Genomic DNA, 57424 nt, shown 5'->3' with positions numbered 1-57424 from the left:
CGAGAAACCGCCGAGCATCGCGAGGGCAGGTTTGCCGAAGCTGCGCATCCCCCCGCTTTCGAAGAGATCGCGCGGGAGCATTTCCACGAGGATCAAACCGGCGATGACGCCGAGGATCAGCCGGGCGCCGTACGAGGCGTCGTAGCGCGGATCGTAGGTGGCATCCGCTATATAACGATGGGCTTGAAACAGCGCGGCGAACGATGCGCCCAGTCCCGCGCAAAATATGAGAAACAACGTATTCCAGAGCAAACTCGTGCCGCTCGCGGTTAGGAAACCTTGTTCGATGTTGGCCGCCGACACGTCGGGCGAAAGGCCGGTTGCAATGACGGCGATGAGGAAGGCGATGGCCGCGACGCTCAGTAATCGGATCAACGGTACGGGGCCGAGCCAAGCAAGCGGGTGCGCGCGCCGGTAGTGCGAGTCGAGCAGCAACACCGCATGCGGCGTGGCCGGCGCGATCGCGGCGGCGAGCTTGCCATGCAGCACGGCGAGCGTGCGCCGAGCGTCGATAGCCTCCGTCGTGCCCGAGCCATCCGAAATCAAGCGGGCGAGTTCGGCGATCGATTCAGGCGGAACCGGCAAGCCGTGACGCAACGCGAAGCGCGCCATGGCGTCGCATTCGTTGCGCAGTTGGGCGTCGAGCGTATCGCCCGCGTCGGCCGATTGAATCGCCGTGGGCAGCGATACGCCGCGAGCGCGCGAGCGGATGGGAAACCAGGGCAGGTGCATGACGTTTCTTCCTCGACAGAGAACCGAAGGGGCCGGCGACGGTCGGCATCGGCTGCACTGTGCGCCCGGGAGAAGGGCGCGAACAATACGACGGAAGTCATGCAAGCGGGAAGGGGAGAAATGCGCCGTGACGGCCGAAGCACCGCCTCGACGAACGGCGGTGCCATCGGGGCCGCCCGCGAGGCACGGCCTGCGCCCCGCGCGTTCCGATCACGTTCCCCCGCGACGCTTCACCGGCCGCCAAGCGACGCGGCGGAACCGCTCCTTCTTCTGCTCTTCCTCGAAGTGCATGCGCGACGGTTTGACGAGGTCGCTGCGCGAGACGATGCCCACGAGTTTCATCGAGTCGCGATCGGCCACGACCGCCATGCGCTCGAGTCCATGCACGGCGAGGCGTGCCGCGACCAATTTGCACGTTTCGCCGGGCAGGGCGACGGTGACCGAGTTCGCCGCGAGGGCGTCGCCGATTCGCGTTTCGCTGGGGGCCTCGCCGGCCGCATCGACCAATGCGGCGAGCGTCGCGCGATCGGCCATACCGGCAAGCCGGTCGCCGCGCACGACCGGGTAGGCGCGATGCGTTTGGCTCGGGCCGAAAAAGGTGGACAAGGCTTCGCTTACCGGCACGTCGGCATCGATGGTCTCGACCGCGCGCGTCATCACTTCGTCGACATGATGACGCTCGAGCGGATCGACGCCGTATTCGCGATAGATGTGGTATCCGCGCCGAGCGATCTTTTCGGTCATGATCGAGCGTCGCATGACGACGGTGGTGAACCCGTGCGCGACGAGCGTGGCTGCCAGTAACGGCAGAAGCGCGTTCGCGTCGTGCGTGAGACCGAACGCGAAGACGATCGCGGTGAGCGGCGCGCCGAGCGTTGCGCCGAGCGTCGCCGCCATCGCCACGAGCGGCCACAGGGCTGCTTCATGTCCCGGCAGGAGCGGTCCCATCACGATACCGAGGCCGGCGCCGAGCATCAGCAACGGCGCGAGCACGCCGCCCGAAGTGCCGGAACCGAGCGCGATCACCCAGATAATCGCTTTCACGACGAGGATCGCAACGGCGACCTTGACGGCGAGTTGCTGATGGAGCAAGTCGCCGATGACGTCGTAGCCGACCCCGAGTACGCGCGGCTCGATCCAGCCGCCGATACCGACGGCGAGGCCGCCGATCGCCGGCCACCACATCCAGTGCAGCGGCAGTTTGCCGAACAAGTCTTCGGTGGCGTACAGCGCGACCGACAGTCCCGACGCGAGCGCGCCGCTCGCCACGCCCAAGATCAGGCACGACAGTAGCGAAATGGCGCCCGGCGGCGCGGTTTCGAGCGGAAACAACGGGCCCACCCCGAACCAAATGGCGCGCAGAAATCCCGCGACGGCGCAGGCCAGCGCCACAGGCAGGAAGCTGCGGGGGCGCCATTCGAACAGCAGCAACTCGACGGCGAGCAGCACGGCCGCGACGGGCGTGCCGAACACGGCGGTCATGCCGGCGGCCGCGCCGGCGACGAGCAGCGTTTTGCGTTCGGCCGCCGTCACCTTCACGCACTGCGCGAGCAGCGAGCCCAATGCGCCGCCCGTCATGATGATCGGACCTTCGGCGCCGAACGGCCCGCCGCTGCCGATCACGACCCCCGACGAAAGCGGTTTGAGCACGGCGACTTTCGGCGACATGCGGCTTTTGCCGAACAAAATAGCTTCGATCGCTTCGGGAATGCCGTGGCCGCGAATCTTCTCGGAGCCGAAGCGGGCGATGAGCCCCACGATGAGCCCGCCCAGCGCGGGCACGAGCACGACCCAGGGGCCGAGTTTGTTCACGGCCGGGGAATGATTCGCAAACGAGAACGTGCCGAAAAAGAACACGTTCGTGAACAGGTAGATAAGCTTGAGCAGTACCACCGCCGCGAGGGTGCCGAGTACGCCGATGACGGCGGCCAAGGCGCAGATTCCGGGTAGCCGTGCGTTGGCGGAAAAGTCCCGCTTGTTTGGATCGAGATGGTCGGTGCTCATAGCGTCATCAAGGTCATAAATCGATTTGCGGCACCGCGAACGCCCCCTTGAGCGATTTAAGCTCGGCGCGGTGCAATGCCGCCAGTCTTGCCAATACCGTTTCGCCTGCTTTGAGCAGGTGCACTTCCACTTGCCGCCTATCCGTTTCGCTCACTTTGCGTCTGACGAGATCGAGCGCCTCGCAGCGCGATACCAGGGCCACGACGCCGTGATGCTGCGCCTGCAAACGCTCGGCCAACTCGCCGATCGTGGCCCACTCGCGGCCTGGATACCCTTTCACGTGCAACAGCAGCAAGTACTGCAGCGGCGTGATGCCTTCGCCTTGCGCCGCGCGTTCGGAGAAGCGTTCGAAGCGCCGCATCTGGTAACGGAACTCCGACAGTTGCTCGAAATCGCTTTTGGCGAGCGTGCTGGGGGCGGCAGTCTTCATAGGGATCGAGGGAGAGGACGAAACCTGGAATTATATCATCATGTGATATAAATGCCCGCGCGATGCCGTGGATCAAGGATTTCGACACTAGCACTGCTTACCATGTGGGCGCGGCGGTAAAGCCGTGTCCGTTCGGAGCCGCGTGCTGCTCTTCTCGCCTTCTAGACCTAGGCCGTCCTAAGCTGACGCGTTTGCGTTTGCCGATGCAGACCGCCGATCAGATCCGACTGCGTAATCATGCCGATGAGCCGACGGGCGCCGTCCACGACCGGGATATGGTGGTGTCCGTAATGGGCGAACACCGGGATCAACTCGGCAACGGGCAAGTCCGGATCCACCGTGCGCACGTTCGGCGTCATCAGATCCTCGACGCGGTACCGTTCGCCCGTGCTGCGCCAGATCGCCCAGCGCTTGCCGCGCGGACCGCGCAGCCCGAATGCCGTGCGTCCGACGAAATCGGTGCGCGTGACGATGCCGACGACGCGGCGGGTTCTATCGATGACGGGCAGCGCCTTGATGCGGTGGCGTTCGAGTAGTCGCCAAGCGGCGGCGGCCGAGGTCTCGCTCGTCACGCTCACGGCATCGCGCGACATGATGCCGGCGCAAGTCAATTCGCGGAAACTGCGCGCATAGGCGAGCAGTTGCGCTTCATGCACGAGCGATTCGAGATCGTCGGAGGCGACGTCGAGCAGCTCGCCGCGTTCGCGCACGATCGCTTCGAGATCGGCGCGCGTCACACCCGCGATGCCCGGCGTGCTTTGCGCGGCGGGGCGGCTGACGTGCGGATAGCGATGCCCGGTGATCGTGTGATAGACGATGGCCGACATGAGCAGCGCGACCGATTGCAGCGCGACCGGTTCGATGACGAAGCGCAGGCCCAACGCATGAATAGCGGGGCCGCCGAGCACGGCGGTTAGCGCGACGGCACCCGAGGGCGGGTGGATGCAACGCAGCGCGAACATCACGCCGACGGCCGCGGCAAGCGCGACGGCGGCGGCGAGGACAGGATTGTCGATCCACGTGGCGCTGAGCACGCCGAGCGTCGCCGCGACGAGGTTGCCGCCGACGAACGACCAGGGCTGGGCCAGCGGACTCGCCGGCACGGCGAAGAGAAGCACGGCCGATGCGCCCATCGGCGCGATCAAAAACGGGACTTGCGCTTGCGGACCCAGCAGCCAGTGCATCGACGCGCCCGTTGCCGCGATCCCCAACAATGCGCCGAGGCAGGCGCGTAAGCGCTCGCGCCAAGAAACGGCGATCGGTTGCGGGGTAAAGCTGGCGAACCAGCGCAAGGCGGCTTGACTAGGCACGGCGTATTTTTTCTATCACATGATCGATAAGCGCGGCGGAAGGTTGCATTGCCGCCCCGGCGAGCCTGAGATTGTATCTCAATGTGATATATGCGTGCCAACGCAAGCGTGCAACCGTTGCGGCCGCACCGCAAACTACCGCCAAGCCTCCCCATCGCAAAAGGTATCGACCTGCGTTTCGTTCGTAGCAGGCGCGGGTACCCCGGCTAAGGCGGCGGCTTCGCTGTATAGCTGCGTTTGATTGATCGAGGCGGCGATCGCATCGTCGGCGGCGGCCTCGGTACTGGACGGCCGCCACAATCCCCAGCGACGGTATTGCGCTAGGAACCAACGGCCTTCCGCGACGCGCGGATAGTTGACGCGGCCGCCGTCGAAGAATGCGACGCCGAGCGGCGCGCGCGCATAACGCTTGCCGCCTTCGCGTCCCGTGAGGCGCGGTGCGATCAGTTCGTGCGGCACATCGAGCGCGTCGGGTTTCGCGAGCCATGCGGAAATCTCTTCGCGATGCTCGGGGGTATCGACCCACCGGCACGCTTCGAGCATCGTGCGCACGAGCGCGCGCGCCGTGGCCGGGTAGCGATGCACGAACTCGCGCCGGCACGCCAAGACTTTCTCCGGATGATTCGGCCAAATCTCGCTCGTCGTCACGACGGTCTCACCGGCCCCGCGCGCTTCGGCTACCGCATGCCACGGCTCGCCCGCGCAAAAACCGTCCAACATGCCTCGCTCCAGCGCATCGACCATGCGCGGCGGCGGAATGACGACGCTTTCGATGTCGTCGCGCGGATGCATGCCGTGCGTGGCGAGCCAATAGTAGAGCCACAGCGCATGGGTGCCGGTCGGGAACGTTTGCGCGAAGACCGGCGTCCTTCCGAGCGTGGCGAGCGCGGCCTTCAGATTGCCCTCGCGGTCCAGCGCGCGGGCAAGCTGCGTGGACAGCGTAATGGCTTGGCCGTTGCGGTTGAGCACCATCAGAATGGCCATTTCGTCGCGCGGCCCCCCGATGCCAAGCTCGATGCCGTAGACGAGGCCGTACAGCGCATGCGCGCAGTCGATTTCACCGGCGAGCAGCTTGTCGCGCACGGCCGCCCAAGACGGCTGCCGGCAAAGCTCGAGCGTGAGGCCATGCCGATGCCCGAACTCGAGCACCTTGGCCGCGACGAGCGGGGCAGCGTCGGAAAGGGCGACGAAGCCGATGCGCAGATGGGTTTTCTCTAGTGCGCCTTCGTTCGGCGTTGCGATGTCCATGGCGTTGCTACCTCGAAGAGTCGGCCGCCTCGAGCACGCGGCGTGCGATGTCGGCCAGACGGACGCCCGCATCCATCGCGCGTTTGCGCAACGTGGCGTAGGCATCGTGTTCGGAGAGTTTGCCGCGCTCCATCAATAGCCGCTTCGCCCGATCGATCGTCTTGCGGTCTTCGAGTTCGCTTTCCGCCTTCGCCAGCCGCCGCCGCAGTTTTTCCTCGTGCGCGAACCGCGCGAGCGCGACTTCTAGGATCGGCGCAAGCTTGTCCGCGGTCAGCCCCTCGGTCATGTATGCGGTCACGCCGGCATCGACGGCGCGGCGGATCAACTGCTGGTTGGCGTCGTGGCTGAACATCAGCACGGGACGCGGCGCGGTTTCGTTCATCACCGCCAGATGCTCGAGCGTATCGCGCGAAGGCGATTCGGTATCGATGATGACGACGTCCGGCCGTTCGCGTTCGACGACCTTGGGTAGCCTATGCGGTGCGGCGGCTTCGGGCAGCATCTCGTAGCCGAGGCGTGCCAGCGCCTCGCGCAATTCGCCGATCGGTTTGTCGGTATCAGTGACGAGCAAAATACGCAACATCTAAGCGGGTGTCGTCGCGGTCAGTAAGCGCCTGATTTCAGGAACGCAAGAGCCGCAGACAGTGCCACAGCCCAGCGTCGATTTCAACTCGTCCAGCGCGGCGCCATTCGCAATCGCTTGCTCGATCTGCGATTGCTTCACTTGCTTGCAATTGCAGAGCACGCGGTCGCGCGGCGCGCGCGGGCGTTGCTGCGGCGTGTCGCCGCCGAGCAGCACGATCGCATGGCGTGGTCCTTCCCACGGCGTCTCGCTTCGAATTTGCTCGATCAACGCCGCGGCCGCCGTGGTGTCGCCGGTCAGCAAGAAGCCATCGACGCATTGTGCGTGCCAAGCGACGCGCTGCGCGCGGCCGCGGCGCGGATCGCGGTATTCGAGCAGGTCGTCGCCACGCGCCAATCCTAGCGCATCGTGCAAGCGTTCGGTCCAATCGTCGTCGGCATCGGTATCGGCGGCGGTCACGACGATCAATTCGTCGGCCTCGATGCGAATCGAGGCGTAGCGTCGCTCGACGAGCAGCGGCTGGACGGCCGAGCGCAACGCGAGTACATCGCCGCGCTTGGCGGCGGCGAGGCGCCAAGGCAGTTTGGCGGGCTCGACGCGCACGGCCGCATGCTTCAGCTCGGGCTGCTTCGAGTCGGGGTCGACGGCGCCGATCGTTGCTTCGTTGATACCTCCGCTAGCGAGGAATTGACCGCTCCAATGCATGGCCGCGAACACGGTGCCGGGCGCTACGTCATCGCTCAGTTCGAGCGGCAGCACGAGCCGGCCGCGGCGGCTCGCGACCGTCACGAGGTCGCCTTCCTTGAGGCCGCGACGCGCCGCGTCCGCGCGGCGCATCGATAACGTGGCCTGCGCGGCGTGGTTGAACAGCACGCCCGCGCGGCCCGTGCGGCTCATGCCGTGCCACTGATCGCGCAGACGCCCGGTTAGCAGCCGGAACGGATAGCGTGCATCGACACTCTCGGCCACCGGCAGATAACGCGGCGCATGAAAGCGAGCCCGGCCGTCGGCGGTGGCGAAGCGGCCGTCGGTATAACGGCGTGCGTCGCCGCGTTCGGCGCCCGCCGGAAACGGCCATTGCTGCGGGCCGTTTCGTTCGAGCAGCCCGTAAGAGATTCCTCCGATGTCTAGGTCGCGTCCGATCGTGAGGGCGCGGTGTTCGTCGAATACCTCTTGCGGCGACGCATAGGGGAACAGTTCCGGTTGGCTCGGCGCGAGCCGCGCCTGTAGCCGGCGGGCGACTTCGTTCACGATCCACCAGTCGGGACGGGCCTCGGCGGGCGGCTCGACGGCCGCGCGCACGCGAGAAATCCGCCGCTCGGAATTGGTGACGGTGCCCGACTTTTCTCCCCAACTGGCCGCGGGCAGCAATACATCGGCGTAGGGCACCGTGTCCGTCTGTTCGAACGCTTCTTGGACGACGACGAATTCGGCCGTGCGCAGCGCCCGGCGAACGCGCTCGATGTCGGGCATCGAGTGAACCGGATTCGTGCAGGCGATCCAGATGGCCTTGATCTTGCCCTCGGCGACGGCGTCGAACATCTCGACGGCCGGCAAGCCGGGGCGGGCCGATAAGCCGGTGACGCCCCACAACGATTCCACTTGCGATCGATGCTCGGCATTGCCGATCTCGCGATGCGCGGCGAGCATCGTGGCCATGCCGCCGACTTCGCGGCCGCCCATCGCATTGGGTTGGCCCGTCAGCGAAAACGGACCCGCGCCGGGCTTGCCGATCTGCCCGGTGGCCAAATGCAGGTTGATCAGCGCGAGGTTTTTGTCGGTGCCGTGACTCGACTGGTTCAGTCCCATGCAATAGAGCGAGAGCGCGGCGGGGCTGGCGGCGAACCATTGGGCCGCCGTCAGCAGATCGGATTCGGCGATGCCGCAGATCTCGGCGGCCATGCCGGGCGTGTAGCCGCGCACGAGCGACTTCAGTTCGTCGAACCCGCTGGTGTGCGCCGCGATGTAGGCGGGATCGATCGCCCCTTCCCAGATCATGTGGTGCAGCATGCCGTTGAAGAGCGCGACGTCGGTGCCCGGTACGATCGCGAGATGCAGATCGGCCAGCGCGGCCAAATCGGTGCGGCGCGGATCGACGACGATCCATTTGATCGAGGGGTCCTTCGCTTTCGCTTCTTCCAAGCGCCGAAACAACACAGGGTGCGCATAGGGCATGTTGCTGCCGGCGAACAGGACGGTATGTGCGAGTTCGAGGTCTTCGTAGCAGGTCGGCGGACCGTCGGCGCCTAGCGCCTTCTTATAGGCGCTGACCGCGCTCGACATGCACAAGCGCGAATTCGTATCGATGTTGTTGGTGCGGATGAGCCCCTTGGCGAGCTTGTTGAAGACGTAGTAGTCCTCGGTCAGCAGTTGCCCCGAAATATAGAAGGCGACCGCGTCCGGACCGTCGCGCTCGATGATGTCGGCAAAGCGCGCGGCGACATGATCGAGCGCGATGCTCCAATCGGCCGGCTCGCGCGGCGCTTCGCGCGAGCGCCGTAGCTGCGGACGCAGGGCCCGGCCCGCGTGATCGGCCACGGTCTGGGGCAGCGTCCGCCCCTTCGTGCAGAGCTTGCCGGAATTGGCGGGATGATCGGGATCGCCGGCGATGCCCGTGATGCGGCCATCCTCGGCTTCGATCAGCACGCCGCATCCTACGCCGCAGTAGCAACAGGTGGAGCGCGTGACGGTCTTCATCGCGGCGAGATCCTTATCAGGCGAAGCGAATGAACACGGCGTCGCCGTCCACTTTCACGGCGAAACGCAGCGTGCAGCCTTCATCGGGCGCGCACGCTTCGCCCGTTTCGAGCGCGATGTTCCAGCTATGGAGCGGGCACGTCACGGTCTTGCCGTGCACGATGCCTTGCGAGAGCGCGCCGCCTTTGTGCGGGCAGCGATCGTGCAGCGCGAAAACCGCGTCGTCGGCCGTGCGAAATAGCGCGATGTCGCCGTCCTCGCGCTTGAGCACGCGGCTGCCCAGTCGCGGGATATCGGCGATGCTGCAAACGTGCGTCCACGTCGAGGAGATAGTCGTATCCATTTCCAAATCCATATCGATGTCCATTCGTTCCGTTCGATGCGTTTCGATGGGCTCCGATGCCCCTAGGCGATGACCTTGAGCGGAATGTATTCGCGCTCGTGCTGTCCGCCGATACGCGCTTGCCACGGGTCGGGCAACCCGTCGAGCGCGTAAAGGAGCCGTTCGTATAGCGCGCGGCGATTGGCGGCATCGTCCACGATTTTTTGCTTGACGTAGTCGAGGCCGACGCGAGCGATGTAATGGACCGTGCGGTCGAGGTAGTGCGCCTCCTCGCGATACAGTTGCAGGAACGCGCCCGTGTATTCCTTCACTTCCTCGGCCGTCTTCACCTTGACCAGGAACTGAGCGACTTCGGTCTTGATGCCGCCGTTGCCGCCGACGTAAAGCTCCCAGCCGCTATCGACGGCGATGACGCCGACATCCTTGATCCCCGCCTCGGCGCAATTGCGCGGGCATCCGGAGACGGCGAGCTTGACCTTGTGGGGCGACCACATGTTCGCTAGCATGGTCTCGAGATCGATGCCCATTTGCGTGCTGTTTTGCGTACCGAACCGGCAAAACTCGCTGCCGACGCAGGTCTTCACGGTACGGATCGATTTGCCGTACGCATGGCCCGACTGCATGCCGAGGTCTTTCCACACGTGGACCAAGTCTTCCTTCTTCACGCCGAGCAAATCGATGCGCTGACCGCCGGTGACCTTGACCATCGGAATCTTGTATTTGTCGGCCACGTCGGCGATGCGGCGCAGTTCGTCGGGCGTCGTGACGCCGCCCTTCATTTGCGGCACGACCGAGAACGTATTGTCCTTTTGAATGTTCGCGTGCACGCGTTCGTTGACGAAGCGGCTTTGCGGATCGTCGACGGCCTCGTGCGGCCACGTGGAGATCAGGTAATAGTTGACGGCCGGGCGGCACGTGGCGCATCCGTTCGGCGTGCGCCATTCGAGGAAGTCATAGACGGCGCGATGCGTAAGCAGCTTGTGCTCGCGCACGGCTTTGCGCACTTCGTCGTGCGTGCGATCCGTGCAGCCGCACATCGCTTTCGTCTTCGGCGTTTCTTGGAAGCTCGTGCCGACCGTGCTCATCAAGATTTGTTCGACGAGGCCCGAGCACGAGCCGCATGAACTGGACGCCTTCGTGTGCTTCTTGACTTCATCGAGCGTAAAGAGCCCCTTTTCGGTGATGGCTTTGACGATCGTGCCCTTGCACACGCCGTTGCAACCGCAGACTTCATCCGAATCGGCAAGGGCGGCGGCGCGATTGTGCCCTTGCACGCCTGCGTCGCCGATGCTCGATTCGCCGAACATCAAGCGATCGCGCAACTCGCCGAGCTTGCGGCCTTCGCGCAGGAGTTTGAAATACCAGGCGCCGTCGGCCGTATCGCCGTAGAGGCACGCGCCCACCAAGCGGTCGTCTTCGATGACGAGTTTCTTGTAGACGCCGCTCGCCGGATCCGAGAGGACGATTTGTTCGGTGTTTTCGCCGCCGACGAAATCGCCCGCCGAGAACAAATCGATTCCCGTGACCTTGAGTTTGGTCGATAGCACGGAGCCTTTGTAGCTGCCGATCCCCATCAGCGCGAGGTGATTCGCGCACACCTTGGCTTGCTCGAATAGCGGCGCGACGAGCCCATAGGCGACGCCGCGGTGGCTCACGCATTCCCCGACGGCGTAGATGCGGGGATCGTACGTTTGCAGCGTGTCGTTGACGACGATGCCGCGATCGCAATGCAGTCCGGCCGCTTCGGCGAGCGTGGTATTGGGGCGGATGCCCGCGGCCATGACGACGAGGTCGGCTTCGATTTCGTCGCCGTCCTTGAAACGCACGCCCGCGACTTCGCCGGCTTCGTTGCCGATGATTTCGCTCGTCGCTTTCGCGAGCAGGAACTGCAAGCCACGGGCCTCGAGCGAGCGTTGCAGCAGACGGCCCGCGTTTTCGTCGAGCTGGCGCTCGAGCAGCGTCGATGCAAGGTGGACGACCGTCACTTCCATGCCGCGCAGCTTCAATCCGTTGGCGGCCTCGAGCCCGAGGAGCCCGCCGCCGATGACGACGGCGCGCCGCTTGACGTTGGCCGCATCGATCATCGCTTGCGTGTCGCCGATATCGCGGTACGTAATCACGCCTTTGAGTCCGGCGCCGGGCACCGGCAAGATAAACGGTTGCGATCCCGTGGCGATGAGCAGGCGGTCGTACGGCGCCTCGGTGCCGTCGTCGGCCACGACGATGCGGCGCTTGCGGTCGATCCTCGACACGCTCTTACCCAAATGAAGGCGAATGCCGTTTTCCTCGTACCACTCGAGCGGATTGAGCACGATGTCTTTGAACGTCTGCTCGCCGGCGAGCACGGGCGAAAGCAAGATCCGGTTGTAGTTCGGATGCGGCTCGGCGCCGAAGACGGTGATCTCGTAGTGATTCGGGGCGAGCGCGAGCAATTCTTCGATCGTGCGAATACCGGCCATGCCGTTGCCGATTACGACGAGTCGGGGCGCGTTCATCGTTGCATACTCCTTGAATCGTTGAGGTCGCAGCGTCATTGCACGACGGGGAAAGACAGAAATTGGTTTCGTGGCATGCACCAACGAAAACGGCGTCCGCTCGTGCGGGTGCACGAGGGGACGCCGTTGTCCTTGAAGCGTGAGCGATGCACAGGAGAAGGCGTGCCGAGACTTCAACCGAGGTCGTGCCGCCGTCGCTGCGCAATCGCGTTGCGTTGCATGCATCCCGGCGCCGTTGCCGGGTACGCGCGATTACTATGCAAAGGGTATGCCAATTGATGCGAAGCCAGGATGCACAAGGCTTTGCGGCGATGGACGCGCGACGCTAGCGAGCCGATGCACCAACTTGCCGCACTGCAGCAGTGCAGCGCACCGCGCGCGCCGCACCCGTTCGGCGCGAGGCCGTCCGCTTCGGTGCGTCATTGGCCGATGCAGCGGCGCATCGGGGACTATAATTCTGAGCCTCACTTGAAACTCATCCCGCGAGGTCCGCCCGGGGCATGGAGTGGGCGGCAGCGGATCTTAGTGCTTGCCAACGTAATCAACCGAGGAGGTTCGATATGACCATCCGCATCGGCGACGTCGCACCCGATTTCACCGCCGAAACCACCGAAGGCACGATCAAGTTTCATGAGTGGATCGGCGATCACTGGGCCATTTTGTTTTCGCATCCGAAGGATTTCACGCCCGTTTGCACGACCGAACTCGGGACCGTCGCGCGCTTGAAGCCGGAATTCGATAAGCGCAATACCAAGGTCATCGGCCTGAGCGTCGATCCCGTCAGCGATCACGAGAAGTGGGTCGGCGATATTGCCGAGACGCAAGGGCACGCCGTCAACTTCCCGGTGATCGGCGATCACGACCTCACCGTGTCGAAGCTGTACGACATGATTCACCCGAACGCGAGCGGCGGTGCGCGCACGGCGAACGACAATGCCACGATTCGTTCTATCTTTATCGTGGGCCCGGATAAGAAGGTTAAGGCGATGCTCGTCTACCCGATGAGCGCCGGCCGCAACTTCGATGAGGTCCTGCGCTTGCTCGACGCCTTGCAAGTCAATGCGCAGCACTCGGTGGCGACGCCCGCGAATTGGCGTCCGGGCGACGACGTCATCATCCCCACGTCGGTGTCCGACGAGGAAGCCAAGAAGAAGTACCCGCAAGGGTTCAAGACGCTCAAGCCGTATCTGCGCACGGTCGCGCAGCCGAAGTAACGGCCGCGCCGAACGTGGGACGCTGCGTCCTCGTTCGGCTTTAGCCCGCCCAAACGGCGGTACCGGCCCCTGCCAGCGCGCATAGCGTGACGACCGCGAGCGGGGGCGTTTTCCATCTGACGAGTAAAACGAAGCCGGCGGCGGCGATCGCGAAATCGATCGGTGCGTGGACGGCGCTCGTCCATACCGGCGAATAAAGCGCGGTGGCCAGCAAACCGACGACGGCCGCATTGACGCCCGCAAACATAGTCGCGGTGGAGCGGCGCGCGCGCAATGCTTGCCAATGCGGGAGCGCGGCTACCACGAGCAGCAGCCCCGGTAGGAAAATTGCGACCGTGGCGAGCGCGGCACCCTCGATACGTCCGCCGGCGCCCGGCATCATCCAGCCGAGATAGGCGGCGAAGCTGAACAGCGGGCCCGGCACGGCTTGCGCGGCACCATATCCGGCCAACAGCTCGTTGGGTTCCACCGTCGCGTGAATGAGCGGCTGCTGCTGCAGCAAAGGCAGCACGACATGGCCCCCGCCGAAGACGAGGGCTCCCGAGCGAAAGAAGGCGTCGAACGATCCGAGCGTTTGCGCGGCGGTGCCGCCTAGCATCGGCGAAAAACGCAGCAAGACCGGGAGTCCGGCCAACAACGCGCAAAAGGAAACGAGCGCGACGACGCCGGCCGTGTGCGAAACGCGCCGTTGCAGCGCTTGCGTGGTAATCGGGAGACCGCGTGCATCGAACTCGATATCGTTCCGATAAAGCGCGAGCCCGGCGAGCGCCCCCAATGCAATGACGACCAACTGGGCATAGACGGTGTGCATCGTACTGAGCAGCGCAATCGCGGCCAGAGCGATCGCGCTGCGCCGCCTGTCGGGGCACAGCCGCCGTCCCATATCCCATACCGCTTGCGCGACGACGGCGACGGCCGTTAGCTTCAGGCCGTGCACGAGCCCTTGGCCGATGGTGCCGCTCAGGTCGGGAGCCAAGGCGGCGAACGCCAGCAGCATGGCGACGGACGGCAGCGTGAAGCCGCACCACGCGGCAAGCGCACCGAGCCACCCGGCTCTGAGCAGGCCGACGGAGAACCCGACTTGGCTGCTGGCGGGCCCGGGCAGGAATTGGCAAAGGGCGACGAGATCCCCGTAGGCCGCTTCGTCGAGCCAGCGGCGGCGTTCGACGAATTCGCGGTGGAAGTAGCCCAGGTGTGCGACAGGTCCACCGAAAGAAGTCAGCCCCAGCTTCAGGAAAACGCCGAGGACTTCGAACGCGCCACGCCCGCGGGCGGGCGTGGTGGAGGTTACGGTGAGCGGTTTAATAATCTAACCTTTTCATCGTTTCGGATTCCATCGCGGCGTGCCATTCCTCGGAGGCTTCGAACGGATTGGTTTCGTCTTCCACCGAAAACTGAGCGCGTTCGGCCGCGGTACGCGCATTGCCGAAACCCGTATCGAAGTCGTCTTCGCCGCCATCGTCGCCCGGCGGCTCCAACATGTCGCGCAGCATCGCTTCGAGCTCGGGCGTGTCCCAAGGCTTGCCATGCTGCTTGCGAACCTTGATGTAATGCCGGATTTCCGCGTCCTGTTCCGGAGTGAGCGGCAGCCCACGGAAGGTCCGCTGGGGATCGAGGTCGGTCATGATGGCGCTCCGCGGGGAGAGAGGTCCCAGTGTAGCGCCGTTGCATGCCGACGCGCCATACGGGAGACATCGGATAACGTGGCTCCCCGCTCCATGCGAGCGCGTTTCGCCGCTTGGCCTGAACTATCGCACGGCCTCCAGCGTCGACTCGATCAAGCGCTGCGTCGATTCGAATACGTCGCGCGCATGCCGCTCCGGGTCTTTGACACCGGTCATCGGCACGGCCAGCGAAATCGCGGTGCCCTCGGGAAGCTCGGCCAACAGTTCCGGCAGCGGCAGCGTGCCTTTGCCGGGCACGAGCCGACCGGAGCGGTTCTCGGTGATGCGCGCATGCATCGACGCCGGGGCGAACGGGCCCGCGTCGCATAACTGGACCGAGCGGACGGTGCCGGGCGGCGCCGCGCATACGTCGAGCGCGCTGCCGCCCGAACGCCATAGGTGCAACGCGTCGACGAGTACCGAGCCATTCGACTGGGCCGCCGCGATGACGATGTCGAGCGCATCGTCGAACGAGGCCACTTGTCGCCAGGGCATGAATTGGAGTTCCACGCCGAGCGCGAACGGCATGGCAAGTTCGCACACGCGAGCGAAGTTTTCGGTGAGGCGATAGGCATCCGGGTCGTCTCCCAAAACGGTCAGGCTTTTTGCACCCACCACCGATCCTGCCTCGAGCAGCGGCTCGATCTGGGAAACATCGAAATTTCGGCCGATCCCGACGGACTCGATACTGCGCACTTCGATGCCCTCGTTGCGCAGATGCGAGACTGTTTGACGCGAGGCGGGCGAACCCGCGGCGAGCTGGTAATGGGTCGAGCCAGGGAACGGGGGATGGAGGCGCAGATCGATACTCGTGTAGCCGATCGTCGAGGCAAGCGTCGCTAGGTCGAGTGGCGTTGTTTCCAAAATCGTCGAGTGCGCTAGCGTCAATTCCGGCGAGGTGCGGAAATTCATCGCTTCATCACCTTATTCGTTCGAGGTTTAATCGGGAATGAGCGATACGGACACAGCCTAGCATTCGAGTTATTCCGAGCCCAATGGAGTTCTAATCGATTTTTTAAAAAGCTGGGATTTTTGATAGGCGCAAAAAACGCTAATCGTCAGACTGTGGGATTCGAGTGACGCCGGCACATTTCGGTGAACAGGTCAGTGAACAGCTCGTGCGCGAAAAGCTGCCCGAAGGTGCCAAACGTGCCGAATGCCTGCAATAAGACGGCGCGGCTGATATGATCGTCGATTGCCGATCGTCGGCAAGCAAACTTTATTCGTTGGGACTCGCATGCTCCTGTACGCCAACTCCGAATCGGGCCATTCGTATAAAGCCAGGTCCTTCTTGTTGCTCGCGAATGTTGCGCACGAGTACCGCTGGATCGACCTGAATACGCCGAGAAGCGAGCGCCCCGCGGAATTTGTCGCTGTAGCCAAGTTCGGCGAGGTGCCCGTTCTCGTGGATGACGGGCGAGCGCTGTGTCAGTCCAACGCGATTCTGATCTACCTCGCGCAGAAGTTCGGTGTCTTGCGCGGGGAGCCTTCGGAATGGCAGTCCGTGTTGGAATGGCTCTCGTGGGAGACGAACCGCATTGGTTTCAGCGTTCCGAATTTGCGGTTTTCCTTGCGATGGGACAAACAGCCGGCCGATGTCTTGTCGTATCTTCGAGGCCGAGCCATGGTGGATTTACGTACGCTGGATGCGTTTCTTTCGTCATCCGACTATCTGCTGAAATCCGGGCCGTCGATCGCCGACATCAGTTGTTCGGCGTATCTTTTCTGGCTCTCGCAGGCGGGCATCGCCGAAGCCGAGTTTCCGAACGTTCAGCGTTGGCTGTCTTCGTTGAGCAAGTTGCGAGGCTGGCTTCATCCGGACGATGCGCTGGCAAAACCCGCGCAGCGATGAGGCGTGGGTGTGACGTTGCGCGTGTAACCGGCCGCGCGCCGCGAAGGCCGCCATCCGCCTGTCCGCCGAAACCGTTCGTCTCTACAATGAGTGGGCATCACAAGACGAACAACGAACGTTCGCCGGGGGGAAACTTACGGGATGGATACGAGGCAAAGGGCCAGCTTGATGGTGGAGCGGATCCGCGCGTTGATGCGTCAGCAAGGTATGAACGATGCCGATCTGGCGCGCAAGACGGGAGTGTCGCCCGCGACGCTTAGTCGCGTGCTTTCGATGGCGACAGAGGATCCGCGGATCAGCACCATTTTGGCGGTTGCCGATGCGCTCGGATCCACGGTGGGCTATCTACTGCAAAGCGAGCGCGCCTATCCCATTCCGATTCTCGGTTGGGACGAGGTCCTCGAGTTCGCGCGCGGTCAGCGCGACGTTGCGCGCAAAACGCAGTGGCTGACGGTCGACACGCCGCGTCGGCCCGGTACGTTCGCTGTCCGTACCACGCCGTCGATGGCGCCGCGCTTTCGTGAGGGATCGATCGTGGTGGTCGAGCCGGGCATCGCGCTTCGCGATGCGCAGGTAGCCGCTGCCGCGGTTCACGGCGGCTCGCCTGCTTTGCATCGCGTAGTGGTGGACGGGACGTTCGCCTGGCTCAAAAGCCTGGACCCGAAGCGCGCGGAAACGGTCAATGCGCTGAGCGATGCCGTGACGTTGCTGGGCATCGTCACGGAGTCGCGCTTGATCAATCCCTGAACGAGAAGGGATTGAAGTTCGTGTGATAGTCGTAGTAGTCGACTTTGTCGATTCTCTTCAGTCGGATCGACACGGTCGTCACGGCAGGCAGCAGCACGAGCTCGTAAATCAGCTTCACGAATATTTGAATACCGATCATCGTGAACACGACGTTTTGCGGCAGTCTGCCCCAGAACAAAATCATGCAGAACAAGGTGCTGTCGATCACGATCGCAACGAACGTACTGCAGACGACGCGGGCCCATAGATAGCTGCCCGCGGTCGCGATCTTCAGCTTGGCAAGGAATGTCGTATTGATGAACTCGCCGCAAAAATACGCGACCGTGGAGGCCACGAACGTACGGGCGAATTCGAGGGCAAGCGCCGGATAGGCCGCGGCCAGCGTCGGGTTTTGCGCCTCCCAGCTCGGCAATCCAGGCGGCAGCGACAGCAGCCAGGTGCCGATCACGAACATCAGATTGACCGCGAGGCCACCCCAAATCACCATGCGGCTCACGCGATATCCATACACCTCGGTAATAATCGTGCTGAACGCGTAGGTCATCGGAAAGGCGATCAACGCAGCCGGGATGCCGACCGCGGTAGGTCCGGCGAACGGCAACCAATCGAGTTTGACTTCGATGACGCGCGCGCCGGTGACGTTCGACAGCATGAGAAAGCCGACGTAGACGAGCGCGAGCAGCAGTACAGCCGGCGTTAGCTGATGCTTGCGGACCGGGAAGTACGAGAGCGGAACGAGTTGGTCCGTGTAGGTTGCCGCGTTCAAAAAACCGATGTGCGCGACGTCCTCGCGCGAGAACTTCTCGAGCCAACTCTTTTTATTGAGTTCGCGCGGAGACACCTTGAAGGTGGTCCCCGAGTCGCGCACGCGCACGAGGACCAGCGGCTCCGCGTTTTCCGCCGACGGCTCGATAACGGCCTCGATTTCGTGTGAAGCGTTTTCCATGGTGGGGTCGCTCGCGGCGTTCATTGTCGGATCAAGCGGGAATTCGACACCTGTTGCACGGGCTCGCTGCCGCGGATCGGATTGATGTCGATTCCACCGCGGCGCGTATAGCGCGCCGAAACCGTCAGCCGCGCCGGCTTGCAGAACGTTTGGATGTCCTTGAAGATTCGCTCGACGCACTGTTCGTGGAATTCCTCGTGATCTCGGAACGACACGACATACTTCAGCAGTCCCGCACGATCGATACGCGGGCCTTCATATGCGACGCAAACGGTACCCCAATCGGGTTGTCCGGTCACCAAACAGTTCGATTTCAATAAGTTCGAGTAGAGCGTTTCGCTGACACGGTCCTCATGCGTCGTGAGTACCTGCGGATCGACGGTGAATTGGTCGATGGTGACGTCTTGTTCATCGATCGAGAGGCCTTCCGGCTGGCTGATCCGTAGCGCGGAGGCGCGTTCCAACGGCTCCAGCGTGACCGAGACGGGGGCGCCCGCGCAACGCGACAAATCGACCGCCGCAATGCGTTCGACTTCCGCTTGGCTCTCGAAGCGCGTGTTGTTGAACGTATTGAAGTAAAGCTTCATCGACTTCGATTCGATCACGTTCGGCGAGGCGCACGGCACGACGATCGTGGCGACGGCGACACGCGGTACGCCGCGCGGCGTAAGCCACGATACCTCGTAATGATTCCATACGTCGACGCCGAAAAACGGCAGGTCGCCGGTAATCCCGATTTCCGCCCGCTTGATGGAGCGGGGTATGGCAAAAAGCTTGTCGGGATTATAGGTGGATTCGTACTTCGATTGTTTCCCCAATTCCATTGGGGCTGGGTTCGATATCGAATTCATATTTTCGATTTGGGACTTTTGGTATTTACTCTTCGAACGAAGGAGATCGAATGACGAGGCAGACGAACGCTTCATACGAGCCACGCTGTGTGGCTATCCTCGGAAGCAGCCTAGCGATGATACTTCATGTGAGGCGCTGTCCGTATCCAATCGTTTGCAAGAAGCGCACGAAAACAGACTCGTCGGTATCTCTCGTCAGAGCCGGTTCCAACGAACCTAACAAAGTTGATAGTTTCATTCAGTCTGATCTTTCGGTATTCTGCGATTTAACGCTAGTCGTTGCATATTTGCAATACATCGACCGGCACCCTCTATCGCTTTCTTGACCGAAAGCGTACGAGCTCTCACGACACGGATCGCCCAATGCCGTGTCCCCGCCTGCGTGGTATGGAATTCGTCCTCGGATGCAGGCGGTCTCGCCGCGCCTTCTCGCGTTCGGTCGCGGGGCGCGGCTTCTTTCCCCTATCGACTTCCAAAACCCGCCGGTGCCGCCGAGCCCCGCAGCCCTCGACGTCGTGGCCATGAGTCGTTTTCTGGCAGACTTGTCCGGCTACCTTTTTCGCATATCGTGACAGCGCTTCGCTAGTTACTTCAGGGGGTCATACTCGGACCGTACCTTGGCCCGGACGCAAACCGCTCGGAGAGCGAACGCCATGGACAGGACGAGTCGGGCGGCCGGTATGTCGCCGCACGAACATTGGGAATTGGAAACACTCGGCGAGACCGCGGCAGCGGCGGCGCCAAGCGCGCCGGCAACAGGGCAGCAGCGCGATGCGACCCGCTTCGGCGATGGCTTGAAACGGTTGCCGGACAAACTGCGCGATATCGGCACGCGTGACTTCGAGGTCACCAGCCCGTTTTACAGTGGCCGCCGTTTCGGTAAGGCATTCGTTACGCCGAACTCGAGCGCGACCGCGACGATCTCGGCGAGCGCATCCTCGGTGACGGCGCCGGCGTCCGGTCGTGAGACGGTTCAAAGCGCCGCCACGTCTTCTCGGCGTACCGATGCCGATATGGGACGTGCCATCGATGCGTTCGGTCCCACGGAGCGCACGACGATCGCCGATGCGGCGCATGCGCGCGCGCGGGCCGCATTGGGTACCGAGGCGGCCTATTTTGCCGAGGCATCGAAACGATTCAAAACCACCGGCTCGAACGGCGCCCCGTCCGCCGAGGGGGCGGCGAATGCGCGGGCGCTGGCGCTGCGGATTGCACAAACGTTTGGTGTTCCGGCTCCGGCTGCGGCGCCGAGCGCCGGTCCCGGCGAACTCGCCTATTCCGACGCGCTCACATGCGCCGAGGCAATTGCATCGGCAACGGGCGGGGATGTCGCCTTGGCCAATGACGTGCTGGACCGTCTCCAACAAGGTCTAGATCTCGCCAATCCGGCATCCGGGTCCGCATCGACTCCAAGGTCGCAGGACATCGAACGCGGCGCTTGGCGAGCGGCGCAGGTCATGGCCCAAACGACCAACGGCTATGAAGCGTTACGCCGCGTGGCCGGTTCGGCATGGCCGCAAGGCGAGGGCGTCAAGTATGCGCCGCGGGTATGGTTGCGCGCGGGCGACGCGATCGCCCGGGCTTCGGGCCGGGGCGCGCGTCCGATCGAAACGATGCGGCAGGCCCATCGCTGGCTGACCGACCCTGCCGCCGATCCGACCCAGCGCCATTTGGGCACGATGGCTTTGGCCGCGGCCAAGCTATGGCGCGCGGACAACCTCGCGGCGCTTACGCCGGCCGAAACGGGCGCCGTATTCGCGGGCCGCAACGACTACATGACCGATGGCCCGGGAACCGCATTCGCGAAGGTGAAGTCGCGCTTGTTCAAGACGATCGAGACGTCGATTCCTCGTGCGTCGGGCTCGCGCTGGAAGACGGCGCTGCCGCGAGTAATAGGCAAACAAAAGACCGCGTTCGCCGCGTTGGACAAGGGCATTCATAGCGCCCACCTCGACATTGTCGAGAAGGAACGCGCCGCCTTGCAGGCGTCGACACGAGGCGTCCTCGACGCACTGGCGGCCGAGCAGGGCACGGACGGCTCCGAGGCCGATCGCACGCGCTCGCTCGATGCGATCGTCGCTCGAATGCGGGAAACCGGCGGGGATGCGGTATCCGTCTTGGTGGAGCGCGCGGAGATCGGGCATTGGGCGAATCGGCCTGACGCCGCCTACGGAGATAAGCTCGGCGACGCCGATTTCGACGCGATTGCGCGCAGCGTCCGACACACGTTCGCACGGCTGCCGATCCCGTCCGGCGCGGCGCCCCCCGAGCAGCGCGAGGCGTGGGTGGCGTTGCGGCGCTTCGCGGCTACCCTGAGGCGCGCCGGCGAGCGCGGCGGCAAGCGCGCATGGGTGCCATTGCGCGAACGGTTGGCGAACGGCGGGGCGGCGCTGGACATCGACAAGCTCGAGGCCCTGGCGGGGCATCTGCCGCATGCGAAGCAGGTTGCCGCGGGAGACTGGAAGAGCCTCGAGCGCATTGCGCGCGCGGCGCCGATCAAGCCGAACGGTCTCGCCCCGGAAGCGCAAAAGGCGGCGCTGGACGAACTGGCCGATACGATGAAGTCCGGGGGCAAAGTCGTACTGGTCGATGGCGGCCAAGTCGGCTTCAGCACGGCGGGTCTTTCCGCCAATGTCGGCAAACTGTTGCACGCGGGCGGCATCGTGGTTTCGCCGCGCCTGAACCTGCGCGTGCGCGGTGGACGTCAAGCATTCGCCGAATATGGCCGGCGCACGGCCTGCTTTTATTTCACGGCCGGCTCGCAGGATCGCGTTGCGTTCGATGCGGGGGCCGGGATACAGGTCGGCGGCGACTATCTGATCGTTCGAGCCGGCGTGACGGCCAATGTCGTCGCTTATCAAACCGACCGGTTGAATCGCAATGCTTTCTCGCTGATCGTCGCGCGTCGGATGAAAGCGGACGGAAGCGGCTTCGACGACAAACGGTTGCAGGAGGGCATGCATGCGGTCAACACCTTTATGTTCGATCACGCGCGCGATGGCGATCTCCCCGACGAGGACGCGGCGTGGCAAGCACTGGCGCAACGCTTCCTGGAAAACGACGATTTCTCGGTGGTGTGGAACGAACAGCACCAAAACGAGCGGCGGCACGGCGTGAACGTGTCGGGCGGCGTTAGCTTGAAAGTCTCGGCGGGCGAGATGTCGGCGCGGCTGGGACCGCAATTCGGCTATGCGTACGACTACGCGACGAAGAACGTCGCGGACAGCGTGGATACAGGCGGCACGACGGCCGTGGAAAGCCACCGAAGCGGACGGGGCGGTCGGCATATCGCAAGCGGCGGGCTCAGTACGAGCCTGGGCAATTCGCCGAATGCGACGAAGGATGTCGTAAGTTTCGGCCTGCTGTCGAGCGACTTTCCGATGGTGCGTTACCGGATCCGCGACCGGCAGCACGTCGCGAAGATGTCGCTCGTGCGGGAAGAGGGGAAGCTCGTGCATCGGGTGTCGTATGCCGATACCGAGTTCGCGCATTTCGACGACTATGCGCACGCGATTCGCAACGACGAGCGCTGGGCGCTCATGTTCGGCCTAGACCCGGATAATCCGTCGATGCCGAGCGGTGCCGAGCGCGAAGCCGTCCTGGCCCGCGGACGCGAGCGGATCGAAGCGCACTTGGCCGAGGTGAAGGCCGATCATAAGGACAACCAAATGCTGTTTCATCGATTTCGCCTGCGCGAACACGCCGCGAAACGACTCGACGCCTATGCCGATCGCGCCGCAGCCCTGCGAGCGAACGGCGCGGGCGAGCAGGAAATCGCGCAGTGGGAACGCGACTACGCGGACGTGCTCGCTCGGCCCGATTCGTGGCTGCCCGTCGAATTCAAGGTCTACGAGCGAGTGGGACGGCAAAGCAGCCCGGGTATCAACTTCGGGGTGCGTGCGACCGTCGAAAACAGTGCGACGGCCGAGCGTGAATTGGTTTCGATGATTCACAAGCCGCTTCAGATCGACGCGATCGATCGGATTTGGCCGCGCGAGGAGCCGCATCGCTGATGACGATGCGATACCGCGCGTAGCGAGACACCGGCCCTATGGCTGTCCTTTTCCGCCCATCGCCCCGTAGATTTGGCCGGTGATGTAGCTCGCTTCGCTAGAGGCGAGCAGCACATAAACCGGCGCGAGTTCGGCCGGCTGGCCGGGGCGTTTCATCGGCACTTGCTCACCGAACTTTTGCACGTTTTCGGTGGTTTGACCGCCGGTGACTTGCAACGGCGTCCAGAACGGTCCGGGCGCTACCGCGTTGACGCGAATGCCGCGATCGACCATTTGCGTCGCGAGGCACTTCGTGAAGTTCGCGATGGCGGCCTTCGTCATCGCGTAGTCGAGCAGGTTGACCGACGGCTCGTAGGCATTCACGGAAGTGGTGTTGATGATCGCGGAGCCGGGCGGGAGATGCGGGATCGCTGCCTGCGTAATCCAAAACGTCCCATACAGATTCGTGCGCAGCGTCCAATCGAATTGTTCGGTCGTGATATCGAGAATCGAGTTGTGACTTTGCTGGCGTGCGGCGTTGTTGACGAGGATGTCGAGGCCGCCGAGCTTGCGTACCGCATCGTTGACGAGTTGGCGGCAAAACGACTCGTCGCGGATATCGCCGGGTAGCGCAACGGCCTTGCGGCCGGCCGCCTCGATCAACTGCATGACTTCGCGCGCATCGGCCTCCTCGGCCGGCAGATAGCAGATGGCGACGTCGGCGCCTTCGCGGGCATAGGCGATCGCGGCGGCGCGTCCGATGCCGGAGTCGCCGCCCGTGATCAGCGCGCGGCGGCCCGCCAGCTTGCCGGAGCCGCGATAGCTCGTTTCGCCGTGGTCCGGGCGCGGCGTCATTTTGCCGGCGAGACCGGGCCAGGGTTGCGATTGCGCGGGGAAGGGCGGATGCGGGTACAGGCTGCGCGGATCGGGAGGAGTGCCCGTTTCGCCGCGCGGCGCGCCTATCGGCCCATTGGCGCCGGATTGCGCCATCGCATGCCCGGCCATCGCGGTCATCAGGCCGGCGGTCGCGCCCTGCACGAGTTTGCGGCGGGTGGAAGAAATGTCATCGGTCGGCACGATCGATCTCCTATTGCGGATGTCGGCTGACAGCGCCGAGGGTTGTCTCTGGTGCCCTGCAGCAAGGCGAGTGCCCCGTTCGTCGCGCGCTCAGTTCGCCGGGATCGTGACGATCGGCGCTTTGGCGCTCGTATCGGCTTCCGCCAGCGCCATGAGGTCCTGCACGACCGTGAATGCATATTTCGAATCGAAATCATTGCGATCGATCCAATAGGCGGTTCCGTCATATGGGATGGCGACATAGGCGTCGTCGGGCGCCGCCGGTCCGGAATGGACGACGATGGTGGGCCGCGTTTCGCCGCCGATGAGGCCGACTGTCGGCTTCGTGGCGCCGTTTGCGACGCTGGCCGCGGGCACGTCGATTTGCGCGCCGAGATCGGTCAGGATGCCGAGGACGGAACGCGTGAGCAATGCTATGCGTCCCGAAGGGGCGGATTGCCCGTACGTCACTTCATAGCTGCCTGTGTCGCGTGGCAAGTGCAGGAGCTGTTGCAGTAAGCGGCGATCGGATGCCGCGCCGGCGGGCTCGCTGCTATCGTTGGATACGGTGACGACTAGAAACACGTGGTTCGCGCCGTTTTCGTTTCGGAGTTCGACGTTGAGTTCGCCCGCGAGTTGCAGACGGCGCGCTGCATGCAGCAGCTCGAAGAAGCCGGGCGTGCCCGCGCCGCGCGAGCCGCCGAGGGCGGTGCCGTTGAGCAGTCCATTGACCGATTGGGCCGAGATACGGAGCAGCAAATCGATGGGTATGCCGCCTTGCGCTAGCGGTAGTACGAGTGCGGGGGCGAGCGGGCGAATGTAGGCCGCCGCGAACGCATCGCCGGTGGTCGGCGTGAACGTGAACGTCGGGTGATTCGAATATGACATCGAGCCGTTGGCGAGCGCGTAATTCGGCTGCGAGCCGGAGCCCGCGTTCAACGTGGCGCCGGCCGAGGCGTCGAACGTATAGGCCGCGATGATCTGGCTGACGGTTAGGAAGGAGGGGGCGTCCGCGAAGCGGAGCTGCACCATCGAGTCGAGAATGGCGCGTTTTTTTGCCATGCCCAGTGCGCGCGTGTAGTCGACCTGGTCGGCTTTCAGGCGCGCGGGGCCCATATGCGCGCAGGCGGTCAGGAAGCAGGCCGTGAATACGGCAAGTAGGAAGCGGGGATAGAGAGTCATTCCGGATGCGGGCGGGAATGGAGGCAACGCGGGGCGGCGCAGGATATGTGCCTGGCGGCGGTCATCACTTATGGTCACGCGAGCGCCTGCCCCGGTCAGCTCTTGCTTTTCTGATCTCCTTACCTTAAAGTAAGGAAATTAGGAGGTATCGCCATGACCACAGCAACCATTACTTCCAAGGGCCAGGTCACCATCCCGGTGGACGTGCGCAATCAGCTTGGCGTCCAATCGGGCGACCGGATCGAATTCAGCTTCAACGAGGCGACCGGCCGGTATGAACTCTATCCGGCCACGCGCTCGCTTGCATCGCTCAGGGGCATCGTGAAGAAGCCACGGAAACCGGTGTCCATCGAGGACATGAACCGGGCCATCGCCGAACAGGGGGCGGCCGCGCGATGATCGGACTAGATACAAACGTCTTGGTCCGTTATTTCGCGCAGGATGACGCCGCGCAGTCCAAAAAGGCGACGGCGCTGATCGAATCGCTGTCGGCCGAACGGCCGGGGTACGTTTCGCAGGTCGCGCTGATCGAAGTCGTATGGGTGCTCGGGCGCTGCTACGACGTTGAGCGTGAGCAGATCAAGGACATCATCGACTCGATGATCGGCACGAAGGAATTGGTCGTTGAAGCTGCCGACACGGTTCGAAAGGCGCTTCGTGTTTTCGCGGCGTCAGCGAAGGCCGATTTCGCGGACTGCCTGATCGAGCGTTCGGGGCATGTCGCGCAATGTGAGTACACGGCGACTTTTGACGCGACTGCCTCGAAAGTGGCAGGGATGCAGTTGATTAAGTAGATCGGGGCGAAAGCCGATAAGTTTAAGTTCGTATAGGCCGGATAACCATCCAAAACGAATATGACCCATCCAAATGCGGCGCTGATCGAGCGGTTTTACGAAGCGTTCCAGCGGCGCGACGCGGAGACGATGGCGTCGTGCTACGCGCCGGACATCGTTTTCAGCGACCCGGTATTCGGCGAACTCCATGGCGACGAAGTCCGCGATATGTGGCGCATGCTCGTGTCCCGCGCCCAAGAATTTGCCTTGACCTATAGCGGCGTAAGCGCCGACCAAAACGGCGGTAGCGCACGCTGGATCGCAAGCTACCTCTTTGGCCAGACGGGTAAGAAAGTGGTCAACCGAATCGAAGCGCGGTTCGTCTTTCGCGACGGACTGATCGTCGAGCATCGCGACCGGTTCGACTTATGGCGATGGGCCGCGCAGGCTTTGGGAGCGAAGGGCACATTGTTGGGCTGGACGCCCTTCGTTCAGAACGCAATTCGCGCGCAAGCCAAGCGCGGGCTCTCCGCCTGGAGAGCCAAGGCGACATAGCGAACATTAAGCGATTGCAGAACGGGCTGTAATCCGAGAATATAGGGCGTGGAAACAAAAAAAGACATCATGGCCATTCCGGGGCAGTTTCGTATTGCCGGCATCGTTGTTGCCGTTTTCCTCGCACTTGCCGTTATCCGTGGCTGTTTCGTGACAGTGGGGCCGGGGCAGCGGGGCGTCCTGATGACGTGGGGCGCAGTCGAGCCCGGTGTGCTCGATCCCGGGTTGCATTTGAAGGCGCCGCTCGTGCAGTCTGTCGCGAAGATGGACGTACAGGTGCAAAACTCTCAGGACGCGGAAACCGCGGCCAGCCTCGATCTACAAGACGTAACGACCACCGTCGCAACGAACTGGCACATCCTGCCGGCTGATGCGGAATGGGTCTATCAACACATCGGGAACGAAGCCGCGCTGGTCGTCAAGATCATCAAGCCCGCGATCAGCAACTCGGTGAAGGCGGTGACGGCTCACTACAACGCGGAAGATTTGATCACGCATCGCGATCAAGTGCGGGGGCAAATCGAGGCGCAAATTACGAGCGAACTCAAACCTTATCGGCTGGTCGTGGATTCGGTGAATATCACCGATTTCCATTTCAGTTCACAGTTCGCGCAAGCCATCGAGCAAAAGCAGGTTGCGCAGCAGCGCGCGCAACAAGCGCAATACGAACTGCAAAAGGCCAAGGTGGTCGCCGAGCAACGGATCGTCGAAGCAAACGCACAGGCGCAAGCGCAAAAGCTGCTTCAGCAGACGATCACGCCCGAGATCATTCAGCAGCAAGCAGTCGCGAAGTGGGATGGCCACTTGCCGGAGGTAATCGGGAGCAATGGGGTGCTCCCGATGCTGGGCAACCTTGCGCTGGGACGCGGCAGCGAGAGCAAGAGCCGCGAGTGAGTGCGTTCACGCTTCGCGCGGTTTTCCGGTTTCCCGGTCAGTGATGTTTAAACATCGAGCGCGACGGCATCGCATTCGAGGTCATGCCGCCGCCCGATTGCATCGTACCATCCGCGCCGCCGCCGAATCCGCTATTGGGTGCGCCCGCGGCGCCGTTGCCGTCTTGCGCGGCACGCCGGGCTTGCGCCGACTGAATATCGGCAGGATAGTGAATCGTGCTCGGTCTATAGCCGTCTTGTCTCAGTTGCGTGAGTTGGTTCATGACTTGCTCGTGCGTCGGCGGCTCGTTCGATGTTTGGGCGAACGCCGCGGCGGGTATGAGCGTGAACGCGACAGCAAGGGTTCGAAACGAGGACTTCATGATCGGCACCTCCTTTACATGGGTAGCTGTCGGCATCGATTGCCTACAGCCTTCATGAGGAGTCTGCTCGACCAAGCTTAAGAATGGGTTAACCGGTGCACGCGATCGAAGCCGCGGGTTGTAAAAGGCTGTAACCGGAAACAACGCGGCCGCGCGATGCATGGCCGCGCGGCCGCGAGAAACTACAGCGTGTCGTATCGCTTCAAGCCGGCGTCAGCGACTCGCCGACCACGCGCACATGTTCGCCCGGCTCGAACTGCGGCTGCGTCGCGTACGTGAAGTTGCGGTAGCTGCCGTCTTGCATCCGCACTTGGACTTGATACGAGGTCGCCTTACGCACTTCGTGCTCGATGCCGTTGCCCGCGAGGCCGCCTCCGACGGCGCCCGCAATCGTCGCGAGCGTGCGGCCGCGGCCGTTGCCGATTTGATTACCGAGCAGGCCGCCGGCAATGGCGCCGCCGACGGCGCCGATACCGGTCGTCGGCTCCGGCGCTTGCGTTGCATTGACGGCGACGACCTCCCCGGCGTTCGGATCGTATGCAGGGCTGCGCGAAGCCGTGGAGCGATAAGAATTATCGGCATCGCGGTAGCCGGCTTCCTGCGACGGCGCCGTTCTTTCGATACGATGATGCGGCCTCGGCTCGTTGGCAACGCGATCGCTTTCGGTATGCGGCGCGCGATAAACAGGTGCAGTAGTTGACGGGGCGCTCGCCACTTGCCCGATTTGCATGGCGGCGGATGCGCCTTGCTCGGGCGGCGCCGAAACGGCATGCGACGTCGGGAGCCATCCGGTAATGGCGGCGATTCCGGTTGCGCTGACGAGGATGACGGCGACGGCTGCGCCGGCGATCAACGGATGGATGCGGTTGCTTTGCGGATTCGACGGCAGGTTGGCATTCATAGCAAACTCCTTACGAGGATGTCCCCAAAAACGCGACCGGGCCCCTCGCGGTGGACAGCGTATTGGTGACATTTGTAAGGAGATGTAGTGCGGGGCTGCGTACGCAGGCTGCTTGATTGGCCGCGGTGCGGCAAGCCGGTCGCGCGTCAGCTCACGGATTGATGGGCTTCGGCCAATTCGATCCGATTGCGCCCCGCCGCTTTAGCGCGATACAACGCGATGTCGGCCGCATGCGAGAGTTCGTCCGGCGCGAGCGTTTCATCGCGCGTCATCGCGGCACAACCGGCGCTGATGGTCACGCGCCCGGAAGGGGCCGGTGTCTCGAGGTCCAAACGCAGTACGGCTTGGCGCGCTCGCTCGGCGACTTCCAGTGCGCCGCGCAAGTCCGTGTCCGGCAGAACGATCACAAACTCTTCGCCGCCGTACCGTGCGACGAAGCTGGCCGGAGACGGCAGTATGCCCTCCAGCGCGCGCGTCACGGCGATCAAGCACGTATCGCCCTTCAAGTGTCCGAAGGCGTCGTTGTACTGCTTGAAATGGTCGACGTCCACGATGACGAGCGACAGTGACTGGTTCGTCTGTTTTGCGCGATCGAATTCCTTCGGATACTGGGTGTCGAAATATAGGCGGTTATAAACCCCCGTCAACCCGTCATGCACCGACGTTTGCAGTAACGATGTGTGGGCGTCGAACAGCCGCCGGTAAAGCAGGCAAACCTCCCAAACAAGCAGGCCGACGACAGCTCCCGGAGCGAGCATGCTAAAGATTCGGGCGACATACCAACCGACGCTAAATTGCGCCATGCTCATGAAATTGAGCGTGGTATCGACTAGGCACGCCAGCATCGCGATCAACAGCCATTGATCGAGCAGGGCACGCATCCGCCCGGACAGTACGACCGTCAGCAACGCCAAGACGTTAAGCACCCATGTAATCAACGCGGTGGAGCCGTGCGCAAACACTTGCCCTCGCGAGAGCGGGTGAAACGCCGGCGGCAGCCCTGCGTAGAGCGCCACGAGGCACAGGCCGGCGCCGAGGGCAATCGGGCCCCCGACGAGCCACCATGTCCAGGGTCCGGCTTGCGCGGAGTCAACCGATGCCGGCCCCCAAACGCGACGCAGCAATGCCGCCTCCATGACGAAGAGCGCAAACCCAGCGTGCCAAAACGTCCACATCCATGCGGAGGTATGCGGCCCCGCACCCAAGAGTCCGGTTGCCGTAAACACACCGGGGAACGTCAACAATTGCACGGCCACCGCCAGCGCAACGAACGCGTATGCGCCGGCCAACGCGGCCAAGGCCGGTTGCCGTGTAGCGGTAAATTGGGCGGTCAGCAGAAACGCTGCGATCGCCGCGGTCGTAAAGACCGTCAGCGCGCACATGGGCATAAACGGGCCGACGGCGCGAAGCGGCGCGCTAGCCTGCGGCGCCGCGACGACGAAGACAAGCAAAATCAGCACTGCCGATAGCCCGACTACGACGGTTTGTCTTCGCGTGGCCCGTTGCGTGAGGAGACTATCCATGAATCGTTACCTGCATGTCGTTATTCGTAAGAATAAACAAGATAGTATCGATCGCGGCGCAATACATAGTGTTTCCGGCGGCAAGACCCGCGGTTCCGTGGCCGCGCGAGTCGTGGGCGCGCTCAGTAGCGTAAATAGCGCGCGCGTGTCGGCGCGAAGCGCGCGGTGGTTTCGCTTTCTATCGTTTCGACGGCCCCGAGACCGGCGCCCGAGTTCACCGCGTCCCAAACGGCATCCGAGCCGATCGACGCGCGCGTCGCCGCTAAATCGAACTGACTGCGGTATAGCGCATGCAGCGTGACGAGCAATGCGACCCCAAGCCGCCCGGGCGCCGGCGGCATGTCCGCGCGCGATATCGCGATGCCGTGGCATTGCTGCCCTCGATAGGCCGATTCGGTCGGGACGAAATCGATCGGCGCGATGCGCACGCCCAAGTGCAACGCGTCGAGCGCCGCCGCGAGTTGCGGACCGTCGATCCAAGGCGCACCGATCCATTCGAAGGGATGCGTCGTCCCGCGGCCGACGCTTAAATTCGCCCCTTCGATCATTCCCACGTCGGGATACAAATCGAGTTGCGCCTCGGTCCGTAAGTTGGGCGAGGGCGGCACCCATCCGAGTCCCGTATCGGCGAAGCGCATCGAGCGCGAATAGCCTTGCATCGCAACGACCCGCAAGTCGGCCTGAAGTCGCCGCTCGCCGTTAAAAAGCGATGCCAACTCGCCGACGCTCATCCCCGGCACCAACGGCAGCGGGAAATACCCCGTGAACGACTCGCGGCCGGGGTCGAGCAGTGGGCCGCCGAACCGATCGCCGCCGAGCGGGTTGGGCCGATCGAGTACGAACAGAGGGATACCCTTGCGGGCGGCCGCCTCGAGCGCATAGCCCAGCGTGGTTTCGTACGTGAAAAACCGCACGCCGGCGTCTTGTAGGTCGAATAGGAGGGCGTCGAGGCCATCGAGCGAATCGGCTGGAAAGCGCTGCGTCGCGCCATATAGACTGCGAACGGCGATACCCGTTGCCGGGTCGATGGAATCGCCGAGCGGCGCGTCGAGATCCGTGCCGAGCCCATGTTCGGGCGCAAAGATTCCGGCCAGATGCACGCCGGGCGCATTCGCCAATACATCGATCGTCCGACGTCCATTCGCATCGAATCCCGAGCGATTCGTCACGAGCCCGACGCGAAGCCCCGCGATAGGAGCGAACCTCTGCGCCTCGAGTACGTCGATCCCGGTGCGAACGGGGCCGGCGGCGAGCGGCAGCCGCAGCCCGGCCGTGACGGCAGGCTCGATGCCCGGTAACGTCGCAGTCATCTCCCGCACGGACAGCGCCGTATGCTGGCTCGCGAACCACGCAACGACTTGCGCGCGCAGCGGCTTTGCATCGCCGCGATCGTCGGGATGGACGCGATTCGTGAGAACGACGATGAATCGCTTCGATACCAGATCGATCCACAGCGCGGTCCCGGTATAGCCCGTATGCGTCAGCGTGCCGTACGCCGGTAAGCGATCGCGGTTGGACACGAGCGGCGCATCGAGCGCCCAGCCGAGTCCTCGTTCCTGCTCGGGCGGCGAGCGAACGAGAGCGGGCACCGCGAGCGAAGCGACGGTCTCCGATTTCAAAATGCGCCTTCCGTCCAGATCACCATCGTTCAGCAGCATGCGCGCGAACCGGGCAAGATCGTCGCCCGTCGAGAACAGTCCCGCATTGCCGGACACGCCGCCCATGCGCTCGGCCGTCGGATCGTGCACCCGGCCTCGGCGCATCCCGCTGCGATCGGGCGTCGTGGGTGCGGTGCGCGCCATACGCGACAGGTCGAGCCGGAATCGCGTGTCGCGCATGTGGAGCGGGGCGAACAGGTGGGCTTCGCAGTAGCCGTCCAGCGATTCGTGCGAGACGCGGCGGATCAACTCGCCGAGCACGACGAAGTTGATGTCGCTATAGATGACGCGCTCCCCCGGCGGCGCACGTAACGGCTCGGCGATGACCTCCGCCAGGACGCCCGCGCGCGTTTGCGCGCGCTTTCCCAGCGGCAGGTCGGGCGCGAAGCCCGAGGTATGCGTCAAGAGCTCGCGCACTGTCACCGTCGACTTGCCGTTCGCCGCGAACGCGGGCCAGTAGCGCATGACCGGTGCGTCGAGCGCGATCCGATGCGTTTCGGCGAGCTGCATGATCGCGGTCGTCGTGGCGACGACCTTGGTCAACGAGGCAACGTCGAACTCGGTATCGATCGCCATCGGTTCGGCGACCGGCGTGACCGCGCGGCTACCGAATGCTTGCCGGTAGGAGACGCCGTCCCTATCGCCCGCGACGATGAGGGCCCCCGAGATGCGCCTTGAGGCGATTTCACCGTCGACGATCCGCGTCAATTCATGGTTCGCCGACGAACGCTCCGGGTCCGCGAGCTCGGCGCCCGCGCAGACTGCGCTGCCTGCCAGCAGGATGCTCGCGTAGAGGCGAACGATGATTAACGCGGCAAGTCGGCCGCGTCGTATCGGTTGCGCGGATTCCATAGCATCCACCCATCGGTGCCCGCTTCGTCGGCTGCCTTGGTCTGTGCCCGAATGGCGGTGGCATCGAATTCGCGTCGATCGAAGGCGTAATCGCGAAACGCCTGCAACCAAGGACGAAAACGCACGCCGGGCAGCCCCGTCCTTTGCTTCGCTTCATGCAACGAGCGGCGCACGATCTGTTCCGGATCGGCGACAGGATTCGTGCAGCCCGGTAGTCCCCACGTAAAGCCGGACGGATAAAGCATCGGTGAAATATAGTCCAACGGCGCGCTCAGCGTTTCGAGTTGCTGCCCGATCGCGGTATCGTCGAGATTCCAGCAGACGTACCCGAAGATATCGGCCGAGACGAATACGTTATACGGTGCCAGTCGCGCCCGCGCCGCGTGGAGGAACCCGACGATCGCGGCTGTCCGGTTCTCGCGCGTGTTCGGCTGAGAAAACCGCAAGCCGCCGGCGTCGGGGAAGCGAACGTAATCGAATTGGATTTCGTCGAAGCCGGCACGAGCGGCTTCTTGCGCGACTTCGATATTATGCCGCCAGACGTCCTGCGAGAACGGATCCATCCATTGCAGGTTTTCGCGATCGTGCCACGGGTGGCCCGTCGCGTCGCGCACGGTCCACTCGGGATGCGCCAACGCGAGCGGGTCGTCCTTGAAGACCACGATGCGGGCGATCAAATACAGGCGCCGCCGATGAAGCGCGTCGACGATCGCCTGAAAATCCTTGACCGACGGGGCGTGCTCGCCGACATGCGCGGAGGCGCCGATCGTATCGCGCGCGGCGCTTCGGTAGGGCGTCATGCCGCGATCGCCTTTCATGTCGATGACGAGCGCATTGACGGCGGTGTGATCGGTCAACGCGACCGCGGCATCGCGTAGCGCCGTGTTCGTCACACCGTAGGCGGAAAGATAAACGGCTCGCGGACGGAACGGCGTCAACGCGATCTTGAGCGCCCCGTCCGGCGCGACGGAAGCGGTGGTGCGCAAATAGCCGGGCGCCCTCACCGCGACGGTGGCGGCGCCGTCGTCAAGCGAGAATCGGCCGGCCTCGTCCGCGTGGTGGACGCCTTGCGCGTCCGTGACGATCGCGTGCGCAACGGGGGCGAGCGTTTGCGCATCGACCACGACCCCCGACGTCGATCGCGCCGCGAAGGCGAAGGCGCAGAGGACCAGCATCCCCAACGATACGACAAGACGACTGCATTTCAAGGCTGATTCTCCGGCAGGTGAACGTCGAGATCGGCTTGCACCGGTTCGCCGAGCAAGCGTGCAAGGACCGCCGGCGTGTCGCTATCGACGACCAAAAAACGGGGCAACCGGAAACGCGGGGCATCGCGATCGATCATGCGGCCGCCCAGTTCGAAGGCCGCGCGATATCCGGCAGCGCTTGCCATTCGAACGAGTTCGTCGTCGACGATCCCGAACGGCCACGCGAGTACATCCACATGCGTTCCAAGATGCGTTTCGAGGCTGGCGCGCGATTTGCGCAATTGCATCGTCGCGAATGCTTCGAAGGCGTCATGCGACAAGCGGGCGCGCTCGGTGTTGAAGTTCGGATGCCAAAACGTATGCGATTGCACGTCGAACGAACCGGTCGTCTGTAGCGCTTGCAATTGGTCCCAGGTCAGCGCGTACGAGGCGTTGGAAATCGCCGACGGATAGATAAATAGCGTGATCGGCAAACGCTCGCGTAGTGCGATCGGCTGCAGCGTGTCGAATACGCTCCGATGTCCGTCGTCGACCGTCAACGCGATCGCCTTCGGCGGCAAGCTGGCTCGTTCGCCGTCGAGCCAATCGAGAACGTCGCGCAGCGCCACGAAGCGGTAACCGTGCGCCCGAAGCATGCTCAATTGCGCCTCGAACGTTTCGACGCGAACCGTCATCGAATCGGCGGCGGTGAGTCCAAAGCGGTGATAAACGAGTATGGCCACGCGCGGTACCGCGTCGCTTGCGATGGCCGGCAGGGCCCAGGCGGCAAACCATGCAAGCGCAAGGGCGAGCGCTGCGCGACGCAACGCCTGCGGGAAAGTTTTTGGGCACATATTGTTCGGCATTGGCTACGTCGCAAGGTAGGCGGCCCTTTTATCTTCTCGCATGGGCCCGATCCGTCGTCTGACATCGATCAAGCGAGGCGGCCTGCCATCGCCGCGCCCCATTGACGTGCGTCAACGCGTGAGGGCTCGAGCGATGCTCTACTGCGGCGAACAACGCTCGTCATCGAACCTTCCCGGCTATGACCGATATCGTCACGCTCACCTTGAATCCGGCCGTCGATTTGTCGTTTTGCGTCGATCGTTTGGTTCATACGCGCAAGCTGCGCTGCAACGAAGTCCGCCGGGATCCAGGCGGAGGCGGCATCAACGTCGCTCGCGTCGTGCGGCGGTTGGGCGCCGATTGCACGGCCCTATATCTCGCCGGCGGCCGTGCGGGGCGAACGCTGGCCGACTTGCTGAAGACGGAGCGCGTGAGTATCGATTGCGTGCCGATCGCACAAGAGACGCGCGAGAACGTCGCGGTCAGGGAAACGTCGACGGGGCACGAATACCGCTTTGTCGCCCCCGGTCCGGAGGTTTCGCCCATGGAGGCGCAAGCGTGCTTCGATCGGTTGATCTCGCTCGATCCCGTGCCGCGCTGGCTTGTCGTCAGTGGTAGCTTGCCGCCGGGCATTCCCGCGGACTTCTACGCGCGTATTGCGCGCGCGGCGAGAGCGAGGGGGACGCGCGTGATCCTCGATACGTCGGGCGATGCGCTCGAGGCCGCGCTCGACGAAGGCGTCTACGCGGTCAAGCCGAGCATAGACGAGCTACGCGAACTGACGGGCGAGCCGCTCGAAACGCAAGGCGAATGGAGCGAGCAAGCGCGGCGCCTCGTGTGCCGCGGCAACGCGCAAATCGTCTTGCTGACGTTGGGGGAGCGTGGGGCTTTGATGGCCACCGAGGGTCGCGTCGAACAAGTCGACGGGGCGGGGGTACCCGTCGTCAGCGCGGTTGGCGCGGGGGATAGTTTCTTGGCCGCTTTCGTCTGGGCGATAGACCGAGGCCTGCCGGCGAAAGAGGCGCTGCGCTACGGGGTGGCCGCAGGCACCTCGGCCGTGCTGCGCGCGGGCACCGTGCTGGCGCAGCCGGACGAAATCGAGCGGTATTACCAAGCGTCGGCTATGGCCGACGCGGCCCCAACCCGCCAGGCGGGTTAGTCGACGAGACGAATGCCGAACACCGTGGCTTGCGACAGACGAACGCGCTCGGCTTCGCGATGACGCGCTTCGAACGAATAGTCGGAGTCGAGCGGCAGATGCGGCGAAGCGAAGAAATCGCTGATCTTTTGAATGAGGGCGAAAACGTAGCTCATGGCAACTCCCGGTTAAATGCGTCTTAGGGTTATCCCTTAAGACTGCATTCTAGGGTTTTCCCTAGCCAAAAGCTAGTGCGTTGCACAAAAATTTTCGAAAAAGCCCCGTGTATCGGTCAAGAGCGGGTATGTTGCGTTGCGTCATTACAACGCAGGCATCGCTGAGCCTGGCGGTTAGCGGTCTTCGCTTGCTGCTGGTACCAGGATCAGCAGATGCTGTTGCGGCCCCGGGAGCAGCGGCGCGGGCCGGCCGTGAACCCAGTCTTCGTGGCCGGCCAGAAAGTAAGCGCTGAACGGATGGCCGCTTTGCCCACCCGGCATATTGAAGATCCCGTGGTCCTCATGACTGGGCGACACGACCATTCGCTCCGATTGCCCGAACGCCGGCGCGGCCACGCGCGGCATATTACCGTCGCCCGGCAGCGGGTCGGCCGGCGCGGCAAGCCATCGCGATAGCACAGGCATCGCGGAAGCCATCGGGTGCTCGAAGTGCGACGTGTTTCGGCGCCCCCAGGTCGCGCCGGCGAGCGGAACGGACTGCGCCGTCAATTGCGCGATGGTCCGGTCGACGGCGGCAAGTTTCACCGCTCGCCAACTGTCTTGTCCCTTCGGCAGCCAGCCGGGCGGCTCCTCGTCGACGAGGCGCGCTACGACTACCGGCCATCGCGGCGTTGCTTGCGCAATGCTCGCATTCGGGTCGAGCTTGCGCATTTGCACATCGGCGGCACCGAAGAGCGCTCCGTAGAGGTTGTGCAAAAAGCCGCGCGTCAGGCGGTACCCGACGGAGTCGATGCAGGCACATCCTTCTTCATCGTGGAGCAGCAATCGCTTGAACTCGGCGCGCTGCGGGTGGCCCGCCAGCGCTTGCTCGTCCAGTACGCGCAACGCGCGCCGGCGCCACGGCGCTAGGAACAGTGCCCGATCGTCGAGGCTCGGCGCATAAGCGTCGCGCTCATCGAAAGTACGGCGCGCCGCGAGGTCGTCACGGATCTGCCGCGCACGCGCACCCAAATCGGCGCCGCCGTCACCGATCAGATCGTAGCCGCCCCCGGCCAATTGGCGCGCATTCGCGGACCACAACTGCCCAGACGGCGGATTGACGATGGACGGGTGCTCACGCGCCGGCAGCAAGCCGTCGAAGCCCAGGCCGCGGGCATCGGACGGATAAGGGAGCGTATCGCTCCATCGCGAATGCCGGTTGGGCATCGCTCCGGCGATGGTCCAGCCGATGTTGCCGGCGGCATCGCCCGCGATCAGATTCTGAGCCGGAATGCCTGCCGCCGCCCCGGTCGCCAGCGCTTCGGCCACGCTTTCGACAGCCTCCATGCGCAGCAGGGAAACATCCACCGCGCCAGGATCGTTGGCGACCCATTTGACGGCGTACCGTTTGCCGCCTACCTCCCAAACCGGCCCGAGCGCGGTCTCGGCGACACGCAGCGTTTCGGCGGGGCCGCCCTTGACTTCCAGTATTTCGTTCTCGAACTCGATCGGCGCCCAGCCGCCGGCGGTTCGGTAAGCGTTCGGATGCCGCGGGTCCGACTGCAATTCGACGAGGTCGAGGTCGTTGCCGTAGCCGTTGGTGAACCCCCAAGCGACGGCGCCGTTGCTGCCGGCCACCGCCGCGGGCGTGCCCGGCAGCGTCACGCCGACGATACGCCGCATCGCGCCCGCCGCCTCCGGGTACTCGAACACGACGCGATACCAGATATTTGGCAGGCGCAGATTCAAGTGCATGTCGTTCGAGACGATGGCGCTACCGGTGGCCGTACGCGTGCCCGCTAGCGCCCAGTTGTTGCTGCCGATCTCGGTGCCGAACGACACCTGCCCGAGCGTTTGCGGCGACGGGCCGCCGAGCCAGTTCGGCGCAAGCTTGCCGATAGGCGGAGCATCGCAGGCAACGGATGGCGCGTCGAGCGGTGCATCCCATTCGCTGCATCCGGGCAATAGCACCGCTAAAGCTTGCGCATCCGTATGCGCCCGCAGCCAAGCTCGCGCGAACTTATAGTGACGCTGACTTTCCTGCAGGTCGAAATACATCGCCCAAACCACGAGCAAGCTGTCCTGTGGACGCCAGGCGAGCGGCTTCGTGCCCAGCGCTAGATATTCGAACGGGCGCACGCTGAGCGCCGCCAGTCCGGCATTCACGCCCGCGGCGTAGTGGTCGAGAATGGTCTTATCGGCCGGGGACAATGCCGTCAACGCCTTACCGGCGACCGAGTCGAATCGATAGATTCTGTGCGCACGGTCAAGCGGGAGGGCGGCAGGACCGATCAAGGCCGCGAGCGTTCCGGCGGCCGAGCGGCGCAATAGATCCATTTGGAAGAAGCGTTCTTGCGCATGCACGAAGCCCGTCGCGTAAGCCAAGTCCGCGCGCGTGCCGCCGGCGAGCGTAGGGACGCCCTGAGCGTCGCGCGCAACGGATACCCGCGATTGCAATCGAGGCTCGACGCGAGTGCCGTCGAGAACCGGCATGCTGAGCGCGATCGCTGCAACGGCCGCCAGCAACGCGAGTATGCAAGCGGTAACGATGAGCGCGATGCATCTTGTAAGCCAGCGCCAAGCGTTGTGTCGTTTCGGAAGAGCGATTTCCATTGGGCATCGATGCGCTGCGGTTGCGGATGGGAAGCACGATAGGAAGCAGCTTCGCTTCGGATAGACGGCGCCATGACGCCTGCGCGGCCGCGGTGCGTTTCTTTGCTAATCTATGCGCCGCTGCGTCGAGGCGCACTCGAACCGACCTTTAGGATACACAATGAAATTCGACGCCATCGTGCTAGGCGCGGGCATTGTCGGCGTATCTGTCGCCGATCATTTGCAACAGATGGGTTTGGCTGTCGCCCTCGTGGACCGGAAAGCGCCCGGCACCGAGACGTCGTTTGGCAATGCCGGACTGATTCAGCGAGAGGGCGTTTATCCGTATGCCTTTCCGCGAGCGTTGAGCGATTTACTGCGCTATGCGCGCAACACCGCGCTAGACGTACGCTATCACGCCGATGCGCTTCGCGAACTCGCGCCGTTCCTTTGGCGCTACTGGCGTAACTCCGATCCGGCTCGGCATGCCGAGATCGCGCGTTACTATGCGACGTTGATCGAGCACTGCGTGAGCGAACATCGGGCCCTGGCGGTGCAAGCCGGCGCGAGCGATCTGCTACGAGCCTCCGGATGGATCAAAGTATTCCGGACAGAGGCCAAGCTGGAACGCGAGACTTCCATCGTCGAGCGGTGGCAACGCGAATACGGTATCGAATTCGAGGCACTCGATCCCGCGCGCCTGAAGCAACTCGAACCCGACCTCGCCGATTCGTTGACCGGCGGTTTGCGTTTTACCGCGGCCGAATCGGTCAGCGATCCGGGTGCGCTCGTCGCGGCCTATGCACGGCATTTCGCGTCCATCGGCGGGCAGGTTGTGCCCGGGGACGCGGCCACGTTGCGCGAGGGGTGGTCCGTCGAAACGCAAAACGGCCGCATCGAATCGAAGCGTGTCGTGCTCGCATTGGGGCCCTGGTCCGGGCCGATGGCGGCTCGGCTCGGGTACCACCTGCCGCTAGGCATCAAACGCGGCTATCACATGCATTACCAAGCAAACGGGCAGGCGCGCCTTCGTCACCCGGTACTCGATGTCGAGAACGGATACCTCATCGCGCCTATGATGCGCGGCATCCGGTTGACGACCGGAGCGGAATTGGCCCGATGCGATGCGCCGAAGACGCCCGTGCAACTCGACGCGGTCGAGCCGATCGCGCGCGGTTTGTTTCCGCTCGGTACGCGTCTCGACCCCGAGCCGTGGATGGGCCGGCGCCCATGTACGCCCGACATGCTGCCGATCATCGGGCCCGCGCCGCGACACGAGGGGATGTGGTTCGCTTTCGGACACGCGCATCACGGATTGACGCTCGGGCCCGTGACGGGCCGGTTGCTCGCGCAAATGATGCTGGGCAAGGAGACGATCGTCGACCCCGCGCCATTCCGGGTCGAGCGGCGGTTTTGAGCGCGGGGCGCCGCCGCGGCCCGCGCCGCCCCGAACTCACGGCCGCGGCATAGGCGGCCGGTTCATCACTTCGATAGCTTGAACGTCGAGACGGCGCCGTCCAAATCCGCCGCTTGGGCCTCGAGCGTGCGAGCCACGTCGGCGGCCGCTTCGATAAGCGCGGCGTTTTGCTGTGTGGCTTCGCCGATCTGGGCGATTGCGATGCCCACCTGCTCGATGCCGGCCGACTGCTGCCGCGAGGCGACGGCAATCTCGGCGATGATCGACCGCACCTCGTTCACGCGAGCCGTGATCCCACGCATGGCTTCGCTCGCTTCTTCCGCGACCCGATAGCCGCCTTGCACCATGGTGGTCGATTCGGCAATGACGGCATCGATCTCTTTCGCCGCCGCGGCGCTGCGTTGCGCGAGCGCACGTACTTCAGCCGCGACGACGGCGAAGCCTTTGCCGTGCTCCCCGGCGCGAGCGGCTTCCACGGCCGCGTTCAGCGCGAGAATGTTGGTTTGAAAGGCGATGCCTTCGATGACGCTCGTGATATCGGCGATGCGCTGCGACGAACCGTTGATCGCACTCATCGTCGAGACCACGCGCTCGACCGCGTCGCCGCCGCCGGCGGCAGCGGTCGCCGCCGCATCGACGACGCTGCTCGCCCGCGCCGCGTGGTCGGCGTTTTGCTGCACGGTGGTCGTGATTTCCTCCATGCTCGCGGCGGTTTGTTCGACGCTCGCTGCTTGCGAGGCGACCCTTGCGGCGATATCCCCGCTGCTCGTGGAGATGCGCGCCGTGCCGTCGGTGACGCCCGCGCACGCCTCGCGTACGTGCGCGACGATGCGTGCCAGCCCCTCGCCGACCCCGTCGACCGCATCGACGAGACGCCCGATTTCATCTTCGCCGATACGTGCCTCGGCGCCGGATCCGTTTTTGGCGCTAAGCCGTACGCTCAGATCGCCCGCCGCCAATTGCCCGGCGGCCACGGCCACTTGCTCCAGCGGGCGGCTCACGAGACGACGCACGACGATCAAAAAGACGAGGGCGAAGGCTACGAGCAGACCGAGTGCGATCGCCGCGAAGCGATTGCGGATCGACGTAACCTCCGACATCACCTCGTCGTTGACGGCGACACCGCCGATCAGCCACTGCCATTCGGGCACGGTCACAAAGGAAACGGTCTTCTCGCGCTCGCTCGTTTCACCGAGCGTCGAATCGGCGGAAGCGTAGTCGATACGGCCTTTCTTCGTATCGAGCATTTGCGAATACGGACCGTTTCGGTCGTCGAAATGCTCGCCCGGAGAACCTGGATGGACGATGAACTTGCCGCGCTCGGCGCCGTTCGATGCGTTGACGACGAAGTAGTAGCCGCTCGACCCTACCTTCAGCGCGCGAATCTGTTCTTGAAGCGCCTGGATTTGCTCGTCGACGTCCACCCCGACGAACAGTGCCCCGATGATGCGGCCCGATGCATCGGAGACGCTCTTGTACTGCGTGATGTACCGCTTGCCGAATAGCGTCGCCAGTCCCGTATACGTACGGCCCGCCATGACAGGCCCGTAGGCGGGGCCCTTGCGATCGAGCAAGGTTCCGATCGCGCGCGAGCCGTCTTGCTTCTTCAGCGAGGTGGTCACGCGGACGAAGTCGTCCCCGCTGCGAGCGAATACCGTTGCGATGGCGCCGCTGCGCGCCAGGAATTGGTCGGGCACGGCGAAGTCGAGGTTCAACACATGGTCGCCCGCTTTGAACGTCGGCGTGGCCGTCCCGTTGATATCGACTTTGCTCGTCTCGTCGAGCGAGAATCCTCCCGGCAGGAAGCTTTCGAACAGCGTCATCGTACGGCCTACTTCAGCCGATAGCGAATGGTCGATAACGGCAATCGTTTGCGCGATCGAATTGTTCTTTTCGTCGATTCGCTTCATGACTTGCTCGCGCACCTGGCCACCGGCTGCGTGGGTCAGTGCCCACGAAAAAGCGATAAAAATCAACGCGACAAGCACGCAAGAAAAAGCGACGAGCCGCGCGCCGATACTTAGGCCACGCCGACGAGTTATAGTCATTGAAAATCCCAGATATTGAATAAATGGCTATTGGCATGGCGCGTAAAGGCAATAGTGTTGCTTCGCGCTTACCCTCGACTGCTCCCTAGAACCTAAGAGCAGTCATGGTTAACGGCAGTTGTTCGGCGAACTTGAGGGACGATCGGACAAGGCGGGGTGGCGGCTGCCATTGGCAGCCGTCGAATTCAATCCGGATGGCCTTTATCGACGGGTACGTCGATCCAGCGTTCGAGCCAAGACACGAGTCTGCTTAGCATGTCCAGGCGCTGGCGCGGATGGCCGCGCTCGAAGAAGTGGTGATCTCCTTCGGGATATAAAATCATTTCCGCGGGCGTATGGGTTTGCGTCGCGATGGCGGTGTAAAGCTCCTCCGATTGACAGCGGGGACAACGTTGATCGTCTTCCCCCTGAAGAATCAAGGTGGGCGTCCTAATGTTCTCCGCATAGGTCAATGGAGAAAGCTCGCGCATGACATCGCGCCTAACCTTCGGTTCGCCATACATGGAGTGGGCGTCCGCGTAATAGCCGCTATCGGAAACCGCGTAATGGTTTTCGAGGCTCGTGACGGGGGCGGAGACGATCGCCGCGCGAAATGCGGTGCTGTTGCAAATGGCCCAAGCCGTTAGAAAGCCTCCGTACGACTTCCCGGTAATGGCCAATCGTTCATCGGTTAGCCCTTCTTTACGAAGCCGCTCGACGGCCGCTAGGTGCTGATCGAGGTCGAGTTTGCCCCATTTTTGCCGCAATCGTTCACTGAAGTTGCAGCCGTAGCTGCTGGAGCCGACCGCGTTGAGCGCGAGAATGGACCATCCATGGCTGGCCAGCAGATACCAGTACACGTGCCAATTGAAAGAGAATACGACATAGCTTGCCGGGCCGCCGTGTACATCGACGAGCAGCGGACTCGCGCTATGGCAGCCGAGAGGCCGTATCAGCCAGCCCTCGATCGATTCAGTGCCGCCGTTGCCGTCGGGTACGTCGAACATCCTCGCCTCTACGTGCGGCAAACGCCGATCGTTCCACCAAGCATTGAGTGCGGTGAGCTGAACCTCGCCGCCGCCGTCCAGGCCGCACGCGTAGACGTTGCAGGGGTTGCCGATGTCCTCGCTGGCGAAAACAAGACGGTCGCCGGCCAGGGAGAGCGAACTCAACTGACGATCGCCCGCAACCACAGTCGTATAGCCGCCGTCCAAGGTCAGGCGAACGGCGTGCTGGCGGCCTCGGCACGACGCCAAAAAGATGAGGGCGTTCGAATCGCCATCCCATGAGAGGCTGTCGCTCGACGCGATCTCGACATCGTCCTCGCCTAGTCGTCGAATGTTCTGCGTGGCGAGTTCGAACAGCCAGAGGCGCTCGATCGAATCGCCATCGGCGCGGCTGCCGCAGAAGGCGATCGATCGACCATCGGGCGACCAGCGCGGGTCGCTGACGCTCGCGATGTCGCGGGTGATTTGGCGCATATGGCTGCCGTCGGCGTTCATGATCCACAAATCGGTGCGGTGCGCGAGACGTCCCTCGCGCGTGCGGCTGAACACGATCTGCGCGGCATCGGGAGACCAAGCGGCGCTCTCGACCTCGTAGCTTCCGCGCGTCAATTGATGCGATTCGCCAGTGCCGACATCGATACCGAATAGATGGACCGTGGCATCGAGCGTATAACCGACGCCATCCAACTTGTAGGGCAACCGCCAAACGATTCGCGGCGGGGGCGGCGCATTCTGGGCAGGGTCTTTCGGCAGCTTCGAAGGCTGGCTCAAACATTGGGGTTCGAGTTCGACCGTCGATAATGCTAGGAGGTGCCTACCGTCCGCAGACCATTCGAACGACATGACACCCGTGGGGACATGACAAAGCTCGAATGCTTCGCCGCCGTCTATATCGATCTGGTGAACTTGGGGGCCTCCGCCGCGGCTCGATACGAACGTCAACGAACGCGACCCCGGTCTCCATCGCGGGTGGCGGTCCGACTGGCCGTTCGTTAATCGGTATGCGTCCGCTCCGTTAAGCGGCACGAGCCAGATGCGACGGACTGTGCTTTGAGTCGCCTCGTCGACGCTCGAGACTTGACACGCGGCGATCTCGGCCGACGGCGAATACCGCAGTTCCGACGCCACCTCATAGCGATAGAGGTCTTCAGGGACGAATGGCTTTTTCATGATCGTTTTACTGGCGGCGCCCGCATTGGTTTGATGCCGGGCACGCGTGAGCCGCACGTGCCCGGGCGAGGTGACGCTATAGTCGCTTAGCGTTCGCGCTTTTCTTCGCTGCGCTCTTGTTCACTACGCTTTTCTTCTCGACGCTCTTCGCGGTTTTCTTCTCTATTTTCTTCGCGACGGTTCTCGTCGGCCTTCTGGTCGCGCTGCTGGGAGGATTGGTTCGCAGCCATGATGAGTACTCCTATGAAGGTGAGGTCGCCGATATCCGGCTCCCTTCTTGAGCACCGCACATGCCATGCGGCGGCGGTCTATGGCGACCTCGATGCGGCCGATACCAGGCCACATCGCGTTTCGAGCGCGTCGCCGCCACCGATTGAAAGAATCTGCCGCGGGCAGCGGGTGGGCATCGGTTTCAGGCGTTGCCATAGAACCGATCGAGTCGACGCGGGGCGGCATCATATAAAACAAATCCGTGGCCAGGACATACCGGAGACCATCGAAATAATTGTTCGGCAAGAGCAAAATGTCGCCGAAAGTGGCCGCGCTCGAACCGCTCGCCCGCTGGTCGGAGGAGGCGTCGGAGCAAGGCGGCGTTGTCCGCCGGAAAATATCGGTGCGGGATGAAGCCGGAGGGCAGAGCGCGAGCAGGGCCGAACGGGTTCAGGGAGATCTCGCGGTCGGTTAATAAATTACTAATAGACCTTGATGTTTAGCCCCCCGGTGCGGGCGCAACCGATGCTCCGGCTCCTCGCCGAACCGCTTTTTTCCGCCCGTATACGGGAATGTACTAGGGCCCAGCGTTAGTAATAATAAATAATATTATATCCGCCGACACCCGCTCCTCCACCGCAGGACAGCCTGCAAGCCGCGCCACGGGGCGCGCGAGCTGAGTTCGAGGGCCGGCTTTTCCATGCAAACCGGCGATGGCGCCGGTCATTCCTAGATGGTCGTACCTGTCCGGTAACGGCTACCTGTCGATTGTTTAGTTGTCCTGAATGATTTTCATGTAATCCGATACGCGTCTATTGGAGGGATCATGACGTTTAGAGCATCTGGGCTGGTTTCATTGATGTTGTCGGCCGCCGTTGCGTTGACGGCGTGTAACGGCGACTCATCGGGCGGCGGAACATCGGCGAGCGTGGCCAATGCGGCGATCGCGCCCTCGAGTACCGCGGTCTCGAGCGTGAGCGCAGTAGCCGAGGTAGGCGCCGCACAGCCGTTGCCGTGCGACGCGGCGGCCGACGCAGGCACGCCGTGTTCGGCCGCGCATAGCGTGACGCGCCTTTTGACGAAACACTACGCGGGACCGCTGTTCCGGCTCATCCGAGCCTCCGACGGCGCTTCGAAAGACATCTATCCCTATACGTCGCTGACATTGCCGCACGGTTCGACGCGCTCGACGATCGGCACGACCAATCTGAAGAGCGTTCAGTCGTTCTGCAATAAGACCTCGTGCGCGGTGTCGTACATCTACGACCAGGTCGATCTCGTCGCTTCGATCAAGGGCGGTGCCTTCGGCAATGTGCCCGCGACGCTGAGGTTGAACCAGGACGGCACGCAATCGTTGACGCTGCCCAGTAGCGGTCCAGGTTCGCAACATCCCGTCACGGTCCCGGTGTTGAACGGCTTCGCCACGATCACGCTGCCGGGGACCCAGGGGCAACTGAAGGTGCAGTTGCAGCAGCCGCCCGCCGCGCTGACCGCTCAGTCGCCGACCTTGCAACTCGCGGTCGGCAACGATCTGCCGGCAGTGGGCAGCGCGCCCGCGAAACTGTCGTTCGTCTCGTCCGGCACAGGGCAAGTGCCGGCGCTCTCGACGTTGGCGGGCCAGGCGTACCGCAACCGGTTCGGCACCGTGAATCAGTCGATCGGCGACAGCGACATCGCGGAGTATATGGTGGCGGGCGCGCAGTACGACCAGTCCTCCACCTGCTGCGGAACATACGGCAACATGGAGAGCAGCGCGGATCCGAGCACGTACGTGCACGGCGAAATCGAGGGCGAGATGTTTGCGCTGGCGTTTTCCGACGGCGCCGCGGCGGTGTTCGGGTATTGCCAGGGGGATTCGAACCAAGCGCCGAACGTGAAGGATCCGGTCTGTAACGGACTCAATGTGAACTGGCCGGGCGTGGATGCCGAAGCGGGCGTCTATCTCTACGGCCCGCAACAGCCGTCGAACGAAAAGTTCGTCACGGTGCTATCGAAGTATTCGCCTATCACCGGCTCGAACGTCTTTGCCGTGAAAGGCGGGTCGGCATCGCAGGGCGTGCTGACCGCGCTATACGACGGCGTCCCGCCGCAGGCCTATATCTTCGGCAACAATGCGGGCCACGCCTTCAACGGTCAGTGGCAAGGCGGCCTCTCGCTGGGCGAGGGCGGCGACGGCAGTCCGGCACCCGTGCAATTCTTCGAGGGCGCGATCATCACGAAGGCCACCTTGAGCACGACGGACGATGCGATCCAATCGAGTATCGCGGGCTTCTACGGTCCCTCGAGGGATCCGCACGGCGATGCGTGTTATGCGGGCAATCTGGTTAATTTGCCGCTGAGTCTGACTGAACCCGAGGCTTGGAGCCAGAGCAACGGCGGCACGGCTCAGCCGGCCACGGACATTTACGGTTCGAGCCAGCGCGCGGCGCTCGTCACGGCCACGAACGGGTCGCCGGTCGCGAATATTCATGAAATCATCCGCGTTCAAGGCGGACAGAGCTATACCTTCAGCGACTACGTTCAGGCGACGACCAACGCGACGGTGTTCCCCGGGGGCTCGATTCAAACCGACGACCCGAGCGGTACCGAATTCGCTTGGGCGCTCGACACGAACACGGGCGCGATCGTGCGTGGAACGTGGGGAGCAGGGCAGCCAACCGCGCTGAGCGCGGTGAAGACCGGCAATTGGTGGAAGATCACGATGACGTTCACGGCCCCTGCGGGGTCGAATAACGCATCGATCTTTATCGATCCGCCCACGGCGAACGCAGCCGGCGTCCGCTCGCAGCAAACGCCTTACCTCAGCGCGACGCATTACTGTCCGAGCTTGTCGATGATCGCGGCGTCCACTATGTAGCGGGTGCCGGGTACCCATCGCCGCGTGGCTTTTTCCGGCGGCGATGCTTTCGCGCGCGGCGCGCTTTCGATCCGGTTTGTCGACGCTCATTGCGCGGTCGGGTACCATATTCGGCCGGACGCGCGGCGAGCTGAGCCAATCGGCGCGTTCCGGCTTAATCGAAAGCGAAAGCGAAAGCGAAAGGAATCGAAGGAATGTCGAAGGTTCGTATGACGATACTGGTTTTGCTCGGTGCGCTGTTCGTACTGACGGGCTGCAATACGATCGCGGGAGTCGGTCAAGACATCTCCGGATCGGCGCGTGCCGTGCAACACGCGTTGTAAGGACGCATAAGGCCACCATGGGACAAGCCAAACAGCGCGGCACGAAAGAGCAACGTGTCGCTCAAGCACAAGCGAAAGCGGACGCGCTGCGTCCCGAAAAATTGACCTGCGGTTCTTGCAAGACCGGGTTCACCGACTTCGAATCGCTCGATACGAGAAGAATGAACGGGATTCATGCCGCGTTCGGCGGCATCTGTCCGTCATGCGGGGAAACGGTACTCGCGTTCAGTGGCGAGAAGGAGGCCGTGGCGAATGCCATGATCGCTTGGCAGGATGCCATGGAAAGCGAAGGCAAGCTCGGCAGGCAATCGCGCGACGGCGAACACGAGGCATTCGAGTCGTAGAGAAATGCGTGAACGGCAACTGACGCCGTAAGGTCCGCCAAGCGGCGATGCCGGATGGAATAGCCCGGGCGGGCCCATCCCCGGTATCGCCGTCGCCGGCCTCATTGCCGGTGCGTTTAGCCTCGCGCGTAAATGCTGTCGAAGATGCCGCCGTCGGCAAAGTGCCGCTTTTGCGCGGCACGCCATCCGCCGAATTCACCATCGACCGTATAGAGCTTCAGGCTCGGGAAACGCTGCGTGAGCGAGGCGGGGACATTCTTCGAGCGGGGCCGATAGAAATGCTCGGCAGCGATTCGCTGTCCGTCGTCGCTATAGAGGCCTTCCAGGTACGCCTTGGCAAGCTTGAGGCTACCGTGCTGGTCGACGACTTTGTCGACCCAGGCGACGGGCGGCTCGCACAGAATGCTCGAGGACGGTACGACGATTTCGAACTGGTCCGCCCCGAACTCCTTCAGCGAGAGGAACGCTTCGTTCTCCCAAGCGATGAGGACGTCGCCTTGGCCTCGCTGCACGAATGAGAGCGTGGCGCCGCGCGCGCCCGAGTTCAAGACCGAGACGTTTTTAAAGAGCGCCGCGACGAAGGCTTTGGCTTTCGCCTCGTTGCCGCCCGGTTGATGCTCGGCATAACCCCATGCGGCGAGATAGTTCCAGCGCGCGCCGCCCGAGGTCTTCGGATTCGGCGTGATCACGTTGACGCCGGCGCGGGTGAGATCCTCCCAGTCGTGGATTCGCTTCGGGTTACCCTTACGGACGAGGAATACGATCGTCGACGTATAGGGGCTCGAATTGTCGGGCAAGCGTTTTTGCCAGTCTTGCGCGATGAGGCCGCGATCGGCGATCGCATCGATATCGTAGGCGAGGGCGAGCGTCACGACGTCGGCGGGCAGGCCATCGATCACTGCGCGCGCTTGACTGCCCGAACCGCCGTGCGACTGCTCGAACCGTGCGGCAGTGCCCGTTTGCGCCTGCCATTTGCCGCCGAATGCGGCGTTGTAGTCTCGATAGAATTCGCGAGTCGGGTCATAGGATACATTCAGCAGCGAGTTGCCTTGCGCGGCGTACGCCCCGCGCGCGAGGCCCAGCGACGAAACGGCGGCGACCGTCAGGCCGGCGAGAAAGGTACGCCGCGACGGCGAGACCAATGGGGTATCGGATTGCATCATGACTCCGTAGCGTGGTTTTAGCGAACCCAGTTTTAGTATGTCAATGCCGTCGATCGACCGGCGCGGGCCTCAGGCGATAGCCCGCAAAATCGTTCAGTGCGCCGGATGCCAGATGGCTGATCCGACGTCGATCTGTTTGGGAATCAGCTTGAGATTGAAGAAGGTATCGGCTATACGCTGCTGGCTGCGCACGACGTCGGCGTCGAGCGCTTTCACGCCGTACGCGCCATGGCTCAGCGAATTGGCGGCGATCGCGGGCGTGAGTCCGATTTGCGGCGCGACGATTTGCGCGGCCTCTTGTTCGTGCCCGCCGATCCAAAGGCTTTCCTCGTTGATCCTCGCGAGGGCGAATTGGAGCGCTTCGGTGTGCGCGTCGGCGTAACCGCGCGATGCGATATAGAACTGGTGATTGTCGGCCACGCCGCCGCGCCCGTCGGCTAGAATCCGCGCGCCCGATTGAGCGACCGCCGCCGCCGCATAGGGGTCCCAGATCACCCATGCGTCCACGTCGCCTTTCTCGAACGCCGCGTAGGCGTCCGACGGTTTCAGGTAGGAAACCTTGATGTCGTCATAACCGAGATTGGCCTTTTGCAGGAGGCGCACGAGCAGATAGTGCACGTTCGAGCCGCGGTTCAAGACGACGCGCTTGCCCTTGAGTTCCGCAACCGTTTTGATCGGCGAGGACTTCGGCACCAGAAGGGCCTCGCCCTCCGGCGCGGGCGGCTCCACCCCCACATAAACGAGATTGGCGTTCGCCGCTTGGGCGAAGACGGGCGGCGTCTCACCGACGCAACCAAGGTCGATGCTGCCGATATTGAGCGCTTCCAGCATTTGCGGCCCGGCGGGGAACTCCAGCCAGCGAACGGTAATGCCGTGTTGCGTCAGTGCATGCTCGAGCGAACCGCGGGCCTTCATGATGGCAAGGTCGCTTCCCTTCTGCCAACCGATGCGGATCTCGGTCTCGTCCGCGTGGACAGGCGTTTGAAATAAAGAAAGGAGCAGAGCGGCGAGGGCGGCAAGCGCGCGTGCCGCGCCGTTGTATTTCAGAGTGTGGATCATCGAAAAAACCCGGGAAAGGACGTAAACACGAAACGTTCTTGCGTCCCTAAGCGACGCGACGATGGTCCGCGCAGAGTGGCTGATTTAAGACGATAGTGTCCGTTACAGTGTATGCGGACCGGCATGCCGCGCGAACGAACGAATTGCGATTTCGATATCAGAACGAATGCGTTGGCGCTAGCGCTTGGCCGATGCCTCGTCCGGGTGTGGGCTGAGCAAGCGTGACAGCACGGCATCCTCCAGCGAGGTAAAACCCACGGACGTTCGGGTTCGCGGCCGGGCTAGATCCACCGGCTGATCGAGCGCAACGCGGCCCGCATCGAGCAGCAAGATGCGGTCGCCAAGTGCGACGGCTTCCTGGACGTCGTGCGTCACCAACAACGCGGTGAACCGATATTCTTCCCAGAGCCGGCCGATAAGCGCATGCATTTCGATGCGGGTCAATGCATCTAGGGCGCCGAGCGGTTCGTCGAGCAGCAGAAGTTGCGGCCGGTGCACGAGCGCGCGTGCCAAAGCCACGCGTTGCCGTTGACCACCCGAAAGTTCGGCCGGCCAATCGCCGGCGCGAGCGAGGAGGCCGACGTCATCCAGCACCGCGCGGGCGTGGTCGCGCGCCTGCTTGCCCAGCCCGAGCGTGACGTTCTCCAAGACGGTTTTCCACGGCAGCAGCCGTGCGTCCTGGTACATGATCCGCGTATCGAGCGCGCCGCCCTTCGTATCTTGCTTGACGAGCGTACCGGCGCTGGGTTGCTCGAGCGCGGCAACGAGCCGTAGCAAGGTGGACTTGCCGCAGCCGCTGCGTCCGACGATCGACACGAAGCTGCCGTGCGCGATCGACAGATCGATGCGGTCGAGGACGAGCCGCTCGCCGTAGCGTTTGCTCACGCCGCGCAGCGAGACGACCGGCGCCCCTTGCGCACGCGGCAGCGGCCGGGGCGCCGGTTCGCCATGCGCCCCTCGCGCCGCCGGTGTACTGTCGCGGCGTGGCGAAGCCGTCAGTTCCGCTTCGAGGTCGGTACCCGAGATCGCGCCGAAAGATGCGGTCAGTATCGTTCCGCTCATGTTTTTGCTCCTGATCGATACGCGGGATGCCAGGGTAGCAGGGCGCGCTCGAGCCCTTTCGCGAGCAAGTCGGCGAGCTTGCCTAGCACGGCATAGAGCAAAATGCCGACGACCACGACGTCGGTCTGAAGAAACTCGCGGGCATTCATCGTCATGTAGCCGATACCCGACTGGGCCGAGACCGTTTCCGCCACGATCAGCATGACCCAGGTCAGTCCCAGCGCGAAGCGCACGCCGACGAGAATCGACGGCAACGCGCCGGGCATGACGACGTCGCGGTAGAGCGCGAACCCCTTCAAGCCGTAGCTCTTGGCCATCTCCACGAGTCCCGCGTCGACCGAGCGCACACCGTGGTATGTGTTGACGTAGACGGGAAAGAACACACCGAGCGCGACCAGAAAGAGTTTTGCGCTTTCGTCGATGCCGAACCAGAGAATCACGAGCGGGATCAACGCGAGGGCCGGGATGTTGCGGATCATTTGAATCGTCGAGTCGAGCGCGACGTCGGCGATTTTCGACAACCCGGTCAACAAGCCGAGCGCGAACCCGATTCCGCCGCCGAGCGCGAAACCGGCCGCCGCGCGCCAGGCGCTGACCTTGACGTCGGTCCACATCTCGCCCGATTGCACGAGCGCCCATGCCGCGCGGACCACGGCGAGCGGCTCGGGCAAGACGCGAGCCGACAGCGTGCCGCTGCGAGCCGCCATCTCCCAGGCGACGAGCAGCGCAACCGGGACGAGCCATGGCGTCAATGCGCGCAGCACGGCTCGGCGATCGGGCGAGACAAAACGGTTACGAGCCGATCGGATCGTGCGCATGATGCGTGCCTCCGTCAGCTTTGGCTGGCCTGCGGTAGGTAATGGTTGGCGACGACTTCGCCGAACGGCCCCGACAACGGTCCGGTGCGACCCGGTTTGCCAGGTTTGACATCGATGAGCGGAAATACGAGTTCGGCGAACCGGTACGACTCCTCGAGATGCGGATAGCCCGAGAGGATGAACGTTTCGATGCCGAGGTCCGAGTATTCGCGCATCCTGGCGGCGACTTGCTCCGCGCTGCCGACGAGCGCGGTACCCGCGCCGCCGCGCACGAGGCCGACGCCCGCCCACAGGTTGGGGTAGACCTCCAGCGTCTCGCGCGAGCCGCGCCGGCCGCCATGCAAGGCGGCCATCCGGCGCTGCCCTTCGGAGTCCATTTTGGCGAAGGCCTGCTGCGCACGCGCGATCGTCTCGTCGTCGAGCCGGCTGATCAGGCGCTCCGCGTCTTGCCACGCTTCTTCTTCGGTTTCGCGCACGATCACGTGCAGGCGAATGCCGAACTTCACTTCGCGGCCGCGTTCGGCGGCCTTCGCACGCACGTCGGCGATCTTCTTGGCGACGTCGGCCGGCGGCTCGCCCCAAGTGAGATAGGTATCGATATGATCGGCCGCGATCTTGTGGGCGGCGGCGGAAGAGCCGCCGAACCACAGCGGCGGATGCGGGCGCTGCACGCTCGGGTACAGCAGCTTGCCGCCCTTCGTGCTCAGATGCTGGCCGTCGCGATCGATACTGCGGCCATCGTGAGACGCGGCAATCAATTCGCGCCAGATATGCAGGAATTCGTCGGTGATCTCGTAGCGCGTGTCGTGATCGACGAACACGCCGTCGCCCGCGAGCTCCGCGGCATCGCCGCCCGTCACGACGTTGATCAGCAAACGGCCGCCGGAGAGCCGGTCGAAGGTCGCGGCCATCCGCGCCGATAGCGCGGGCGAAGTCAATCCGGGGCGAATCGCGACGAGAAACTTCAAGCGCTCGGTGGCCGGAATCAAGCTCGATGCAACGACCCACGCGTCCTCGCACGAACGGCCCGTCGGCAGCAGCACGCCTTCATACCCGAGCGTGTCGGCGGCCACGGCGATTTGCCGAAAGTAATCGTAGGTCGCGGCGCGCGCGCCCTCCGCCGTACCGAGATACCGGCTATCGCCGTGCGTGGGAATGAACCAAAACACTTGCATGGCTGCTCCTGCGGATCAATGCGTGAGAAATCGATGCAGTCTAAAGGCGGCAAGGCGGTTTTCGAACGAATGCTTTCTGCTTTGATTTGCACGGCGCGTGATGAGCGGCGGGCATGGGCGAGCGGGGCTCATGACGGGATGCTTAGCAGAATTCGATATATGTGAATGAGCAACCGTTGGTTTTTCATATCGCCCGGCGTCGTTAGACTCGCGTTGAATGTTTCGAGCCGCGTTGGGTGACTAATTAGTATGAGCACGTTCGTTTTTCGCAAGCCCAGTGCGTTGCCCGGGTTCCGGATGACCCTTTCGATCACGGTCGGCTATCTGAGCCTCGTGGTTCTGATCCCGCTTGCGTTCGCCTTCCTGAAGGTTTCCACGCTCTCTTGGGATCAGTTTCTTGCGGCCGTCGCATCGCCGCGCGTGCTTGCCTCGTACCGGCTCACGTTCTTCGCGGCGCTGATCGGCGCACTCATCAATGCCGTCTTTGGCCTGCTCGTCGCGTGGGTGCTCGCGCGTTATTCGTTTCCGTTCAAACGCATCGTCGACGCGGCGGTCGATCTGCCGTTCGCGTTGCCTACCTCGGTGGCCGGTATCGCGCTGGCAGCCGTCTATTCGACCAACGGCTGGATCGGTTCGCTCTTCGCCCCCTTCGGTGTTCAGATCGCCTATACGCCGCTCGGCGTATTCGTGGCGCTGACGTTCATCGGGCTGCCGTTCGTCGTGCGCACGGTGCAGCCGGTGCTGGAGGATTTCGAGCGTGAACAAGAGGAGGCGGCAGCTAGCCTCGGCGCATCGCGCTGGCGCGTTTTCGCGCGCGTGGTGCTGCCGGCGGTTATGCCCGCGCTGCTCACGGGTTTCGCGCTCGCGTTCGCACGGGCGCTCGGCGAATACGGCTCGGTAATATTCATCGCCGGAAACGTGCCGATGAAATCGGAGATTACTTCGCTCGTGATCGTGACGAAGCTCGAGCAATACGACTACGCGGGCGCGACGGCGGTCGCGATGGTCATGCTCGCGGCCTCGTTCGCGCTCCTGTTGCTCGTCAATACCTTGCAATGGAGGCTGCAGCGCCGTACCAGCCGCGTTGCACGCGCCAGGCCGGCGCAGGCGGGGGCGCAATGAGCGAACGAACCTATTCGGTCCCCTTGGCCGCGACTCGCCGTCGCCCGGCGCGGCGGGCCGATCCGGTCGCCGAGCCGCGTGTGGTGCGCGTCCTGCTGGTCGTTGCGGCGCTATTGTTTCTCGCGCTATTCCTCGTCCTTCCGCTCGTGGCCGTGTTCGCGCAGGCCTTCAGCAAGGGAATCGGCGTCTACGTCGCCGCGCTGATCGATCCCGACGCGAGGGCTGCGATTCGATTGACCTTGACCGTCGCCGCGATCGCGGTACCGCTCAATCTGGCATTCGGCGTGTGCGCGTCGTGGGCGATCGCGAAATTCGAATTCCGCGGCAAGGCGCTGCTCACGACGCTGATCGATCTTCCTTTTTCGATATCGCCTGTCATTTCGGGGATGCTCTATGTCCTCCTGTTCGGCGCGCAAGGCTGGTTCGGCCCATGGCTCGATGCGCATGGCGTCCAAATCGTCTTTGCGGTACCCGGGATTGTGCTGGCGACGATTTTCGTCACGTTCCCGTTCGTCGCGCGCGAACTGATTCCCTTGATGCAGGCGCAAGGCAGCGACGAAGAGCAGGCCGCGCGCGTGTTGGGCGCCTCGGGCTGGCAGATCTTTCGCCGCGTCACCTTGCCGAACGTGAGGTGGGGGCTGCTGTACGGCGTGATTCTGTGCAACGCGCGCGCGATGGGCGAGTTCGGTGCCGTGTCGGTGGTGTCGGGCCACATACGCGGGCGGACCGACTCGATGCCTTTGCACGTGGAGGCGCTGTACAACGATTACAACGTGCCGGCGGCATTCGCGGTCGCTTCGCTGCTTGCGATGCTCGCGCTCGTGACGCTCGCCGTGAAATTGATCGCCGAGCGGCGCGTCGCTGCCGAGTTGGCAGCCGCGCGCAATGCGCGCGCCTTGCCCGCGGCGCAATCTTGATTGACGAGGCGAGAAAACGATGGGTATTACCGTACGTCACCTGCAAAAGCGGTTCGGCGATTTTTCCGCGCTCGACGATGTTTCGCTCGATTTCCCGGCGGGCGAGCTCGTGGCGCTTGTCGGGCCGTCCGGCTGCGGCAAGACCACGCTATTGCGCGTGATCGCCGGGCTCGAGCATGCGGATGAGGGGCACGTTTTCCTTCATGGCGAGGATGTGGCCGATGTCGATGCGCGCGAACGGCAGGTGGGCTTCGTGTTTCAACACTACGCGCTGTTTCGCCACATGACGGTTTTCGAGAACGTCGCATTCGGCCTGCGTGCCAGGCCTCGCCGGTCGCGGCCGAGCGAGGCGGCGATTCGCGAGAAGGTGCATACGCTGCTGAACCTCGTGCAGTTGGACTGGCTCGCGGCATCGTACCCGGCGGAACTCTCGGGCGGACAGCGGCAGCGGATTGCGCTTGCCCGAGCGCTTGCCGTCGAGCCGAAGGTCCTGTTGCTCGACGAGCCGTTCGGCGCGCTCGACGCGAAAGTCCGCAAGGAACTGCGCGCTTGGCTGCGGCGCTTGCATGACGATCTGCGCATCTCGACGATTTTCGTCACGCACGACCAGGAAGAGGCGCTCGACGTCGCCGACCGCATCGTCATCATGAATCGCGGCCGGGTGGAGCAAGCGGGCAGCCCGCAGGCGGTCTACGATCACCCGGCGAACGCATTCGTATGCTCGTTCCTCGGCGCGGCGAATCGGGTGCCGGGCGCCGTTCTCGGCGATGGTTTCGTGGCCGAGGGAGCGACGCGGCCCGTTACCGTTGCCGCCGATTTCTCGGGCCCCGCGCTGGCGTATATCCGCCCGCACGACCTCGCGCTCGAGCCGGCGAACAGCAGGCAGCACGGCGGCATCGCGGTGGACGTGCGACGCGTCGTTCCGCTCGGCGCCACGGTGCGCGTGGAGTTGGCAACGCGCGACGGCGAGCCGCTCGAAGCGCAAATCGAACGCGACGCATGGCGCGCGCTTGCATTGCAAGCGGGCGATGCGGCCGTTGCCGTGCCGCGTGCCGCGCGCGTGTTCCCGCGCGGCTAAGCGGTTTGCGGCTGCTCCACGTGCGCGAGAAGGTGCGCGATGAAATGCGTGAGCTTCGGCAACGGCCGCCGGTCTTGCCGATAGACGATATGGATCGGGCGCGGGTCGGGCGAATAAGCGTGCAGCACTTGCACCAACGTTCCGCGCGCGAGATCGTCGGCGACCAGCACCTCGGGTTGCAACAGCAATCCCGCACCGGCGATGGCGGCCATCCGCAGGCCGTTGCCGTCGTTACAGGTAAAGTCGGGCTCGTTCCAATGCCGCGGTCCTTCCGCGCTCTTGAGCATCCAGCCGTTTCGGTTGTTCCATACCGAGTGGGCCAGGCAGCGATGCGCGCCTAGGTCCTTCGGCGTCTGCGGATGCCCGTGCAGAGCCAGATAGCCGGGCGACGCGCAAATCACCATGCGGTATTGCGCCAAAGGCTTGGCAATTAGATCGGCGTCGCCCAGTTCGCCGATACGGATGGCTAAATCGAACCCTTCGTCGATGAGATCGACGACCCGGTTGCTCAATTCCAATTCGACACGCACGCGCGGATGCCGCTGCTGAAAGGTCGCCGCCAATGGGGCGACGACATAGGCGCCGAAGGTCGTGGGGGCGCTGACGCGCAAGGTGCCGGACGGCGACGCGCGCAACCGTTCGACCGAGGTCTCGGCCAGCCTCACTTGCTCGAGCGCCCGCTTGGCATCCTCGTAAAAGACACGCCCCGCATCGGTCAAGCTTTGACGGCGCGTGGTGCGCTCCAGCAAGCGTACGCCGAGCCGCTCCTCGAGTTCGCGGACGTATTTGCCGACCATCACGGCCGACATCTCCAGCCGCTCGGCCGCCTCGGTGAAATTGCCTTCCTCGACGACGGCGACGAAGGTTTCCAGGCCACGAAGTTTGTCCACATTA

General features: G+C 63.6%; 49 protein-coding genes (1 of these 49 cut by a window edge). 16 read left to right on the top strand and 33 right to left on the bottom strand.

Annotated features, from left to right (window positions below; translation table 11 throughout):
• From DXT59_RS17705 to nirB, 9 genes are all read right to left on the bottom strand, one after another.
• A protein-coding gene (locus DXT59_RS17705; protein ID WP_116138162.1) for a hypothetical protein crosses the window boundary here: on the bottom strand, nt 1-732 show its 5' portion. It extends 324 nt beyond the left edge of the window; the window shows 732 of its 1056 coding nt (coding positions 1-732); it begins with the start codon at nt 730-732; its stop codon lies off the left edge, out of view.
• A 210-nt stretch (nt 733-942) separates the two neighbouring features.
• Complete coding sequence (locus DXT59_RS17700; RefSeq protein ID WP_116138161.1) at nt 943-2736, bottom strand: chloride channel protein; 1794 nt, start codon at nt 2734-2736, stop codon at nt 943-945.
• A 13-nt stretch (nt 2737-2749) separates the two neighbouring features.
• Nucleotides 2750-3166, bottom strand: coding sequence for a MarR family winged helix-turn-helix transcriptional regulator (locus tag DXT59_RS17695; RefSeq protein ID WP_116138160.1), 417 nt, complete (start codon nt 3164-3166; stop codon nt 2750-2752).
• Nucleotides 3167-3333: 167 nt separating this feature from the next.
• Nucleotides 3334-4476, bottom strand: coding sequence for an HPP family protein (locus DXT59_RS17690; protein ID WP_116138159.1), 1143 nt, complete (start codon nt 4474-4476; stop codon nt 3334-3336).
• Nucleotides 4477-4611: 135 nt separating this feature from the next.
• Nucleotides 4612-5724 (bottom strand): CmpA/NrtA family ABC transporter substrate-binding protein, encoded by a 1113-nt coding sequence (locus tag DXT59_RS17685; RefSeq protein ID WP_116138158.1) that lies wholly within the window; start codon nt 5722-5724, stop codon nt 4612-4614.
• Nucleotides 5725-5731: 7 nt separating this feature from the next.
• Nucleotides 5732-6307 carry an ANTAR domain-containing response regulator gene (locus DXT59_RS17680; protein WP_116138157.1) on the bottom strand — a complete coding sequence of 192 codons (576 nt, stop codon included), beginning with the start codon at nt 6305-6307 and terminating at the stop codon, nt 5732-5734.
• A complete protein-coding gene (locus DXT59_RS17675; RefSeq protein WP_116138156.1) occupies nt 6308-9004 on the bottom strand; it encodes a nitrate reductase in 2697 nt (898 codons plus the stop codon).
• A gap of 16 nt (nt 9005-9020) precedes the next feature.
• On the bottom strand, nt 9021-9347 hold the full coding sequence (gene nirD / locus DXT59_RS17670; RefSeq protein ID WP_116138178.1) for a nitrite reductase small subunit NirD: 327 nt from the start codon (nt 9345-9347) through the stop codon (nt 9021-9023).
• Nucleotides 9348-9409: 62 nt separating this feature from the next.
• Entirely contained in the window at nt 9410-11842 is a 2433-nt protein-coding gene (nirB, locus tag DXT59_RS17665; RefSeq protein ID WP_116138177.1) for a nitrite reductase large subunit NirB, read from the bottom strand.
• Between the two features lie 560 nt (nt 11843-12402).
• Between nirB and DXT59_RS17660 the strand changes: the two genes are divergently transcribed.
• Complete coding sequence (locus DXT59_RS17660) at nt 12403-13056, top strand: peroxiredoxin (RefSeq protein ID WP_116138155.1); 654 nt, start codon at nt 12403-12405, stop codon at nt 13054-13056.
• A 40-nt stretch (nt 13057-13096) separates the two neighbouring features.
• On the opposite strand, the gene chrA is transcribed toward DXT59_RS17660, so the two are convergent.
• The 3 genes from chrA to DXT59_RS17645 all read right to left on the bottom strand — a co-directional run bounded on the left by chrA (nt 13097) and on the right by DXT59_RS17645 (nt 15632).
• Nucleotides 13097-14362: a chromate efflux transporter gene (gene chrA, locus DXT59_RS17655; protein ID WP_116138154.1), complete on the bottom strand. Its 1266-nt coding sequence runs from the start codon at nt 14360-14362 to the stop codon at nt 13097-13099.
• Complete coding sequence (locus DXT59_RS17650) at nt 14358-14681, bottom strand: hypothetical protein (protein WP_116138153.1); 324 nt, start codon at nt 14679-14681, stop codon at nt 14358-14360. The genes chrA and DXT59_RS17650 overlap by 5 nt, the downstream gene beginning before the upstream one ends.
• Before the next feature lie 123 nt (nt 14682-14804).
• Nucleotides 14805-15632 carry a sugar phosphate isomerase/epimerase family protein gene (locus tag DXT59_RS17645; RefSeq protein ID WP_116138152.1) on the bottom strand — a complete coding sequence of 276 codons (828 nt, stop codon included), beginning with the start codon at nt 15630-15632 and terminating at the stop codon, nt 14805-14807.
• Between the two features lie 325 nt (nt 15633-15957).
• Between DXT59_RS17645 and DXT59_RS17640 the strand changes: the two genes are divergently transcribed.
• Both DXT59_RS17640 and DXT59_RS17635 read left to right on the top strand, forming a co-directional pair.
• Nucleotides 15958-16572, top strand: coding sequence for a glutathione S-transferase family protein (locus DXT59_RS17640; RefSeq protein WP_116138151.1), 615 nt, complete (start codon nt 15958-15960; stop codon nt 16570-16572).
• A 141-nt stretch (nt 16573-16713) separates the two neighbouring features.
• Complete coding sequence (locus DXT59_RS17635) at nt 16714-17319, top strand: helix-turn-helix domain-containing protein (protein ID WP_116138150.1); 606 nt, start codon at nt 16714-16716, stop codon at nt 17317-17319.
• Here DXT59_RS17635 and DXT59_RS17630 read toward each other — a convergent pair.
• Complete coding sequence (locus DXT59_RS17630; RefSeq protein WP_240324560.1) at nt 17309-18265, bottom strand: queuosine precursor transporter; 957 nt, start codon at nt 18263-18265, stop codon at nt 17309-17311. The two genes, DXT59_RS17635 and DXT59_RS17630, sit on opposite strands and share 11 nt — an antisense overlap.
• 20 nt (nt 18266-18285) lie before the next feature.
• Nucleotides 18286-19089: an NADPH-dependent 7-cyano-7-deazaguanine reductase QueF gene (gene queF, locus DXT59_RS17625; RefSeq protein WP_240324559.1), complete on the bottom strand. Its 804-nt coding sequence runs from the start codon at nt 19087-19089 to the stop codon at nt 18286-18288.
• 680 nt (nt 19090-19769) lie between these two features.
• Between queF and DXT59_RS17620 the strand changes: the two genes are divergently transcribed.
• Nucleotides 19770-23129 carry a protein-tyrosine phosphatase family protein gene (locus DXT59_RS17620; protein WP_162878127.1) on the top strand — a complete coding sequence of 1120 codons (3360 nt, stop codon included), beginning with the start codon at nt 19770-19772 and terminating at the stop codon, nt 23127-23129.
• Nucleotides 23130-23165: 36 nt separating this feature from the next.
• On the opposite strand, the gene DXT59_RS17615 is transcribed toward DXT59_RS17620, so the two are convergent.
• A complete protein-coding gene (locus DXT59_RS17615; protein WP_116138146.1) occupies nt 23166-24185 on the bottom strand; it encodes an SDR family oxidoreductase in 1020 nt (339 codons plus the stop codon).
• 90 nt (nt 24186-24275) lie between these two features.
• Complete coding sequence (locus DXT59_RS17610) at nt 24276-25346, bottom strand: hypothetical protein (RefSeq protein WP_116138145.1); 1071 nt, start codon at nt 25344-25346, stop codon at nt 24276-24278.
• A gap of 153 nt (nt 25347-25499) precedes the next feature.
• On the opposite strand from DXT59_RS17610, the gene DXT59_RS17605 reads away from it, so the two are divergent.
• From DXT59_RS17605 to DXT59_RS17590, 4 genes are read left to right on the top strand one after another with little or no spacing between them, the layout of a single operon-like run.
• Nucleotides 25500-25745 carry an AbrB/MazE/SpoVT family DNA-binding domain-containing protein gene (locus tag DXT59_RS17605; protein WP_116138144.1) on the top strand — a complete coding sequence of 82 codons (246 nt, stop codon included), beginning with the start codon at nt 25500-25502 and terminating at the stop codon, nt 25743-25745.
• On the top strand, nt 25742-26140 hold the full coding sequence (locus DXT59_RS17600) for a PIN domain-containing protein (protein ID WP_116138143.1): 399 nt from the start codon (nt 25742-25744) through the stop codon (nt 26138-26140). Before DXT59_RS17605 ends, DXT59_RS17600 begins: the two co-directional genes overlap by 4 nt.
• 60 nt (nt 26141-26200) lie before the next feature.
• A complete protein-coding gene (locus tag DXT59_RS17595) occupies nt 26201-26674 on the top strand; it encodes a nuclear transport factor 2 family protein (RefSeq protein WP_116138142.1) in 474 nt (157 codons plus the stop codon).
• Nucleotides 26675-26722: 48 nt separating this feature from the next.
• Nucleotides 26723-27568 (top strand): prohibitin family protein, encoded by an 846-nt coding sequence (locus tag DXT59_RS17590; protein ID WP_162878126.1) that lies wholly within the window; start codon nt 26723-26725, stop codon nt 27566-27568.
• 37 nt (nt 27569-27605) lie between these two features.
• Here the strand turns inward: DXT59_RS17590 and DXT59_RS17585 are convergent, their stop codons facing one another.
• The 6 genes from DXT59_RS17585 to DXT59_RS17560 form a co-directional block, all read right to left on the bottom strand.
• The gene (locus DXT59_RS17585; RefSeq protein ID WP_116138176.1) at nt 27606-27929 is read right to left on the bottom strand and encodes a DUF4148 domain-containing protein; all 324 of its coding nucleotides are present in this window, start codon (nt 27927-27929) and stop codon (nt 27606-27608) included.
• 202 nt (nt 27930-28131) lie between these two features.
• On the bottom strand, nt 28132-28830 hold the full coding sequence (locus DXT59_RS17580) for a glycine zipper 2TM domain-containing protein (RefSeq protein ID WP_116138140.1): 699 nt from the start codon (nt 28828-28830) through the stop codon (nt 28132-28134).
• 146 nt (nt 28831-28976) lie between these two features.
• On the bottom strand, nt 28977-30353 hold the full coding sequence (locus DXT59_RS17575) for a sensor domain-containing diguanylate cyclase (RefSeq protein WP_116138139.1): 1377 nt from the start codon (nt 30351-30353) through the stop codon (nt 28977-28979).
• Nucleotides 30354-30475: 122 nt separating this feature from the next.
• Nucleotides 30476-32863: an exo-beta-N-acetylmuramidase NamZ domain-containing protein gene (locus DXT59_RS17570; protein ID WP_116138138.1), complete on the bottom strand. Its 2388-nt coding sequence runs from the start codon at nt 32861-32863 to the stop codon at nt 30476-30478.
• On the bottom strand, nt 32818-34038 hold the full coding sequence (locus DXT59_RS17565; protein WP_116138137.1) for a putative glycoside hydrolase: 1221 nt from the start codon (nt 34036-34038) through the stop codon (nt 32818-32820). The genes DXT59_RS17570 and DXT59_RS17565 overlap by 46 nt, the downstream gene beginning before the upstream one ends.
• 29 nt (nt 34039-34067) lie before the next feature.
• On the bottom strand, nt 34068-34904 hold the full coding sequence (locus tag DXT59_RS17560) for a polysaccharide deacetylase family protein (RefSeq protein ID WP_116138175.1): 837 nt from the start codon (nt 34902-34904) through the stop codon (nt 34068-34070).
• A 191-nt stretch (nt 34905-35095) separates the two neighbouring features.
• Here DXT59_RS17560 and DXT59_RS17555 point away from each other — a divergent pair, with 191 nt between their 5' ends.
• On the top strand, nt 35096-36055 hold the full coding sequence (locus DXT59_RS17555; RefSeq protein WP_116138136.1) for a 1-phosphofructokinase family hexose kinase: 960 nt from the start codon (nt 35096-35098) through the stop codon (nt 36053-36055).
• Here the strand turns inward: DXT59_RS17555 and DXT59_RS30705 are convergent.
• Both DXT59_RS30705 and DXT59_RS17550 read right to left on the bottom strand, forming a co-directional pair.
• Complete coding sequence (locus tag DXT59_RS30705) at nt 36052-36210, bottom strand: hypothetical protein (protein ID WP_162878125.1); 159 nt, start codon at nt 36208-36210, stop codon at nt 36052-36054. The two genes, DXT59_RS17555 and DXT59_RS30705, sit on opposite strands and share 4 nt — an antisense overlap.
• 174 nt (nt 36211-36384) lie before the next feature.
• Entirely contained in the window at nt 36385-38802 is a 2418-nt protein-coding gene (locus DXT59_RS17550; protein WP_116138135.1) for a penicillin acylase family protein, read from the bottom strand.
• 160 nt (nt 38803-38962) lie between these two features.
• Between DXT59_RS17550 and DXT59_RS17545 the strand changes: the two genes are divergently transcribed.
• On the top strand, nt 38963-40198 hold the full coding sequence (locus DXT59_RS17545; RefSeq protein ID WP_116138134.1) for an NAD(P)/FAD-dependent oxidoreductase: 1236 nt from the start codon (nt 38963-38965) through the stop codon (nt 40196-40198).
• Nucleotides 40199-40263: 65 nt separating this feature from the next.
• Here DXT59_RS17545 and DXT59_RS17540 read toward each other — a convergent pair whose 3' ends face one another.
• From DXT59_RS17540 to DXT59_RS30700, 3 genes are all read right to left on the bottom strand, one after another.
• On the bottom strand, nt 40264-42246 hold the full coding sequence (locus tag DXT59_RS17540; protein ID WP_116138133.1) for a methyl-accepting chemotaxis protein: 1983 nt from the start codon (nt 42244-42246) through the stop codon (nt 40264-40266).
• Between the two features lie 185 nt (nt 42247-42431).
• Entirely contained in the window at nt 42432-44402 is a 1971-nt protein-coding gene (locus tag DXT59_RS17535; protein ID WP_116138174.1) for a S9 family peptidase, read from the bottom strand.
• A gap of 86 nt (nt 44403-44488) precedes the next feature.
• Complete coding sequence (locus tag DXT59_RS30700; protein WP_162878124.1) at nt 44489-44632, bottom strand: hypothetical protein; 144 nt, start codon at nt 44630-44632, stop codon at nt 44489-44491.
• A gap of 806 nt (nt 44633-45438) precedes the next feature.
• Between DXT59_RS30700 and DXT59_RS17525 the strand changes: the two genes are divergently transcribed.
• The 3 genes from DXT59_RS17525 (at nt 45439) to DXT59_RS17515 (ending at nt 48136) form a co-directional block, all read left to right on the top strand.
• On the top strand, nt 45439-47469 hold the full coding sequence (locus tag DXT59_RS17525) for an arabinofuranosidase catalytic domain-containing protein (RefSeq protein WP_116138131.1): 2031 nt from the start codon (nt 45439-45441) through the stop codon (nt 47467-47469).
• Between the two features lie 194 nt (nt 47470-47663).
• On the top strand, nt 47664-47792 hold the full coding sequence (locus DXT59_RS17520) for a lipoprotein (RefSeq protein ID WP_116138130.1): 129 nt from the start codon (nt 47664-47666) through the stop codon (nt 47790-47792).
• Between the two features lie 17 nt (nt 47793-47809).
• Nucleotides 47810-48136 carry a hypothetical protein gene (locus tag DXT59_RS17515; RefSeq protein WP_116138129.1) on the top strand — a complete coding sequence of 109 codons (327 nt, stop codon included), beginning with the start codon at nt 47810-47812 and terminating at the stop codon, nt 48134-48136.
• 116 nt (nt 48137-48252) lie between these two features.
• On the opposite strand, the gene DXT59_RS17510 is transcribed toward DXT59_RS17515, so the two are convergent.
• The 5 genes from DXT59_RS17510 to ssuD all read right to left on the bottom strand — a co-directional run bounded on the left by DXT59_RS17510 (nt 48253) and on the right by ssuD (nt 53413).
• Complete coding sequence (locus DXT59_RS17510; protein WP_240324558.1) at nt 48253-49299, bottom strand: sulfate ABC transporter substrate-binding protein; 1047 nt, start codon at nt 49297-49299, stop codon at nt 48253-48255.
• A 93-nt stretch (nt 49300-49392) separates the two neighbouring features.
• Nucleotides 49393-50358, bottom strand: coding sequence for a sulfonate ABC transporter substrate-binding protein (locus DXT59_RS17505; protein ID WP_116138128.1), 966 nt, complete (start codon nt 50356-50358; stop codon nt 49393-49395).
• Between the two features lie 177 nt (nt 50359-50535).
• Nucleotides 50536-51420, bottom strand: a complete 885-nt coding sequence (locus DXT59_RS17500) for an ATP-binding cassette domain-containing protein (RefSeq protein ID WP_116138127.1) — start codon at nt 51418-51420, stop codon at nt 50536-50538.
• Nucleotides 51417-52238 (bottom strand): aliphatic sulfonate ABC transporter permease SsuC, encoded by an 822-nt coding sequence (ssuC, locus tag DXT59_RS17495; protein WP_116138126.1) that lies wholly within the window; start codon nt 52236-52238, stop codon nt 51417-51419. The genes DXT59_RS17500 and ssuC overlap by 4 nt, the downstream gene beginning before the upstream one ends.
• 14 nt (nt 52239-52252) lie before the next feature.
• The gene (gene ssuD / locus DXT59_RS17490; protein WP_116138125.1) at nt 52253-53413 is read right to left on the bottom strand and encodes an FMNH2-dependent alkanesulfonate monooxygenase; all 1161 of its coding nucleotides are present in this window, start codon (nt 53411-53413) and stop codon (nt 52253-52255) included.
• A 249-nt stretch (nt 53414-53662) separates the two neighbouring features.
• On the opposite strand from ssuD, the gene cysT reads away from it, so the two are divergent.
• The 3 genes from cysT to DXT59_RS17475 are packed head-to-tail and all read left to right on the top strand — an operon-like array spanning nt 53663 to nt 56530.
• Nucleotides 53663-54535, top strand: a complete 873-nt coding sequence (gene cysT / locus DXT59_RS17485) for a sulfate ABC transporter permease subunit CysT (RefSeq protein WP_116138124.1) — start codon at nt 53663-53665, stop codon at nt 54533-54535.
• Entirely contained in the window at nt 54532-55452 is a 921-nt protein-coding gene (gene cysW / locus DXT59_RS17480; RefSeq protein ID WP_116138172.1) for a sulfate ABC transporter permease subunit CysW, read from the top strand. Before cysT ends, cysW begins: the two co-directional genes overlap by 4 nt.
• A 19-nt stretch (nt 55453-55471) precedes the next feature.
• Nucleotides 55472-56530 (top strand): sulfate/molybdate ABC transporter ATP-binding protein, encoded by a 1059-nt coding sequence (locus DXT59_RS17475; protein WP_116138123.1) that lies wholly within the window; start codon nt 55472-55474, stop codon nt 56528-56530.
• Here DXT59_RS17475 and DXT59_RS17470 read toward each other — a convergent pair.
• Nucleotides 56527-57420 (bottom strand): LysR substrate-binding domain-containing protein, encoded by an 894-nt coding sequence (locus tag DXT59_RS17470; protein WP_116138171.1) that lies wholly within the window; start codon nt 57418-57420, stop codon nt 56527-56529. The genes DXT59_RS17475 and DXT59_RS17470 overlap by 4 nt on opposite strands.
• Nucleotides 57421-57424: the final 4 nt, after the last annotated feature.

It is taken from the genome of Trinickia diaoshuihuensis (genome assembly GCF_003390925.1).
Classification (GTDB): domain Bacteria; phylum Pseudomonadota; class Gammaproteobacteria; order Burkholderiales; family Burkholderiaceae; genus Trinickia; species Trinickia diaoshuihuensis.
Note: the sequence above shows the minus strand (reverse complement) of the source record. Positions and strands in the feature narration are given on the sequence as shown.

Bases quoted from the DNA above. Each gene is read 5' to 3' on its own strand.
- DXT59_RS17700 (WP_116138161.1), bottom strand. From the start codon at position 2,736: ATGAGCACCGACCATCTCGATCCAAACAAGCGGGACTTTTCCGCCAAC.
- DXT59_RS17695 (WP_116138160.1), bottom strand. From the start codon at position 3,166: ATGAAGACTGCCGCCCCCAGCACGCTCGCCAAAAGCGATTTCGAGCAA.
- DXT59_RS17685 (WP_116138158.1), bottom strand. From the start codon at position 5,724: ATGGACATCGCAACGCCGAACGAAGGCGCACTAGAGAAAACCCATCTG.
- DXT59_RS17680 (WP_116138157.1), bottom strand. From the start codon at position 6,307: ATGTTGCGTATTTTGCTCGTCACTGATACCGACAAACCGATCGGCGAA.
- DXT59_RS17675 (WP_116138156.1), bottom strand. From the start codon at position 9,004: ATGAAGACCGTCACGCGCTCCACCTGTTGCTACTGCGGCGTAGGATGC.
- nirD (WP_116138178.1), bottom strand. From the start codon at position 9,347: ATGGATACGACTATCTCCTCGACGTGGACGCACGTTTGCAGCATCGCC.
- nirB (WP_116138177.1), bottom strand. From the start codon at position 11,842: ATGAACGCGCCCCGACTCGTCGTAATCGGCAACGGCATGGCCGGTATT.
- DXT59_RS17660 (WP_116138155.1), top strand. From the start codon at position 12,403: ATGACCATCCGCATCGGCGACGTCGCACCCGATTTCACCGCCGAAACC.
- DXT59_RS17650 (WP_116138153.1), bottom strand. From the start codon at position 14,681: ATGACCGACCTCGATCCCCAGCGGACCTTCCGTGGGCTGCCGCTCACT.
- DXT59_RS17645 (WP_116138152.1), bottom strand. From the start codon at position 15,632: ATGAATTTCCGCACCTCGCCGGAATTGACGCTAGCGCACTCGACGATT.
- DXT59_RS17640 (WP_116138151.1), top strand. From the start codon at position 15,958: ATGCTCCTGTACGCCAACTCCGAATCGGGCCATTCGTATAAAGCCAGG.
- DXT59_RS17635 (WP_116138150.1), top strand. From the start codon at position 16,714: ATGGATACGAGGCAAAGGGCCAGCTTGATGGTGGAGCGGATCCGCGCG.
- DXT59_RS17630 (WP_240324560.1), bottom strand. From the start codon at position 18,265: ATGGAAAACGCTTCACACGAAATCGAGGCCGTTATCGAGCCGTCGGCG.
- queF (WP_240324559.1), bottom strand. From the start codon at position 19,089: ATGGAATTGGGGAAACAATCGAAGTACGAATCCACCTATAATCCCGAC.
- DXT59_RS17620 (WP_162878127.1), top strand. From the start codon at position 19,770: ATGGACAGGACGAGTCGGGCGGCCGGTATGTCGCCGCACGAACATTGG.
- DXT59_RS17610 (WP_116138145.1), bottom strand. From the start codon at position 25,346: ATGACTCTCTATCCCCGCTTCCTACTTGCCGTATTCACGGCCTGCTTC.
- DXT59_RS17605 (WP_116138144.1), top strand. From the start codon at position 25,500: ATGACCACAGCAACCATTACTTCCAAGGGCCAGGTCACCATCCCGGTG.
- DXT59_RS17600 (WP_116138143.1), top strand. From the start codon at position 25,742: ATGATCGGACTAGATACAAACGTCTTGGTCCGTTATTTCGCGCAGGAT.
- DXT59_RS17595 (WP_116138142.1), top strand. From the start codon at position 26,201: ATGACCCATCCAAATGCGGCGCTGATCGAGCGGTTTTACGAAGCGTTC.
- DXT59_RS17585 (WP_116138176.1), bottom strand. From the start codon at position 27,929: ATGAAGTCCTCGTTTCGAACCCTTGCTGTCGCGTTCACGCTCATACCC.
- DXT59_RS17580 (WP_116138140.1), bottom strand. From the start codon at position 28,830: ATGAATGCCAACCTGCCGTCGAATCCGCAAAGCAACCGCATCCATCCG.
- DXT59_RS17575 (WP_116138139.1), bottom strand. From the start codon at position 30,353: ATGGATAGTCTCCTCACGCAACGGGCCACGCGAAGACAAACCGTCGTA.
- DXT59_RS17570 (WP_116138138.1), bottom strand. From the start codon at position 32,863: ATGGAATCCGCGCAACCGATACGACGCGGCCGACTTGCCGCGTTAATC.
- DXT59_RS17565 (WP_116138137.1), bottom strand. From the start codon at position 34,038: ATGCTGGTCCTCTGCGCCTTCGCCTTCGCGGCGCGATCGACGTCGGGG.
- DXT59_RS17560 (WP_116138175.1), bottom strand. From the start codon at position 34,904: ATGTGCCCAAAAACTTTCCCGCAGGCGTTGCGTCGCGCAGCGCTCGCC.
- DXT59_RS17555 (WP_116138136.1), top strand. From the start codon at position 35,096: ATGACCGATATCGTCACGCTCACCTTGAATCCGGCCGTCGATTTGTCG.
- DXT59_RS30705 (WP_162878125.1), bottom strand. From the start codon at position 36,210: ATGAGCTACGTTTTCGCCCTCATTCAAAAGATCAGCGATTTCTTCGCT.
- DXT59_RS17550 (WP_116138135.1), bottom strand. From the start codon at position 38,802: ATGGAAATCGCTCTTCCGAAACGACACAACGCTTGGCGCTGGCTTACA.
- DXT59_RS17545 (WP_116138134.1), top strand. From the start codon at position 38,963: ATGAAATTCGACGCCATCGTGCTAGGCGCGGGCATTGTCGGCGTATCT.
- DXT59_RS17540 (WP_116138133.1), bottom strand. From the start codon at position 42,246: ATGACTATAACTCGTCGGCGTGGCCTAAGTATCGGCGCGCGGCTCGTC.
- DXT59_RS17535 (WP_116138174.1), bottom strand. From the start codon at position 44,402: ATGAAAAAGCCATTCGTCCCTGAAGACCTCTATCGCTATGAGGTGGCG.
- DXT59_RS30700 (WP_162878124.1), bottom strand. From the start codon at position 44,632: ATGGCTGCGAACCAATCCTCCCAGCAGCGCGACCAGAAGGCCGACGAG.
- DXT59_RS17525 (WP_116138131.1), top strand. From the start codon at position 45,439: ATGACGTTTAGAGCATCTGGGCTGGTTTCATTGATGTTGTCGGCCGCC.
- DXT59_RS17520 (WP_116138130.1), top strand. From the start codon at position 47,664: ATGTCGAAGGTTCGTATGACGATACTGGTTTTGCTCGGTGCGCTGTTC.
- DXT59_RS17515 (WP_116138129.1), top strand. From the start codon at position 47,810: ATGGGACAAGCCAAACAGCGCGGCACGAAAGAGCAACGTGTCGCTCAA.
- DXT59_RS17510 (WP_240324558.1), bottom strand. From the start codon at position 49,299: ATGATGCAATCCGATACCCCATTGGTCTCGCCGTCGCGGCGTACCTTT.
- DXT59_RS17505 (WP_116138128.1), bottom strand. From the start codon at position 50,358: ATGATCCACACTCTGAAATACAACGGCGCGGCACGCGCGCTTGCCGCC.
- DXT59_RS17500 (WP_116138127.1), bottom strand. From the start codon at position 51,420: ATGAGCGGAACGATACTGACCGCATCTTTCGGCGCGATCTCGGGTACC.
- ssuC (WP_116138126.1), bottom strand. From the start codon at position 52,238: ATGCGCACGATCCGATCGGCTCGTAACCGTTTTGTCTCGCCCGATCGC.
- ssuD (WP_116138125.1), bottom strand. From the start codon at position 53,413: ATGCAAGTGTTTTGGTTCATTCCCACGCACGGCGATAGCCGGTATCTC.
- cysT (WP_116138124.1), top strand. From the start codon at position 53,663: ATGAGCACGTTCGTTTTTCGCAAGCCCAGTGCGTTGCCCGGGTTCCGG.
- cysW (WP_116138172.1), top strand. From the start codon at position 54,532: ATGAGCGAACGAACCTATTCGGTCCCCTTGGCCGCGACTCGCCGTCGC.
- DXT59_RS17475 (WP_116138123.1), top strand. From the start codon at position 55,472: ATGGGTATTACCGTACGTCACCTGCAAAAGCGGTTCGGCGATTTTTCC.